This window comes from Streptomyces sp. S3(2020), from assembly GCF_013044505.1.
GTDB lineage: Bacteria > Actinomycetota > Actinomycetes > Streptomycetales > Streptomycetaceae > Streptomyces.
Map to the genome: position 1 here is coordinate 1 of NZ_JABERD010000013.1, position 56,649 is coordinate 56,649.

General features: G+C 71.2%; 51 protein-coding genes and 1 riboswitch (1 of these 52 only partly in view). Of the genes, 30 read left to right on the forward strand and 21 right to left on the reverse strand.

What is annotated here, in order from left to right; all coding sequences use genetic code 11:
* Window positions 1-570: 570 nt before the first annotated feature.
* Complete coding sequence (locus HLK59_RS06820) at window positions 571-1,878, reverse strand: sugar ABC transporter substrate-binding protein (RefSeq protein ID WP_171140343.1); 1,308 nt, start codon at window positions 1,876-1,878, stop codon at window positions 571-573.
* Between the two features lie 141 nt (window positions 1,879-2,019).
* Window positions 2,020-3,117 carry a substrate-binding domain-containing protein gene (locus HLK59_RS06825; protein ID WP_171140344.1) on the reverse strand — a complete coding sequence of 366 codons (1,098 nt, stop codon included), beginning with the start codon at window positions 3,115-3,117 and terminating at the stop codon, window positions 2,020-2,022.
* A gap of 236 nt (window positions 3,118-3,353) precedes the next feature.
* Here HLK59_RS06825 and HLK59_RS06830 point away from each other — a divergent pair, with 236 nt between their 5' ends.
* Window positions 3,354-4,016: a TetR family transcriptional regulator gene (locus HLK59_RS06830; RefSeq protein ID WP_171140416.1), complete on the forward strand. Its 663-nt coding sequence runs from the start codon at window positions 3,354-3,356 to the stop codon at window positions 4,014-4,016.
* A 141-nt stretch (window positions 4,017-4,157) separates the two neighbouring features.
* Window positions 4,158-4,571, forward strand: a complete 414-nt coding sequence (locus HLK59_RS06835) for a hypothetical protein (RefSeq protein WP_171140345.1) — start codon at window positions 4,158-4,160, stop codon at window positions 4,569-4,571.
* Window positions 4,572-4,619: 48 nt separating this feature from the next.
* Here HLK59_RS06835 and HLK59_RS06840 read toward each other — a convergent pair whose 3' ends face one another.
* Window positions 4,620-5,963, reverse strand: a complete 1,344-nt coding sequence (locus HLK59_RS06840) for a Gfo/Idh/MocA family oxidoreductase (RefSeq protein WP_171140346.1) — start codon at window positions 5,961-5,963, stop codon at window positions 4,620-4,622.
* A gap of 188 nt (window positions 5,964-6,151) precedes the next feature.
* Here HLK59_RS06840 and HLK59_RS06845 point away from each other — a divergent pair, with 188 nt between their 5' ends.
* The gene (locus HLK59_RS06845; protein ID WP_171140347.1) at window positions 6,152-8,932 is read left to right on the forward strand and encodes a hypothetical protein; all 2,781 of its coding nucleotides are present in this window, start codon (window positions 6,152-6,154) and stop codon (window positions 8,930-8,932) included.
* 88 nt (window positions 8,933-9,020) lie between these two features.
* On the opposite strand, the gene HLK59_RS06850 is transcribed toward HLK59_RS06845, so the two are convergent.
* On the reverse strand, window positions 9,021-9,401 hold the full coding sequence (locus HLK59_RS06850; RefSeq protein ID WP_171140348.1) for a PPOX class F420-dependent oxidoreductase: 381 nt from the start codon (window positions 9,399-9,401) through the stop codon (window positions 9,021-9,023).
* A gap of 119 nt (window positions 9,402-9,520) precedes the next feature.
* Here HLK59_RS06850 and HLK59_RS06855 point away from each other — a divergent pair, with 119 nt between their 5' ends.
* The 3 genes from HLK59_RS06855 (at window position 9,521) to HLK59_RS06865 (ending at window position 12,926) form a co-directional block, all read left to right on the forward strand.
* Window positions 9,521-10,567: a hypothetical protein gene (locus HLK59_RS06855; RefSeq protein WP_171140349.1), complete on the forward strand. Its 1,047-nt coding sequence runs from the start codon at window positions 9,521-9,523 to the stop codon at window positions 10,565-10,567.
* Window positions 10,568-10,627: 60 nt separating this feature from the next.
* Window positions 10,628-11,446, forward strand: a complete 819-nt coding sequence (locus HLK59_RS06860) for an SAM-dependent methyltransferase (RefSeq protein WP_171140350.1) — start codon at window positions 10,628-10,630, stop codon at window positions 11,444-11,446.
* A 97-nt stretch (window positions 11,447-11,543) separates the two neighbouring features.
* On the forward strand, window positions 11,544-12,926 hold the full coding sequence (locus HLK59_RS06865; RefSeq protein WP_171140351.1) for a S1 family peptidase: 1,383 nt from the start codon (window positions 11,544-11,546) through the stop codon (window positions 12,924-12,926).
* A 114-nt stretch (window positions 12,927-13,040) separates the two neighbouring features.
* Here HLK59_RS06865 and HLK59_RS06870 read toward each other — a convergent pair whose 3' ends face one another.
* Together HLK59_RS06870 and HLK59_RS06875 are read right to left on the reverse strand one after the other, a co-directional pair.
* A complete protein-coding gene (locus tag HLK59_RS06870) occupies window positions 13,041-13,205 on the reverse strand; it encodes a hypothetical protein (RefSeq protein WP_171140341.1) in 165 nt (54 codons plus the stop codon).
* 137 nt (window positions 13,206-13,342) lie between these two features.
* Window positions 13,343-14,506: an ROK family transcriptional regulator gene (locus HLK59_RS06875; RefSeq protein ID WP_171140352.1), complete on the reverse strand. Its 1,164-nt coding sequence runs from the start codon at window positions 14,504-14,506 to the stop codon at window positions 13,343-13,345.
* 170 nt (window positions 14,507-14,676) lie between these two features.
* On the opposite strand from HLK59_RS06875, the gene HLK59_RS06880 reads away from it, so the two are divergent.
* The 4 genes from HLK59_RS06880 to HLK59_RS06895 are packed head-to-tail and all read left to right on the forward strand — an operon-like array spanning window position 14,677 to window position 19,171.
* The gene (locus HLK59_RS06880; protein ID WP_171140353.1) at window positions 14,677-15,642 is read left to right on the forward strand and encodes a sugar ABC transporter permease; all 966 of its coding nucleotides are present in this window, start codon (window positions 14,677-14,679) and stop codon (window positions 15,640-15,642) included.
* 19 nt (window positions 15,643-15,661) lie between these two features.
* Window positions 15,662-16,603 (forward strand): carbohydrate ABC transporter permease, encoded by a 942-nt coding sequence (locus tag HLK59_RS06885; RefSeq protein WP_171140354.1) that lies wholly within the window; start codon window positions 15,662-15,664, stop codon window positions 16,601-16,603.
* 10 nt (window positions 16,604-16,613) lie between these two features.
* Complete coding sequence (locus HLK59_RS06890) at window positions 16,614-17,957, forward strand: sugar ABC transporter substrate-binding protein (protein WP_171140355.1); 1,344 nt, start codon at window positions 16,614-16,616, stop codon at window positions 17,955-17,957.
* 14 nt (window positions 17,958-17,971) lie between these two features.
* A complete protein-coding gene (locus HLK59_RS06895) occupies window positions 17,972-19,171 on the forward strand; it encodes a Gfo/Idh/MocA family oxidoreductase (RefSeq protein WP_171140356.1) in 1,200 nt (399 codons plus the stop codon).
* A 29-nt stretch (window positions 19,172-19,200) separates the two neighbouring features.
* On the opposite strand, the gene HLK59_RS06900 is transcribed toward HLK59_RS06895, so the two are convergent.
* Both HLK59_RS06900 and HLK59_RS06905 read right to left on the reverse strand, forming a co-directional pair.
* Entirely contained in the window at window positions 19,201-19,899 is a 699-nt protein-coding gene (locus HLK59_RS06900; protein WP_171140357.1) for a L,D-transpeptidase, read from the reverse strand.
* Window positions 19,900-19,980: 81 nt separating this feature from the next.
* On the reverse strand, window positions 19,981-21,378 hold the full coding sequence (locus HLK59_RS06905; protein WP_346779663.1) for a PLP-dependent aminotransferase family protein: 1,398 nt from the start codon (window positions 21,376-21,378) through the stop codon (window positions 19,981-19,983).
* A 62-nt stretch (window positions 21,379-21,440) separates the two neighbouring features.
* Between HLK59_RS06905 and HLK59_RS06910 the strand changes: the two genes are divergently transcribed.
* Window positions 21,441-22,823 carry a pyridoxal-dependent decarboxylase gene (locus HLK59_RS06910; RefSeq protein WP_171140358.1) on the forward strand — a complete coding sequence of 461 codons (1,383 nt, stop codon included), beginning with the start codon at window positions 21,441-21,443 and terminating at the stop codon, window positions 22,821-22,823.
* On the opposite strand, the gene HLK59_RS06915 is transcribed toward HLK59_RS06910, so the two are convergent.
* A complete protein-coding gene (locus HLK59_RS06915; protein ID WP_171140359.1) occupies window positions 22,795-24,060 on the reverse strand; it encodes an MFS transporter in 1,266 nt (421 codons plus the stop codon). The two genes, HLK59_RS06910 and HLK59_RS06915, sit on opposite strands and share 29 nt — an antisense overlap.
* 58 nt (window positions 24,061-24,118) lie before the next feature.
* The gene (locus HLK59_RS06920; protein WP_171140360.1) at window positions 24,119-24,907 is read right to left on the reverse strand and encodes an SDR family NAD(P)-dependent oxidoreductase; all 789 of its coding nucleotides are present in this window, start codon (window positions 24,905-24,907) and stop codon (window positions 24,119-24,121) included.
* Between the two features lie 286 nt (window positions 24,908-25,193).
* On the opposite strand from HLK59_RS06920, the gene HLK59_RS06925 reads away from it, so the two are divergent.
* Window positions 25,194-25,400 (forward strand): hypothetical protein, encoded by a 207-nt coding sequence (locus HLK59_RS06925; RefSeq protein WP_171140342.1) that lies wholly within the window; start codon window positions 25,194-25,196, stop codon window positions 25,398-25,400.
* 2 nt (window positions 25,401-25,402) lie between these two features.
* On the opposite strand, the gene HLK59_RS06930 is transcribed toward HLK59_RS06925, so the two are convergent.
* From HLK59_RS06930 to HLK59_RS06945, 4 genes are all read right to left on the reverse strand, one after another.
* Window positions 25,403-26,317, reverse strand: coding sequence for an SDR family oxidoreductase (locus HLK59_RS06930; RefSeq protein WP_171140361.1), 915 nt, complete (start codon window positions 26,315-26,317; stop codon window positions 25,403-25,405).
* A gap of 138 nt (window positions 26,318-26,455) precedes the next feature.
* Window positions 26,456-27,085: an MBL fold metallo-hydrolase gene (locus HLK59_RS06935; RefSeq protein ID WP_171140362.1), complete on the reverse strand. Its 630-nt coding sequence runs from the start codon at window positions 27,083-27,085 to the stop codon at window positions 26,456-26,458.
* Complete coding sequence (locus tag HLK59_RS06940) at window positions 27,085-28,173, reverse strand: S-(hydroxymethyl)mycothiol dehydrogenase (RefSeq protein WP_171140363.1); 1,089 nt, start codon at window positions 28,171-28,173, stop codon at window positions 27,085-27,087. Before HLK59_RS06940 ends, HLK59_RS06935 begins: the two co-directional genes overlap by 1 nt.
* A 134-nt stretch (window positions 28,174-28,307) precedes the next feature.
* On the reverse strand, window positions 28,308-28,886 hold the full coding sequence (locus HLK59_RS06945; protein WP_171140364.1) for a transketolase: 579 nt from the start codon (window positions 28,884-28,886) through the stop codon (window positions 28,308-28,310).
* 256 nt (window positions 28,887-29,142) lie between these two features.
* On the opposite strand from HLK59_RS06945, the gene HLK59_RS06950 reads away from it, so the two are divergent.
* The 3 genes from HLK59_RS06950 to HLK59_RS06960 are packed head-to-tail and all read left to right on the forward strand — an operon-like array spanning window position 29,143 to window position 32,821.
* Window positions 29,143-29,949 (forward strand): isopentenyl transferase family protein, encoded by an 807-nt coding sequence (locus HLK59_RS06950; RefSeq protein WP_171140365.1) that lies wholly within the window; start codon window positions 29,143-29,145, stop codon window positions 29,947-29,949.
* Entirely contained in the window at window positions 29,946-31,322 is a 1,377-nt protein-coding gene (locus HLK59_RS50820) for an FAD-binding protein (protein ID WP_346779664.1), read from the forward strand. Before HLK59_RS06950 ends, HLK59_RS50820 begins: the two co-directional genes overlap by 4 nt.
* The gene (locus HLK59_RS06960; protein WP_346779665.1) at window positions 31,319-32,821 is read left to right on the forward strand and encodes a TIGR00730 family Rossman fold protein; all 1,503 of its coding nucleotides are present in this window, start codon (window positions 31,319-31,321) and stop codon (window positions 32,819-32,821) included. Before HLK59_RS50820 ends, HLK59_RS06960 begins: the two co-directional genes overlap by 4 nt.
* A gap of 71 nt (window positions 32,822-32,892) precedes the next feature.
* On the opposite strand, the gene HLK59_RS06965 is transcribed toward HLK59_RS06960, so the two are convergent.
* On the reverse strand, window positions 32,893-33,729 hold the full coding sequence (locus HLK59_RS06965) for a (2Fe-2S)-binding protein (protein WP_171140367.1): 837 nt from the start codon (window positions 33,727-33,729) through the stop codon (window positions 32,893-32,895).
* Window positions 33,730-33,915: 186 nt separating this feature from the next.
* On the opposite strand from HLK59_RS06965, the gene HLK59_RS06970 reads away from it, so the two are divergent.
* The 9 genes from HLK59_RS06970 to HLK59_RS07010 all read left to right on the forward strand — a co-directional run bounded on the left by HLK59_RS06970 (window position 33,916) and on the right by HLK59_RS07010 (window position 44,877).
* Window positions 33,916-34,911: an iron chelate uptake ABC transporter family permease subunit gene (locus HLK59_RS06970; RefSeq protein ID WP_171140418.1), complete on the forward strand. Its 996-nt coding sequence runs from the start codon at window positions 33,916-33,918 to the stop codon at window positions 34,909-34,911.
* Window positions 34,908-35,921: an iron ABC transporter permease gene (locus HLK59_RS06975; protein WP_171140368.1), complete on the forward strand. Its 1,014-nt coding sequence runs from the start codon at window positions 34,908-34,910 to the stop codon at window positions 35,919-35,921. The genes HLK59_RS06970 and HLK59_RS06975 overlap by 4 nt, the downstream gene beginning before the upstream one ends.
* Entirely contained in the window at window positions 35,918-36,757 is an 840-nt protein-coding gene (locus HLK59_RS06980; protein WP_240982257.1) for an ABC transporter ATP-binding protein, read from the forward strand. Before HLK59_RS06975 ends, HLK59_RS06980 begins: the two co-directional genes overlap by 4 nt.
* 31 nt (window positions 36,758-36,788) lie before the next feature.
* Window positions 36,789-37,808 (forward strand): iron-siderophore ABC transporter substrate-binding protein, encoded by a 1,020-nt coding sequence (locus HLK59_RS06985; protein WP_171140369.1) that lies wholly within the window; start codon window positions 36,789-36,791, stop codon window positions 37,806-37,808.
* Window positions 37,809-37,894: 86 nt separating this feature from the next.
* Complete coding sequence (locus tag HLK59_RS06990; protein WP_171140370.1) at window positions 37,895-39,073, forward strand: ATP-grasp domain-containing protein; 1,179 nt, start codon at window positions 37,895-37,897, stop codon at window positions 39,071-39,073.
* The gene (locus HLK59_RS06995) at window positions 39,070-40,764 is read left to right on the forward strand and encodes an IucA/IucC family protein (protein ID WP_346779666.1); all 1,695 of its coding nucleotides are present in this window, start codon (window positions 39,070-39,072) and stop codon (window positions 40,762-40,764) included. Before HLK59_RS06990 ends, HLK59_RS06995 begins: the two co-directional genes overlap by 4 nt.
* Window positions 40,761-41,951: an MFS transporter gene (locus tag HLK59_RS07000; protein WP_171140371.1), complete on the forward strand. Its 1,191-nt coding sequence runs from the start codon at window positions 40,761-40,763 to the stop codon at window positions 41,949-41,951. The genes HLK59_RS06995 and HLK59_RS07000 overlap by 4 nt, the downstream gene beginning before the upstream one ends.
* Window positions 41,951-43,678 carry an IucA/IucC family protein gene (locus tag HLK59_RS07005; RefSeq protein WP_171140372.1) on the forward strand — a complete coding sequence of 576 codons (1,728 nt, stop codon included), beginning with the start codon at window positions 41,951-41,953 and terminating at the stop codon, window positions 43,676-43,678. Before HLK59_RS07000 ends, HLK59_RS07005 begins: the two co-directional genes overlap by 1 nt.
* On the forward strand, window positions 43,675-44,877 hold the full coding sequence (locus HLK59_RS07010; protein WP_171140373.1) for a type III PLP-dependent enzyme: 1,203 nt from the start codon (window positions 43,675-43,677) through the stop codon (window positions 44,875-44,877). Before HLK59_RS07005 ends, HLK59_RS07010 begins: the two co-directional genes overlap by 4 nt.
* Before the next feature lie 224 nt (window positions 44,878-45,101).
* On the opposite strand, the gene HLK59_RS07015 is transcribed toward HLK59_RS07010, so the two are convergent.
* Both HLK59_RS07015 and HLK59_RS07020 read right to left on the reverse strand, forming a co-directional pair.
* A complete protein-coding gene (locus HLK59_RS07015) occupies window positions 45,102-46,562 on the reverse strand; it encodes an aldehyde dehydrogenase family protein (RefSeq protein ID WP_171140421.1) in 1,461 nt (486 codons plus the stop codon).
* Window positions 46,563-46,707: 145 nt separating this feature from the next.
* Entirely contained in the window at window positions 46,708-46,998 is a 291-nt protein-coding gene (locus HLK59_RS07020; protein WP_171140374.1) for a hypothetical protein, read from the reverse strand.
* Window positions 46,999-47,170: 172 nt separating this feature from the next.
* On the opposite strand from HLK59_RS07020, the gene HLK59_RS07025 reads away from it, so the two are divergent.
* Window positions 47,171-47,524 (forward strand): nuclear transport factor 2 family protein, encoded by a 354-nt coding sequence (locus tag HLK59_RS07025; protein WP_171140375.1) that lies wholly within the window; start codon window positions 47,171-47,173, stop codon window positions 47,522-47,524.
* A gap of 24 nt (window positions 47,525-47,548) precedes the next feature.
* Here HLK59_RS07025 and HLK59_RS07030 read toward each other — a convergent pair whose 3' ends face one another.
* The gene (locus tag HLK59_RS07030) at window positions 47,549-48,124 is read right to left on the reverse strand and encodes a MarR family transcriptional regulator (RefSeq protein ID WP_171140376.1); all 576 of its coding nucleotides are present in this window, start codon (window positions 48,122-48,124) and stop codon (window positions 47,549-47,551) included.
* A 19-nt stretch (window positions 48,125-48,143) separates the two neighbouring features.
* On the opposite strand from HLK59_RS07030, the gene HLK59_RS07035 reads away from it, so the two are divergent.
* Together HLK59_RS07035 and HLK59_RS07040 are read left to right on the forward strand one after the other, a co-directional pair.
* A complete protein-coding gene (locus HLK59_RS07035) occupies window positions 48,144-48,974 on the forward strand; it encodes a hypothetical protein (RefSeq protein ID WP_171140377.1) in 831 nt (276 codons plus the stop codon).
* A gap of 4 nt (window positions 48,975-48,978) precedes the next feature.
* A riboswitch (ZMP/ZTP riboswitch) is annotated at window positions 48,979-49,062 on the forward strand.
* A 21-nt stretch (window positions 49,063-49,083) separates the two neighbouring features.
* Window positions 49,084-49,932: a bifunctional 5,10-methylenetetrahydrofolate dehydrogenase/5,10-methenyltetrahydrofolate cyclohydrolase gene (locus HLK59_RS07040; RefSeq protein WP_171140378.1), complete on the forward strand. Its 849-nt coding sequence runs from the start codon at window positions 49,084-49,086 to the stop codon at window positions 49,930-49,932.
* A 1-nt stretch (window position 49,933) separates the two neighbouring features.
* Here HLK59_RS07040 and HLK59_RS07045 read toward each other — a convergent pair whose 3' ends face one another.
* A complete protein-coding gene (locus HLK59_RS07045; RefSeq protein ID WP_171140379.1) occupies window positions 49,934-50,830 on the reverse strand; it encodes a CU044_5270 family protein in 897 nt (298 codons plus the stop codon).
* Window positions 50,823-51,362, reverse strand: a complete 540-nt coding sequence (locus tag HLK59_RS07050) for a sigma-70 family RNA polymerase sigma factor (RefSeq protein WP_171140380.1) — start codon at window positions 51,360-51,362, stop codon at window positions 50,823-50,825. Before HLK59_RS07050 ends, HLK59_RS07045 begins: the two co-directional genes overlap by 8 nt.
* 105 nt (window positions 51,363-51,467) lie before the next feature.
* On the opposite strand from HLK59_RS07050, the gene ctaD reads away from it, so the two are divergent.
* Window positions 51,468-53,069: a cytochrome c oxidase subunit I gene (gene ctaD, locus HLK59_RS07055; RefSeq protein ID WP_171140381.1), complete on the forward strand. Its 1,602-nt coding sequence runs from the start codon at window positions 51,468-51,470 to the stop codon at window positions 53,067-53,069.
* Window positions 53,066-53,383 (forward strand): hypothetical protein, encoded by a 318-nt coding sequence (locus HLK59_RS07060; RefSeq protein WP_171140382.1) that lies wholly within the window; start codon window positions 53,066-53,068, stop codon window positions 53,381-53,383. Before ctaD ends, HLK59_RS07060 begins: the two co-directional genes overlap by 4 nt.
* 4 nt (window positions 53,384-53,387) lie before the next feature.
* Here HLK59_RS07060 and HLK59_RS07065 read toward each other — a convergent pair whose 3' ends face one another.
* On the reverse strand, window positions 53,388-55,340 hold the full coding sequence (locus HLK59_RS07065) for a ricin-type beta-trefoil lectin domain protein (protein WP_171140383.1): 1,953 nt from the start codon (window positions 55,338-55,340) through the stop codon (window positions 53,388-53,390).
* Between the two features lie 205 nt (window positions 55,341-55,545).
* Here HLK59_RS07065 and HLK59_RS07070 point away from each other — a divergent pair, with 205 nt between their 5' ends.
* Window positions 55,546-56,649: the 5' portion of a glycosyltransferase gene (locus tag HLK59_RS07070; RefSeq protein ID WP_171140422.1), read on the forward strand. It continues 126 nt past the right edge of the window; 1,104 of the gene's 1,230 nt are visible here — the first part of the coding sequence; the start codon lies at window positions 55,546-55,548; its stop codon lies off the right edge, out of view.

Below are 56,649 nucleotides of genomic sequence, written 5' to 3' on the forward strand. Positions count from 1 at the left end.
TGTTGCATTGGGGAAGGGGTAGGGAATGGTGGTTGTGTGTGCGTGTTAGGTATAAAAGACGAAATGGCGGGTTGTGTAGACGTGGCTGGAGAAGGAACAGTGCGGTATGAGAAGTGGTGTGTTTTTGCATGATACGGCGAGGACCGAGAGATACACTATCGTCTGCGTCGCCAGCGTCAGATGTGTGTAAGGGAGGGGTCGGGCATGGCCGGGCGGCTACGGCAGGTCGGCCACGACATACGGTCGACCGAGGCCAGGTCCGGGGCCGGTATCAGAGCTGGGGCCGGAGCCGGGCTGGAGCCGAGGTCGAGGTCAGGGCTGGGGCTGGCACCGGGGCCCGGGTCGGAGGGCATCTCCCGTGTCGGGGCGGTGGGGTCTGGCGGGAGGCGCTTCCCTCTGTCTGTCTTGTGCGGGACCGGTTCGGAGGTCGGGCGAAGTCCGCTGCGGTTCGGCCGCGCCCCAAAGGCGCACGGGGCTGTGTCGATGTGCGGCTGCCGCCGCGCGGGCGCGACCGGCCACGAGGGCGCCGCAGCCGGACGACGGCACATCACCGCTCAGCCGGCGGAGCGCTCAGTCCGCGAGCTTGAGGCCGCGCTCCGTGATGCCGGACTCCGCCTTCTCCTGACCCGCTTCGACACCCGCGGTGAAGCCGGACTTGGCGGTGGCGTCCTGGACGGCGGTGTAGACGTCCATCTGGTTCGGGCCCCAGGTCCAGCCGGGCACGATGGTGTCGACCTGCTCGGAGGCGAGCGCGTAGAGGTCCTGGCCGTTCAGGTACGCGGTGTCGAACTCGGCGGCCGCCACCTCACGCATCTCCGGGTTGGCGGGCAGGGCGCTGCTGGGCGACTCCAGGTCGGCGAGCCGGGCCTCGACGCCGGCCTTGTCCGTGGTGAGCCAGGTGATGAACTCGGCCGCGGCCTCGGCGTGGTCGCTGCCCTTGAGGACGCCGTAGGAGGTGCCGCCGTAGTTGCCGCTCGCGGCGGTGCCCCAGTCGGGCATCGGGGCGGCGGCCCACTTGCCGGAGAGGTCGGGCATCGAGGTCTTCATACCGCCCGCGGACCAGGAGGCGCCGAGGAAGGAGAGGGTCTTGCCGGAGGCGCGGGCCTTGGTCTCCTCGGGGCTCCAGCCGGTGAAGGTCTGGACGAGGTCGTCCTTGACCAGGCCGTCCCAGTAGGCGGCGACCTTCTTGGTGGCGGCGTCGTTCACACCGGCCTTCCACGCGTCGCCCTCGGTGGCGAACCACTTGCCGCCGGCCTGCCAGGACAGCGCGGCCAGCAGCGCCGGGTCGCTCTTGGGCATGGAGGCCAGGCGGACGTCCTTGTCCTCCTTCTTGACCTTCGCCGCGGCCGTCTTGAACTCGTCCCAGGTCTCGGGGACTTCGATGCCGTACTTCTTGAACAGGTCGGTGCGGTAGTAGTACAGCTGCGGCGCGGCGTCGTAGGGGACGGTCCAGGTCTTGCCGCCGAAGGTCACCAGGCTCTGGATGGACTCCGGGAACTTCGACTTGACCGTTTCACCGGCGTATTCGGTCAGATCGATCAGGTTCCCCTGGCTCGCGAACTCGGGGACCATCTGGTACTCGATCGTGGCCACGTCGGGCGCGTTGCCCGCCTTCACCGCGTTGGCCATCTTGCTGTAGCCCTCGGTGCCGCTCGGTATCTCGGTGAACTCGACCTGGATGTCCTTGTGGGTCCTGTTGAACGCCTCGACGGTCGACTTGGCGCCGAGTGTCCAGGTCCAGTAGTTCAGCGTGACCGGCTTGCCGTCCGACGCGGAGTCGGACGTGTCACCGTCGCCGCCGCAGCCGGTGGCGAACAGACCCAGGGCTGCGACGGCGGCTACGGCGGCGGTGCGGAACGAACGTGAAGTGCGCGTCATGTACGGCTCCTACGAGACCTCGTACGGAAAGAGGCGGTCGGAGGACATCTTTTTGCGCGCACACGATCGAAGTCAAGAGCGTTCGCGCACAACAATCAAAACGATCGAAGAACGCTCATTGATCGATCACTCGACTTCGAATCACCGAGAAGTCGCCGACGGGTCACCGCCGCAGGACGAGCGGATCCTCAACTCCGGGAGCAGATCGAGGTGTTGACGCGCCCCCGGCTGCTGACCGCTCCTCCGCTCCGCGAGCCGCTGGAGCAGCAGCTGGGCGGCCAGTTCCCCGACCGAGCGCTTGGGCGGCGCGACGGCGGTGAGCGGCACGTCGGAGAGGCCGGCCACTTCGTCGTCGTAGGCGATCAGCGCCAGATCGTCCGGCACCCGGATGCCGCACGCCTGGAGCCGGGGCACGAGCACGATCGCGTCCTCGTCGCTGTGCACGAGCGCCGCCGTGACACCGCGCTTCTTCACCGCCTCGACCAGGTAGTCGACGCTCGCCTCGTAGTCGCCGTGCTCACGCACGCTCGGGGCGGCCGTGTCGACGTCGAGCCCCAGGGACTGCACCGCCGCCTGGAACCCCGCCGAGATCTGCACGGCGTGCGGGCCCTCCTGAAGCACGGCGGTGACCTTGCGGTGCCCGAGCGAGGCGAAGTGGCTCACGGCGACCGCGGCCCCGTGCGCCCGGTCGGTGCGCACCCGGTCGAGCACCGCCGCCGGGTTCGCTGGTGGTGCCGAGCGCTCGACGAGAACGGCGGGCACATCGTGCTCCAGCAGCCACTTCTCCTGACCGTCGACGGGGACGCCGCCGAACCAGCTGGGCGCGACCAGCAGCCCCTCGGCCCCGCCCGCCACCAGATGCCCGGCCTGCACCGCGTCCTCGGCGTCGACATAGCCGGTCACCCCGAGCACGAGCCGTGCCCCCTGCGCGGCGACGGCCTCCCGGGCGCCGCGGACGATGTCGGCGAAGATGTAGTTCGTGGTCGGCACGATCATTCCGATCACCACCCCCTCGGACTCCTCCACCCGCTCCCGCACCTCGGCCGCGCCCTCCCCCGGCCACACCACCGCACCGTGCAGCCGCTGCACCCGGCCCTGTGCCGCCAGCGCCTCCACATCGCGCCGCAGGGTGACCGCGGAGACCCCGAGTTCGGCGGCGAGTTCGGCGACCCGGAGGCTGCCCCGCTCCCGGACTAGTTCGAGCACCCGCTCATGACGCTGGTCGACGTGCAGTCGCATGGAATCCCCCTGGGGCGAGGCCGGACGGACGATCTACGGGCCGACGCGGAGCGTGATCCCGAATCACTCACTCTACGCCCGCAATCGTATCGATCGCTTCCGATCGATACGATCATCACGGCAGTCCTGCGGCACTCAGTCCCCTCAAAGAAGGGCACTAAGTGCCGCCAGTGCCTTCCGGTGCTACGTTCCCGTCCATGAGCGAGAAGACCGAAGCGGCCCCCACCAAGCCGCCCATGCGGGACGCGCTGATCGCGGCCGCTTTCCAGCTGTTCACGGAACGGGGGTACGAGCAGACCACGGTCGACGACATCGTGGCGCTCGCCGGGGTCGGGCGACGGTCTTTCTTCCGCTACTTCCCCTCCAAGGAGGACGTGGTCTTCCCCGACCACGAGGGCTGCCTCGCCGATGTGACCGCCTTCCTCGCCGCCGGCGACGACGCGGACGAGCCGGTGCAGCGGGTCTGCGACGCGGTCCGGCTGGTGCTGCGGATGTACACCGAGAACCCGGCCTTCTCGGTGCAGCGCTATCGGCTCACCAAGCAGGTTCCCGGGCTGCGCGCGTACGAGCTCTCCGTGGTGTGGCGCTACGAGCGCGCCTTCGCCGAGTACCTCCGCGGACGGCTCGCCGGGCGACGCGACGGGGTCCTCCAGGCCGACGTGGCCGCGGCGGCCGTCGCCGCGGCGCACAACAACGCGCTGCGCTCCTGGCTGCGCTCGGACGGCGAGGGCGACGTGGGCACGGAGATGGACCACGCGCTCGGGTACGTCCGGTCCGCGTTCGGCGCGCCGCCCGCCGGCCCCGAGCACACCGAGGACGTCGTGGTCCTCGTCTCCCGGCGCGGGGCGCCCCTGTGGCGGGTCGTCCAGGAGATCGAGACCACGCTCGGCGCGGACTGATCCCCTGCGACGGACCGCCGACACATTCAGGGTACGCAGTACCTTTACGAGTGGCACTCAGTGCCATACATTGAGGGTGTGCACGGTGGCACAGCGAACCGCGCATGTGGGATTCCGCCCGAGCGCAGGGAGTTGACCAGCGTGTACCACCACTCAGCAAGCGTTGCCCGTCAGGGATTCGGCTCGGGAACGGGCCTGCTCGAACCCTCGGTCCCGGGCACCGACGCCATGCACTTCCAGCGCTGCACCTGGTGCGGCACCGCGATGTACCACCGGCTGCTCTGTCCGGTCTGCCAGGGCAGCGACCTGCGCACGGAGCGCAGCGAGGGCGTGGGGATCGTCCGTCACTCCACGGTGGTGCACCGCAACACCCCCGCCGCGCGCAATGTGTCGATGATCGAGATGGCCGAGGGGTTCGTCGTGCGCGGCCGGGTCATGGGCCCGCTCATCGGCATCCACAGCGGGGACCGGGTGCGGCTGTCCGCGGCCAAGGACCCGGTGCGCGGCGAGCCCGTCTTCCAGATGCTCGACGAGCCCTACCGCGCCTGGAACTGACGGCCCCGCTCCCCCGCCTCCTCCCGGTACCCCACCCCGCGCATCACCTCAGTCGTCCCACACTCCACGGATCAGCGACCGCACGGCCACGGGCCGCCCCGTCCCGAAGCACCGGTTGGCGGCGAGCCCGACGGCCAGCGCGAGGGCGCCGTCGCGCTCGGTGGCCGTCGGATGCGTCCCTGCCCCCGCCCCCGTGCCCGGTTCCACGGGACCGAAGAGCGCGTCCAGCATCCGCGGATCTCCCCCACCGTGCGCCTCGTGAGCGGTGACGAGCGGCACCTCCACCGGCGGCTCCCACAGCGGCCGCAGTACGAGCCGAGCACCCCCGGCGTGCTCCGCGGCCGTGTCCCCGTGCAGTGCTCCGGTGGTGGAGGTGAGCCGCGTCGACGGCCGCTGCCAGCGGCTCTCCTCCACCTCCAGCTCCAGCCGCCCGGCGCTGCCGTTGAACATGACCCGGTAGCCCTCCCAGGGGGAGTAGGCGGTGAGGTGGTACGTCATCGTCGCGCCCCGCGTGTAGCGCACCAGGACCGCCATGTCGTCCTCGATGGTGACGGGCTCGCCGAAGACATTGCGGTCCCGGACATAACCGTCGTCCTGTTCGGCGTCCAGGTAGAGGGCGCGCAGGGTGTCGTCTGCCGCCAGGTCCAGGGCGAAGGGGTCGTCGGCGGCCGGTCCGGCGCCGTGGGCCCGTTCGTAGTCGCGGCGCAGCCCGTGGCGTTCGCCCGCCGCACTGCCGTAGAAGCCGAGTCGTCCGTAGCCGAAGACCTCGTGCGGTACGTCGGCGAGCCACCAGTTGACCAGGTCGAAGTGGTGGCTCGACTTGTGCACCATCAGCCCGCCGCTGCTGAGCTTGTCCCGGTGCCAGCGGCGGAAGTAGTCGGCGCCGTGGCGGGTGTCGAGCAGCCACTCGAAGTGGAGGGAGACGACCTCGCCGATCGCCCCCTCGGCGAGCAGGGCGCGCACCTTCTCGTGCACGGGGTTGAAGCGGTAGTTGAAGGCGACGGTCAGGGAGTTGCCGGTCTCCCGGACGGTGTCCAGGATGCGGGCGCAGCGGTCCGCGTCCACGGTCATCGGTTTCTCGGTGACCACCCGGCAGCCCGCCCGCAGGGCGGGGACGATGTAGTGGTCGTGGGCCGCGTCGACGGTGGTGACGACGACCTCGTCGATGTCCTCCTTCGCCAGCAGGTCGGTGAAGCGTTCGGGTTCCCAGTGGGTGGCGGCGGGTTCACCGGCCTCGGCCAGCAGCCGGTTGTGGAAGGCCATGCGGGTCGGGCTGGGGTCGCACAGGGCGGCGACCCGGTGGCCCGGGCGGGCGGCGAGGGCCCGGGTGTACATCTGGGCGCGGTGACCGGTGCCGACGACTGCCGTGCGGAGAAAGGGAGTTCGGCTCATTGTGGGGGCCTTTCCCGTCGTACGGCCCACCAGTCCTGTGCGCGCTCCGCTGGCTTGATCACATCCCTGGGCCGACACTCGCCGCTCCGCACAGACAACCCACAGCCTCTTCTCGCCCGTCCTCTGTGACGCGAGAGGCTTTCCGGGACCGACGGGACGCCCGCGCTCTGGGTTTTGAGGAGTGAACCTTGATCCGTGCCCGGCGAATATGTGTGACCGCCGTGGCGGTGCTGGCGGCCCTGGCGGGCTCGCCCGGACCGGTACAGGCTCAACAGCCGCCTGTTGCAGGGGCGTTGAGTGCGAGTGCTGACGATGGACTGCCGCCGGGATGGCGGATCGACGGCGAAGGGGAGGCGCGCGAGCTGGTCTGGCGCGCACCGAAGCGCGTACCCATGGGGGACTCCCGGGTCGAGTTCCGTGCCGGGGGCCGGCTGCTCGGTGTGCCGCTGCCGGCGAAGGACGGCCGGACCTTCCGGCTGGACCTGGCGGAGGCCGCCCACCATGGACTGACGGACCTTCAGGTGACGGCCGCGGGGCGCCGGTTGGACGCCGCGGCCGACGACCGGGGCAAGGCCTCCGGGGCGGCCCCGAAGCGGTCGACCGCGCTGCCGGCGAACTCCGTCGACCCCGGGAAGCCCGGGTCGTACCGCACGGTGAGCGGGGAGTACGCGCTCGACCCGGTGCGCCTGCCCGGCTACAAGGCGCCGATCGAGATGCGGGCCGAGGTGGTGGCCCCCAAGGGTGCCACGGGCGCGCGTCCGCTCGCGCTGTTCCTGCACGGCCGCCACTCCACCTGCTACAAGCCGGGCGCCGAGGACGACGTGAGCGGCGAATGGCCCTGCCCGACCGGCTACAAGTCGATCCCCAGTTACCAGGGTTACGAGCGCGACCAGCAACTCCTGGCCTCCCAGGGCTATGTGACGGTGTCGATCTCGGCGAACGGCATCAACGCCCAGGACGCGGAGGCCGATGACGCCGGTGCACAGGCACGCTCCTCGCTGGTGCGGCAGCACCTCGCCCGCTGGGCCGACTGGACCGCCCGGCCGAGCACCGCGCCGGCCGCCGTACGCCAGGGCGCGAAGGCCGATCTCTCCCGCGTCCTGCTCGTCGGGCACTCCCGCGGCGGCGAGGGCGTCAACCGGGCCGCCATGGACAGTCTGTACCCGCCGCCCGCGGCCCAGGACGGCTACCGGGGTCCGGTGCGCTGGAAGGTGCGCGGCACCGTGCTCATCGGACCGACGATCTTCGGCCAGAATCCGGTGGCGGACGTGCCGTCCGTGACATTGCTGCCGGGCTGCGACGGCGATGTGTCCGACCTCCAGGGCGAGGTGTACGCCGACGGGACGCGCGGGATCGGCAAGGGCGACGCGCTGCACAGCGCGGTCTACATGGTCGGCGCCAACCACAACTACTTCAACAGCGAGTGGACCCCGGGGCAGGCGAAGGCGCCCGCCTGGGACGACTTCGGGACGGACGAGGAGCGGCCCGACGCGGTGTGCGATCCGGGCACCGCGACCAGGCTGACCGCCGACCAGCAGCACAAGGCCGGCGCCACCTACATCGCCGCCGCGGCACGGCTGTTCCTCGCCGGGGACGACCGGGTGCGTCCGCTGCTCGACGGCTCCGACAAGCGGGCTCCGTCGGCCGACCCGGCCCGGGTGCTGACCCACGCGGTCGGCGGCCGGCGCACCGGCGGCTTCCTGCCGGACGGTGACGTGAAGGTGACCGGCGCCCGGCTGTGCGAGGCGATCGATCCTCGCCCCGCCGTGTCCTGTCTGGCCCCGGAGACAGTGGGGTCCTCGCCGCACTTCGCCTGGTGGGAGACAGAGCGTGAGACCGGCCGCCGCGCGGTCGACCTGAAGTGGTCGGCGCCCGGCACGGCAGCGCGGATCACCCCCAAGAAGCCGCTGTCCCTGGCCGGTTCGGACAAGCTCGCGCTGCGGGTCTTCGTTCCCCCGAACACCACCGGCACCAAGCTCGACGTGTCCGTCACCGACGCCTCCGGCCGCAGGGCCGACCTCGGCCGCGTCAAGGTGGACGGCCTGCCGGGCTCCGACCGCACCGCCTCCTACTGGGCGCGCGAGGTACGCGTGCCGCTCACCGCCGCCACCAGCGCGGGACTCGACCTCAAGCACATCAAGTCCCTCGCGTTGACCCCGCGTTCCGGCTCCGGACGGGCCTGGCTGATGGACGCCTGGGGCTGGGCCCCCGGCACCCCGGCGGTCAAGGCGGCGGCCCTGCCGCGCGTCGACGTCGGCCGCACGGTCGTCAAGGAGGGTGACTCGGGCACCGTCACCTACCGGATCCCGGTGCGGGTCTCGGGGCACGGCACCGGCCAGGTCCGCGTGTACGTCCTCGACCCGGACTCCGCCCCGGGCTCCGGTTCCGGCACGGAGAAGCTGGTCACGGTGAAGCCCGGCAGCGACTCCGTCGACGTGCCGGTCAAGGTCAAGGGCGACACCGCCTTCGGCTACGACGTGCAGCACGACATCGCGGTGAAGGCGGTACGGGGCGCCGTCGTGGGTGCCCACCGCGGCGGGATCACCGTCCGGAACGACGACCCCGAGCCGGTCCTCACCCTGACCCCGGTCGCCGACCGGGTGACCGAGGGCGGGACCCTCAAGTGGCGGTTGACGATGGCCGAACCGGCGGCCGTGGAGATCTGGCAGCCCGTACGGGTGCTGCCGGTGACGGAGGGCGCCGAGCTGTCCACCAAGGACGTGGACCCGCAGTGGCTGATGGACTACGCCGGTGACGTGCCGGACCCGGAGCGGCCGCTGTCCCAGGCGAACCTGTGGGTGTGGCTCGGCATCCCGGCCGGGGCCACGAGCGCCGACCTCGATGTCGTGACGATCCGGGACCAGCTGGCCGAGCCCACCGAGTCGCTGCGCCTCGCGCTCACCGACTACGACGCCGAGCCGCTGCCGGACCGTCCGATGGTGACGGGGACGGTGCTGGACGCGTCATAGCCGGTCCACGAAAGACGGTCAGGGGCACGGACCACCCGGTCCGTGCCCCTGACCCTGCTTCCGGGTCCCTGACCCTGTTCCGGGTCCGTCACAACGTGACGCGGATACCGACCGTGCCGTCCACGCCCCGCCGCAGCCGGCTGCCGAGGAGGCTGAGCCGGCCGGTGATGCCGTACTTGCGGGCGATGAGCCTGCGGTAGTGGGCCGCGGTCTCGGCGTCACAGATCTCGGCGGTGGCCGGGACCGGGTCGCCGGTCGGGTTGCCGCGCAGGTCGCAGGGGCCGACGAGGATGTCGGCGCGGGCCCGGATCCGCTTGACCTTCCAGGAGTCGGCGACCGTCCACACGCCGAGCGTGTCCCCGTCGCGCACCACCCATACCGGGGTGGGTACCGGGCTGCCGTTCTTGCGGTAGCTGGTGATCAGCAGGTACTTGCCGGCACCGAGCCGGTCCAGCGGCGTGTCGCTCATGGCGGGGAGTCTAGGCAGCGGCCGCCGGGCCGTGCTGCCGGGGGGCGCGAACAATTCGGTACACCTCTGGTTTCGTCCGGGGGATGCTGGTGGTGACGCAGCGGACAGGGGGCTTCTCCGTGACCTGGAAACCTGAGGACGGCGTACGGGGCACGCTGGAGGTGGTGTGCGACGAGTCGGGGTCGGACGGGGAGAACCTCACCGGCGGCAACACCGACGTGTTCGCGCACGGCAGTGTGTCCATGCCGACGGAGGTCGCCGCCGCCTACGTCCAGGAGGTCCGGGACCGGATCCGCTCGCCCGCCACCGAGTACAAGGCGAACCATCTGCTGCGGGAGAAGCACCGGGACGTCCTGGAGTGGCTGCTCTCGCCTTCGGGCCCGATCGACGGGCACGCCCATGTCCATCTCACCGAGAAGGCGTACTTCGTCGTGGACCGGGCCGTCGACCTGCTGCTCGGCGACGGGGACGGGCACAGGGACGGAGACAGGCACGGGGACGGGACCGAGGCGCTCACGCTGTACCGGCAGGGACGGCGGGAGTTCGGCGGGGAGCGGTGGCGGGACTTCCTCGACGCGGCCAACCGGCTGCTGCGGGTACGGGTCGGCGGTGCGGCGGACGGTCCCGTCGACGGGTTCTTCCGCACGGTGGACGAGCTGCGGCACGCGCATCCCGGTACGGAGATCCTGGAGCGCCTCGCGTCGGCCAGGCCCCGCGCCGACGCCTACCGGGCGGAACTGCTCGAAGGGCCGCCCCTGATCCCCGTACTCAATCCGCTGCTGCCCGCCATCGTGCACACGGTCGCGCACTGGAGCGCGGGCGGGTATGCCGTGCGGGTGGTGCACGACCGGCAGAACATGCTCACCGAGCAGCGCGTCGGGTGGATCGGGGAGCAGGCGGCACGGGCCGGCATCGGGTTCGCCGGTCTGGAGCTGGTGCAGGCGTGCTGGGACCCGCGGATCCTGCTGGCCGACTTCCTCGCCGGGATCGCCCGCAAGCTGGCCTCCGACGAACTGAACGGGCGGGCGGACCCGGAGCTCATCGCGTTGCTGCGCCCCTTCGTGGGGCCGACGTCGGTGTGGGGCGACGCGCGCAGCTGGGCCTCGCTCACGAAAAGTACGGAAAGTGCCGCCACCCTCTCAACAAACATCAACTCCGCCGTCTAGATTGCCGGTTGACGTCGTACGCCAAGTACCGCACCAGGCATTCCAGGAGACCCGAGCCCTGTGACGGACGCCGAGGACCTCGCCGCATCACTGCGCCGGCGCATCAACACGCTCCAGCCGCACACGGCACGGATCTGGAACTACTGGCTGGGCGGCGGGGACTACTACGAGGTCGATCGCGCGGCCGGTGACCGGATCCGTGAACTGCACCCGGGCATCGGCGAGTACGCGCGCGCCGACCGGCTGTTCCTGGGGCGCGCGGTGCGGTATCTCGTCAGGGAGGCCGGGATCCGCCAGTTCCTCGACATCGGTACCGGGCTCCCCACCGCGGACAACACGCACGAGGTCGCCCAGCGCCTGGCACCGGAGTCGCGGATCGTCTACGTCGACAACGACCCGCTGGTCCTGGCCCATGCCCGCGCCCTGCTCACCAGCACACCCCAGGGCGCGACCGACCATCTCGACGAGGACCTGCGCAACGGGGAGGAGATCCTCCGACGGGCCGCCGCCACCCTGGACTTCAGCCGTCCCGTCGCCCTGCTGCTGCTCGGCGTGGTCATCTTCATCGACGACGGGGAGGACCCGTACGGCATCGTGCGGCGGCTCATGGACGCGTTGCCGGCCGGCAGTCATCTCGTGCTGTCGCACACCGTCGTCCATCCGTCGATGCCGGACGTCGACGAGGCCGTGCGGTTCTGGAACGCGCACGGCACGCCCCGGCTGACCCAGCGTCCGCCCGAGTCGGTGGCCCGGTTCTTCGACGGACTCGACCTGCTGGAGCCGGGGGTGGTGTCGTGCTCGCGCTGGCGTCCCGAGCGCGCGAACGGCGTCGAGCCGCAGCGGGTGGCCATGTACGGCGGAGTGGGGCGCAAGAGATGAACGGAGACGCCCCGGGCCCCGTATGACAGGAGGGTGCTCGACTACCGGAGCGCCACGCGGTGTTGATGCCGTGCTGTTCGGGGTTCGGGAGCCATGCATGAGGCACGCACGACGACGGATGGTCCGGCGAGTGACACGGCTGGCCGCCGTCGGCGGACTCCTTCTGGGGTCGGTGATGGTCACGCGTGCCGTGGCGAGCGAGTCCTCGGACGCCTCCGATCTGCCGCGGACGACCGCGCAGTCGGCCTCCGCCAAGGGCTCCGACCTGGTCTCGCGGCTCGGCACCTCCCGTACGGCGGGCTCCTGGATCAACGCCGAGGGCCGGCCGGTCGTCGCCGTCACCGACAAGGCGACGGCAGCCCAGGTACGCAAGGCGGGCGCCACCGCGAAGGTGGTGCGGCACAGCATGGACGACCTCAAGTCGGCGACCGGCACGCTGCGTTCGGCGCCCCGGGTGGCGGGCACGTCCTGGGCGGTGGACTACCGGACCAACGAGGTGGTGGTCCGGGCGGACAGCACCGTCTCGGCCGCCGACTGGTCCCGGATGACCGAACTGGCCGAGAACATCGGCGGCTTCGTCCGCATGGAGCGCACCGAGGGCACCTTCACGACCCGTGTCAACGGGGCGCAGCCGATCCTGTCGACCGGCGGGCGCTGCTCGGCGGGCTTCAACGTGACCAACGGGCAGAGCGACTTCATCCTCACCGCCGGGCACTGCGGCCCGACGGGCTCCGTGTGGTTCGCGGACAACCGGGGCCGGACGCAGATCGGCAAGACCATCGAGCAGAACTTCCCCGGCGCCGACTACTCCCTCGTCCAGTACGACAGCGGAAAGGCGGGGGACGGCGCCGACGTCGTGGCGATCGGGAACGGCAACGGTGTACGGATCACGGGCGTCGCCGATCCGACCGTGGGACAGCGGGTGTTCCGCAGCGGCAGCACGAGCGGGCTGCGCGACGGCACGGTCACGGCGCTCAACGCGACGGTGAACTACCCCGAGGGCACGGTCACCGGGCTGATCGAGACGAACGTGTGCGCCGAGCCCGGGGACAGCGGTGGGCCGATGTTCTCCGAGGGGATCGCGCTCGGGGTGACGTCCGGCGGGAGCGGTGACTGTACGACGGGCGGGACGACGTTCTTCCAGCCGGTGACGAAGGCGATGACCGAGCTCGGGGTCCAGATGATCGTGTCGCAGCAGCAGGCGGGGGCCGGGCAGCAGAGTGCCTCGCCGGCGCCGTCCGCCGCGGCCTCGCAGGGCGCAGTCGCCCCGGGTGCGGCTTCGCCGGGCTCCTCGGCTCCCGCCACGGGTGTCGGCACGACCACGCAGACGCTGCTGGCCCGGCTCACGGACACCCGGAACATCGGTCCGGGGCTGTTGGTGATCGGGGGGAGTCTGATCGCGCTGGTGGCGACGCGGTACATCCGCGCCGAGCAGGACCGCAAGGCGTATCAGCGGTACTACTCGGCGACCTGGGGCTGAGGGGTGGCCCCGGCGCGGCGCCGGCCGGGGCAAGGAGAGCGGGGCAGCGAGACCGGGGCATGAAAAAGGCACCCGTGCGAACGGGTGCCGTCGGTGGTCTGCCGAGTGGAGGCGTCAGACCGGCTGCGGGGCCGCCGCGGCCCACTCCAGGACGAGCCGCTGGTACTCCTCGCGCTGCTCGACGCTCAGTGTCCCGCCCGACCGGAGCCACAGGGCCCTGATCTCCTCGTTGACCTCGTCAGCCGTCCTATCGAAGGCGTATTCAACAGTGGTGGACATGATGTGAAGCATACGGCGCCGGAGGTGAAGGCGACGTGAGTAAGTACGAGTAATTCGGGCATTTCGGACCGTGTTGCTGATCACGTCCATCTGTCAAGGCAATCGGGGCAGTTCGGGCGTCCCGGCCGTGGCGGAACTCACGCTTCCGCCGTGCCCAGCACCAGCACCTGGATCGCCAGGACGGCCGCTCCGCGGGCCCAGTCGTGAAAGTCGGACACCTTGGTCTCCAGGTCGACGGGGGCGGCCAGCGGGTGCCGCCCGGCGCGGACGGCCTCGGCCACGGACTTCCCGGCGACGTCCATCAGGCCGACTCCTTCGCCGGCGAGCAGGATCTTCTGCGGCATCGCGAAGTTGGAGATCTGGGCGACCAGGGTGCCCAGAGCGCCCGCCGCCTCGTCGATGACCCGGGCGGGCATGGGCTCACCGGCGGCGGCGAGGTCGAGGATCTCCTCGTAGGTGTGGTCGCGGCCGGTGGCGGCATGCACCTGGTAGCGGATGTTGGGGATGGTCAGGAACGAGACGGCACTCCCGCGCTCACCCTCGGGAGTGAGTGGGCCGTTCGCGTTGACGATCCAGTGCCGGCCGAAGCCCCGGTCCTCCTCCGCGTAGGGCACCCGGCGCCCGCCCAGCACCAGTCCGTAGCCGAGCCCCGCGCCGATGGTGAGGACGACGAAGCGATCGAGTCCGCGGCCGGCGCCGAACCAGGTCTCGGCCTCGACGAGGGCGGCCACGTCGTTCTCCAGCACGACCGGCAACCCCGTGCGCTCCTCGACCAGTTCGGCGAGCGGGACGTCGCGCCAGTGCAGGAACGGGGACTCCCCCACCACGGCGCGCCGCCGGACCAGGCCGCCCACCCCGATGCCGATACCGGCCAGACGTGAGCCGTGCGCACGGGCGAGCTCGTCGGTCATCTCCGCGAGCAGGTCGGCGACTTCGGCCGGGTCATGGGTGGCCAGGGGGCGGTCGTGGCGGGCCACGATGTCACTTCTGAGGGTGGTGACGACGCCGTAGACCATGTCATCGGTGATCTTGAAGCCGATGAAGGAGCGGGACTCGGCGACGACGTCGAGCGGCTGCGAGGGGCGGCCGGTGCGCACCTCGGCCGGGGCGCCCGCCTCGGGGACCTCGATCAGCAGACCCGACTCGATGAGGGGTTTGGTGAGCCGGGTGAGACTGCCCGCGGACAGATCCAGCCTCCGGGCGAGCTCGGTGCGCGAGAGCGGTCCGTTGACGAGCACCTCGATCGCCACCGAGCGTTCACCGGGGCTCAGGGGATGCCAGCTGGCGGCTACTGCGGTCATGCAGGTCAGTCTCCCCCATCAGGTTTCTTTCGCGATAAAAGCAACATGACCACTCTATGTCACCCACGGTGGCCTGGAAAAGATGTTTACCCACCTCTTGACGTCTGGATTCTTTCGCTACAAAAGTAAGTGGCCCGAGGATGAGCCGCCGTAGACGAGGGAGTCTCCCGATGACCATCGCCTCCAGCAGCCCCCCGTCGCGTCTGCCTTTGGGCGGCGCCGAGGGGGCAGCGACCACACCCAGGACACGGAAGGCGCGGGCCCGCGAGGGCGGGGGCGACGGGCGGCTCGCCGCGGTGTTCATCGCACCGGCCCTGCTGGGCTTCCTGGTCTTCCTGCTCTGGCCGACGCTGCGGGGCGTCTACCTGAGCTTCACCCGCTTCAACCTGCTGACCCCGGCGGAGTGGGTGGGCCTCGACAACTACACGCGGATGGTCCACGACCCCATCTTCTGGGACTCGTTGACGGTGACCGTCGAGTACGTGGCCATCAACATCGGCATCCAGACGGTCTCGGCGCTCGCCATAGCCGTCCTGCTCCAGCGGCTGACGCAGTCGGCGGTACTGCGCGGGATCGTGCTCACGCCGTATCTGATGTCGAACGTGGTCGCGGGCATCGTCTGGCTCTGGATCCTGGACACCCAGCTCGGCATCGGCAACGAGATCATCGCGGGGCTCGGCTTCGACCGCATCCCGTTCCTGGCCGACGAGACCTGGGCGATCCCCACGATCGCCCTGATCAACGTGTGGCGGCACGTCGGGTACACCGCGCTGCTGCTGTTCGCGGGGCTCCAGGCCATTCCGAACGACATGTACGAGGCCGCCAAGGTGGACGGCGCGAGCGAGTGGCGGATGTTCTGGCGGATCACCATGCCGCTGCTGCGGCCCGTCCTGGCGGTCGTGCTGATCATGACGGTGATCGGTTCGTTCCAGGTGTTCGACACGGTCGCCGTGACGACCAACGGCGGTCCGGCGAACGCGACCAACGTGCTCCAGTTCTACATCTACGGCGCCGCGTTCGGCCGCTTCCAGTTCGGCTACGCCTCCGCAATGTCGGTGGCCCTGCTGGTCGTCCTGAGCGCGATCACCTTCCTTCAGTACCGGCTCACCCGGGCCGGCCAGACGGACCTCGGCTGAGGAGAGGGGAGACACCCACATGACTGCTGTGACCGCTCCGACGACACCTGCGTCACCCGCGGCGCCCCGGGTACGTCCTGTCCGGCGCCGCCCGTCCCCCGGGCGGGTCCTGGCCTGGGTGGCGATGGCCGCGATGATCCTCGTGACCCTGCTGCCGTTCTACTGGATCCTGCGCACCGCACTGTCCGCGAACACCGCCCTCGCGGCCCACCCCGGCGACCCGCTGCCGGTGGACTTCACCACCGGCGGCTTCGAGCGGGCGCTGGGCCTTCAGTCCACCGAGGAGGCGATCGCCCAGGGCGGATCCGGCGGCGGACTGAAGTTCTGGCGCTATCTGGTCAACTCGGTCGTCGTCTCGACCCTGATCACCGTCTGCCAGATCTTCTTCTCCGCCATGGCCGCCTACGCCTTCGCCCGGCTGCGGTGGCGCGGACGGGACAAGGTGTTCGGGCTGTTCCTGGCCGGCCTGATGGTCCCGGCCATCTTCACCCTGCTGCCGAACTTCGTCCTCATCAAGCAACTCGGCCTGGTCGACAACCTGTTGGGCATCGCACTGCCGACGATGTTCATGACGCCGTTCGCGGTGTTCTTCCTGCGGCAGTTCTTCATGAACGTGCCCCGGGAGGTCGAGGAGGCCGCGCTGCTCGACGGCGCCGGCAAGATCCGGATCTTCTTCCGGGTGATGCTGCCGATGGCATCCACCCCGATCCTCACCCTCGGGGTGCTGACGTACATCACCTCCTGGAACGACTACTTCTGGCCGCTGATGGTGTCCTACACCGACAGCTCACGCGTGCTCACCGTGGCGCTCGCCATCTTCCGGGCGCAGACCCCGCAGACCGGCTACGACTGGTCCGGCCTGATGGCCGCCACGCTCATCGCGGCCCTCCCGATGCTGGTCCTCTTCGGTGCCTTCGCGCGCCGCATCGTCAGCACCATCAGCTTCACCGGCGTCAAGTAAGGGGACCGGAATGCGAATGCGAACCGTCATGGCGCTCACCGGAGCGCTGACGTTGTCCCTGGTGTCCGGGTGCGCGCAGGGCGGCGCGGCCGGGTCGGGCGCGAACAGCGTGACGTACTGGCTGTGGGACGCCAACCAGCTGCCCGCCTACCAGGCCTGTGCGAAGGGCTTCGAGAAGGAGAACCCGGGCCTCGACGTCAAGATCACACAGATGGGCTGGGCCGACTACTGGACCAAGCTCACCGCGAGCTTCATCGCCGGCACCGAGCCGGACGTGTTCACCGACCACATCCAGAAGTTCGGCCAGTTCGCCGACCTCAAGGTGCTCGAACCACTCGACGACCTCGGCATCGACGACTCCGCCTACCAGGCGGGCCTGGGCGCCAACTGGACGGGTCAGGACGGCCATCGCTACGGCGCCCCCAAGGACTGGGACACCGTCGCCCTCTTCTACAACCAAAAGCTGGTCAAGGAGGCCGGGCTCACGTCCGAGGAGCTCAACACGCTCGCCTGGAACCCGAGGGACGGCGGCACCTTCGAGAAGGCGATCGCCCGTCTGACCGTCGACAAGAACGGCAAGCACGGTGACGAGCCCGGCTTCGACAAGAACAACGTCGAGGTCTACGGCCTCGCCACGGGCGGCGCGGGCGACGGCGACGGGCAGACCACCTGGAGCCCGTTCGTCGAGTCGGCGGGCTGGCACTACACGGACAAGGCGCGCTGGGGCACCAAGTACCAGTACGACAGCAAGACCTTCCAGTCGGTGATCGACTGGTACTTCGGCCTGGCGAAGAAGGGCTATCTCGCCCCCTTCACCGACTACACCGACGGCGCCAACCCGGCCAACGCCCAGGTCGCCTCGGGCAGGGCGGCGGCCTCCTTCGACGGGGCCTGGATGATCTCGACGTACTACGGCACCAAGGGCCTCCAGGTCGGCACCGCCCCCACGCCGACCGGCCCGAGCGGCAAGCGGGCCACGATGATGAACGGCCTCGCCGACTCGGTCACCAAGAACGCCCACAACAAGGACGGCGCGAAGAAGTGGGTGAAGTACCTGGCCTCGGACGAGTGCCAGAAGACCGTCGGCGGTTACGGCATCGTCTTCCCGGCCACCCCGTCGGGCACCGACGCTGCCGTGGCCGCGTACGAGAAGAAGGGCATCGACGTGTCCGCCTTCACCGAACCGGTCACCGACAAGAAGGACTCCGCGACCTTCTCCTTCCCGATCACCGACTACGCGGCGGACGTGTACGCCCTGATGCGCCCGGCCATGCAGGACGTCTTCGCCAACGGGGCCCCCGTGAGCGGCCTGAGCGAGACCAACGACCAGATCAACTTCATCCTCGGCCAGTGAAAGGCACTTACTCCATGACGTTCTCCCTCGGCATCGTCGGCGCCGGGCAGTTCTCGGGCCAGTTCGCGAAACTGTTCCTGGCCCATCCCGGAGTCAGCGACGTCCACGTCACCGATCTCCTCCCGGAGAGGGCCGAACGACTCTGCGCCGCCGAAGGCCTGTCGGGCACCTTCCCCTCGTACGAGGCGATGCTGGAGTCGAAGGCGGTCGACGCGGTCGCGATCTTCACCCAGCGCTGGACGCACGGGCCGCTGGTGGTGCAGGGCCTCAACGCGGGCAAGCACGTGTACTCCGCGGTCCCCATGGCGATCACCACGGAGGAGATCGCGGCGATCATCGACGCGGTCCGGGCGACCGGACTGACGTACATGATGGGCGAGACCAGCCAGTACAACCCGGCGACCGTGCACGCCCGCAACCAGATCGCCGAGGGCTCCTTCGGCCGGATCTTCTACGCCGAGGGCGACTACGTCCACGACATGGACCTCGGGTTCTACGAGGCGTACCAGTACAGCGGCGGCGACAACTGGAAGGCGACCGCCAGCTATCCGCCGCTGCTGTACCCGACGCACTCGGTGGGCGGGGTGCTGGGCGCCTGGCAGACGCATGCGGTGAGCGTGTCGGCGATCGGGGTGGTCGACGACCGCGGCGACGGCGTCTTCGACAAGGAGGTCAGCCAGTTCGGCAACGACATCTCCAACGCCAGCGCGCTGTTCGAGGTGGCGGGCGGCGGTTCGTTCCGCACCAACGAGTTCCGGCGGGTGGGCTATCCCTCCCACATCCGTGAGTCCCGTTTCCGGTTCTTCGGCACGGAGGGAAGCATGGAGCAGCTCGCCACCTTCGCGCTGTGGCAGGACAAGAACGGTGTGAAGGACATCAGCGAACTGCTGGAACCCAAGCCCACCCTGTCCCCTGACGACCCGTCACTCCAGCACATCGCGCCGGACCTGCGGGCCGCCTTCACCTCCGGCTCGGCCCCCGTCCACGACCGCTCCCGGCTGCCCCGGGAGTTCGACAACCTCCACAACGGGCACGAGGGCAGCCACCACTTCCTCGTGGACGACTTCGTCACCGCGGTCAACACCCGCACGCTGCCGTCGGTGAACGCGTGGGTGGCGGCCCGCTACACCCTGCCGGGCATCGTCGCGCACGACTCCGCGCGGCAGGGCGGGGCCCGACTGGAGATCCCGGACTTCGGGGACGCCCCTCGGTGACGGGCTGACGGCGAGCCGAGTACCGACGGTCAGGTGCCCGGCTTGCGGCCGTACACGTACACGTCGTCGCCCTTCTTCAGCAGCGACCAGTACTTCTTGGCGGTCGTCTTGGTCATGTTGACGCAGCCGTGGGAGCCCGGCGGGTTCCACATGCTGAGGTTGACCGAGTGGAAGGCCTGGCCGCCGTCGAAGAACTGGCTGTAGGGCATGGGCACGTCGTAGATGTTCGAGACGTGGTCGATGTCGCGCCAGTAGATCTTCTTCAGACCGGTGCGGGTCTCGTAGCCGTTGCGGCCGGTGCGCACGGGCACCGGACCGTAGACGAGGGTGTTCCCGTCCTGGATCCAGCTCAGCTGGAGCGTCAGGTTGACGCAGGCGATGCGGCCCTTGTTCGTCGGGCACTTGCCGTCCTTGTTGGGCTTGTTCCCGACGGCCTTCTGCTTGTTCATCAGGTCCATCACGCCCCAGGTGACGGGGCCCGCGTAGCCGGCGTTCGGCGTGATGCCGTGCTTGTTCTGGAAGGCCTGGATGGCCTTGCAGTCGGCGGCGGACTGCTTGCCGTCGACGGGGCGGCCGAGGAACTTCTCGACCTGCTTCTGGTACGGCCCGGTCTGTGTGGTGCAGGCGGTGGCCGCCTGTGCGGGCGCGGTGCCCAGCGCGAGGGTGAGCGGCGCTATCAGTCCGGTGATTCCGAGGGCGACGGCCCCTCGTCTGCGTATGTCCCCCATGGCGGGCCCTTCCGTTGCACGTGTCCTGTCCGGTGATCTGCCTGCTAGACCGGTACACGGGGGCCTCGGTTGTATGCCGGGTCAGGCTGTGACGAAACGGTGAACTTCCCGCTCGGAACAGCGGCGCAGCAGGTGTACCGCGCGGCCGAGGACATCCGGCGTCGCCGTGAACGGCAGGCGCAGACGGTGGGTGAGTGTGGTGCGGTCGGCGGCGAAGTGCGGGCCGGGTGTCACCGCCAGGCCCAGCCGGGCGGCCCGGGCCGCGAGGTCCGTCGCCGACGAGGCCGGGCCGAGGTGCGGCCACAGCGACAGCCCACCGTCCGGGATCGTGTACGTCCATCCCGTCCCGTCGAGGAGTGCGGCGAGGTGGTCGCGCTGGGCGCGGAGTCTGGCCCGGCGGTCCGCGAGGATCCCGTCCAGCGCGTCGCCGAGCAGTTCGACGGCGATGAGCTGTTCCAGGGGTGGTGGCGACAGCTGTGCCTGGAGGGGGCTCTGGCGCAGTCGTCGTACGAGATCGGCGGTGGCGCGGATCCAGCCGACCCGCAGCCCGCTCCACACGGTCTTGCTCGCCGAGCCGATCTGGATCACCCGGGGTCCCGACAGGTGGGGTTCGGTGCCGGGCCGCGTCCTCAGGTCGAGGTCGCGCATCGTCTCGTCGGCGATGACCGTGAGCGGGAGGCGGGCGATCTCCGCGCGGGTCGCGGCGTCCATGTGGGCGCCGGTGGGGTTCTGGAAGTCGGGGATCAGATAGGCGAGCCGGGGGTCGCGGGTGCGGACGGCACTGGCGAGGTGGGCGGTGTCCCATCCGGCGTCGGACGTCACGGGGACGGGGAGGAGACGGGCCTTGCGGGCGCGCAGGACCGCCAGGGCGCCCGGGTAGGACGGGCTCTCCACCACGACGGGGCGTCTGCGGTCGGTGTGGAGGTGGTCGAGGAGCAGGGTGAGGGCGGCCTGGGCGCCGGAGGTGACGAGGATCTGTTCGGGGCGGGTGGCGAGGCCCTCGCGGGTGTAGCGGTCGGCGAGCAGTTCACGCAGGCGTGGCAGCCCTGCGGTGGCGATGCCGGAGTCGACGAGGAGGGCCGCGCTGCGTCCGGTGGCCCGGGCGAGGGCGGCGAGGTAGGCCTCGTGGGGTGCGGCGGTGAGGGCGAGGGTGAGGTCGAGGTCCGCGTCGCCCGCTCCGCCGCGGTCCAGGGACCAGGGCGTGGTGCGTTCGGTGAGCCGGGCGGGGAGCCGGACCTGGCTGCCGCTGCCGTGCCGGGTGTGCAGCCAGCCCTCGTCCCGCAGCAGGGTCAGGGCGGCGACGACCGTGCCGCGGCTGATACCGAGGACGCGGGCGAGTTCCCGCTCGGAGGGCAGTGCGGTCCCGGCGGGCAGCCGGCCGTCGACGACCGCCTCGCGCACGGCCGCTGCCAGCGTCCGTGCCAGTGGGCCGCGTCGGTCGCGCCAGGCGCCGAGTGCGGCGGCGAATCCAGTCGTCACCGGTCCAGTTTGACCCAAGTGGACCAGAGCGGGGACGGCGACCGGCTCCTACGCTGCCTCTCATGCACCGTACTCTCGCCGACGACCTCTCCCGGCTCCCCGCACTCCTCCAGTCGGCCCGCGACCTCGCCGCCCGTGAGCTGGCCGGTCTGTCCGAGCGGCCCGTCGTCCACCTCGACGAGGCACCCGACCACGAGGCCCTGCCGGCCGGGGGCGTCGGGGCCGAGGGCGCTCTCGCACGGTTCGGCGAACGCTGGGCGCCCGGCTTCTCGGGCTCGGCGGGACCGCGCTACCTCGGCTTCGTCACGGGCGGCGCCACGCCCGCCTCCGTCGCCGGGGACTGGCTGACCAGCGCCTACGACCAGAACGGCTCGGGGGCGGTGGGGTCCTGGGCGACGGCTCTGGAACGGGAGACGGTGGGCTGGCTGCGCGAGCTGTTCGGGCTGGGCGAGGCACACAGCGGGGCGTTCGTCACCGGGGCCACGGCGTCCAACACGGTCGGCCTCGCCCTCGCCCGCGAGTGGCTGGGCGAGCGGCTCGGTGTGTCCGTGTCACGCGACGGAACGGCCGCCCTCGGCCCGGTCCATGTGCTTTCCGGGAGCCCGCACTCCAGTATCGGCAAGGCCCTGTCCGTGCTCGGCATCGGCCGCGACCGGCTGCGGCCCGTGCCGGTGCTGCCCGGCAACCGGGAGGCCGTCGACGTCGCCGCGCTGGACACCGCGCTGTCCGCACTGGAGGGCCCCGCGATCGTGGTGGCCAACGCCGGCACCGTGAACACCGTCGACTTCGACGATCTGCGGGCCGTCGCCGCGCTCAGGGAGCGGCACGACTTCTGGCTGCACGTGGACGCCGCGTTCGGCGGCTTCGCCGCGCTCTCCCCGTCGTACGCCGGTCTCGTCGACGGTCTGGACGCCGCCGACTCGGTCTGTGTCGACCTGCACAAGTGGCTCAACGTGCCCTACGACGCCGCCGTCCAGTTCACCCGCCGCCGTGATCTTCAGGTGGCGGTCTTCCACAACGCCTCGCCGTATCTCGGACTGCCGGTCGGCGAGCCCGACTTCGTGCATCTCACGCCCGAGAACTCACGGCGGCTGCGGGCCCTTCCGGCGTGGTTCTCGCTGATGGCGTACGGCCGTGACGGGCATCGCGAGATCGTCGAGCGGAACGTGGCACTGGCCCGGGAACTCGGCGAGCGGATCGCCGCGACCGACGGGCTGCGGCTGCTCGCCCCGGTCCGGCTGAACGTCGTCTGCTTCACCCTGGCCGACGACCCGACGCAGGAGCGGGTCGACGCGCTGGCGCGGGCCGTGGCGGCCGGCGGCGAGGCGTTCCTGACATCGACCGTGTACGACGGGACTCCCGGGTTGCGGGCGGCGTTCAGCAACTGGCGTACGTCCGCGGACGACGTGGACCGGATCAGCGGGGCTGTGGCGCGGGCGCTGTGACCGGGGCGGGCTGCGGGAGTTCACGTCGGGCGCGCACCGGGGAGAGGAAGACCGGCAGGAAGGCCGCCGCCAGCAGCGCCCCGCCGACCCACAGCGTGGCGCGCACTCCGGCCAGTTCGCCGAGCAGGCCCGAGACCGCGGCGCCGAGCGCGAGCGCTCCGGTCAGGACGAAGCGGAACGTGGCGTTCATGCGGCCGAGGAGGTCGTCCGAGGTCATCCGCTGGCGCAGGCTGACACCGAGGACGTTGTCCGTGCCGGTCTTGAACAGGGCCAGCGTCCAGCCCGCACCGGCGACCCACAGCCACACACCTCGGTCGACGAGCGGCACCAGCAGCGCGGCGGGCGCCAGGACGACACCGGCCATTCCGAGGGACCGGCCGTAGCCCAGACGTCCGGCGAGGGGGCGGGCACAGCGGGCGCCGAGCAGGAGGCCGAGGCCGCCCGCCGCCCAGAAGAGTCCCAACGCGCCGGCGGGTAGCGAGAGTTCGCGGACGAAGAGGACGGGCAGCATGGTGTTGATGATCTGCATGCCCAGGTTGGTGAGGGCGGCGGTGAGGGCGAGGGCGCGCAGTTCCGGGTTGCCGAAGACGTGCCGCAGGCCTTCGGCGATCTGGGCCTTCAGGCTCGCCTTCTGGTTCCGGCCCTTCGGTTCCTCCTGGTGGCGGATGGCGGTGAGCTGGAGGGCGGAGGCCAGATAGGCCCCCGCGGTGCACACGACGGCCACGGGGGCGGTGAGGAACTGGACCAGCGCGCCGCCCGCGCCTCGCCCGGCGACGTTGCTCACCGCCTGGAGCCCGACCATGGCGGCGTTCGCCGGCACGAGGGCCTCGCGGCCGACCAGGCGGGGCAGGGTGCTCTGGGAGGTGACGTCGAAGAAGACGGTCGCGGCACCGTTCAGCAGGACCACTGCGTACAGCTGGCCGAGGGTGAGCGTGTCCGTCCACCAGGCGAGCGGCACGGAGGCGTACAGGACCGCTCGGGCCAGGTCCGCGGCGATCAGCACCCGGCGGTGCCGCATCCGGTCCACCCAGGCGCCGGCGGGCAGCCCGATGAGCAGGAACGCCAGTGTGCTCAGGGTGGCCAGCGCGCCGACCTGTCCGGGACCGGCGTCCAGCGCGGTGACGGCGATCAGCGGGACGGCGACGTAGCTGACGTTCGTGCCGAGCTGGCTGAGGGTGCTCGCGGCGAAGAGGACGCGGAAGTCGGCCGTACGCCATGGGGAGTCGGTGTCTGACACACACAAAAGCTGCCCGACACCGTCCGTGCAGGACAAGTGAAAAGATCTACATCAACCGTTAAGCATTCCTGCGAAATCGACGGAACCCCGAGTCCACGGCGGTGATCCCGCCGTCGACGGGCAGGGTGACCCCGGTGATCCAGGACGCCTCACGGGAGGCCAGGAAGAGGATGGCCGCGGCGATGTCCTCGGGCTCGCCCACGCGTCCCAGGGGATACAGCTCGCTCGCTTTCACGAGGTCGTCCTCGCGCCCCTCCCAGGCGGCGGTGCGGACGGTGCCGGGGGCCACGAGGTTGACGCGGACGCCACGGGCGGCGGCGTGGCCTGCGAGGGTACGGGTCAGGGAGCCGAGGCCGGCCTTGGCGGCGCTGTAGGCGTGGTTGCCGAAGTCGTTCAGGCCGTTGACGGAGCCGACGTTGACGATCGCGCCACGGCCGGAGGCCGCCAGGTGCGGGAGGGCGGCGCGGCAGCAGCGGTAGGCGCCGGTGAGGGTGATGTCGAGGTCGCGGGCCCACTCGTCGTCCGGTTCGTCCTCGAAGAGCGGGGCGTCCGGGGTGCAGTGGCAGGCGTTGTTGACCAGGACGTCCAGCGAGCCGAAGGCGTCGACGGCATGCCCGACGGCCGCCTCGACGGCGTGCCGGTCCCCCACGTCGCACCCGAACGCATGTGCCGTCAGGCCCTGTTCGCGGAGGCTCGCCGCGGTCTTCTCCGCCGCCGGCACGTCGATGTCGGTCACCAGCACCCGCGCCCCCTCCACGGCGAACCGTCGCGCGGTCGCGGCGCCGATGCCGCGGGCCGCGCCGGTGACGAGAACCCCGTATCCCTCGAAGCGTGTTGTGTCCGTCATGGGATCGCACCGTAGTGCCCTGCCGATCAACTGGGCAGATACCGTGCGCCCATGTCCGCGTTCATGCAGCAACTGCCCGCGCTCATAGGCGTCGTGATCAGCGCGCTCGGTTCGTACATGGCGGTCGTCCGCAGCGACGGCGCCCGCGGGAGAGGGGATGCGGATGAGGATCGTTGCCCAGGTGGGACGCCGCCCGGCAGACCGGCGTGACGGTACATGAGTGCCTGCCAGGCCGCCGGATCACGTGTCCCGTCTCGTAAGGAACCGCTCCGCCTCCAGCACCACCGTGACTCACGCCCGCGCCTTTCGCCGTGAGCAGACGGCCCGTCGTGAGAAGCGACGGCACTCGGTGTACGCCGACTACGCGAGCACGCCGGCGAAGACGCGCCATCGCGTCGGACGTGACGGCTACTACTCCGCCGTACGCGATGATCTGGCGCTGCCACCGGGCCTCGCGGTGCGGTGGCAGCTGCCGTCGGTGGATCAGCCCTGAGCTCAGCGGTAGCCGGTCGTGTCCGCCGGCTTGCCCGCGTCCTGGACCTCCACGAGATAGCGCCAGGCGTCCGGGCGGCTGCCGTCGAGGTCGGTGAAGCCGTAGGTCCGGGCCAGGCCGCCGCTGGAGAGGGACGTGCCGTTGAGGCGGGCCACATCGGGGTCGGCGGCGAGGGCGGCGACGGCACGGCCCACGTAACGCGGGGTCTCCGAGATGGCGAAGTGGGGGACGCGGTCGAGGGCGTCGCGCCAGTTGTCCTCGCCCACCCCGAAGTGCTCCAGCATCATCTCCGACCGGAGCCAGCCCGGGGTCAGCGCGACGGCGGTGGCGCCGCGCGGGCCCAGTTCGTGGCCCAGGGAGAAGCCCATCCGCAGGACCGACGTCTTGGCGAGGTCGTAGAAGAAGGAGGTGCGGTAGGTCGTGCCGTTGTACTCGGCGGTGCCGTCCGTCACCTCGACCACCAGTCCCCCGGGGTTGCGCAGCAGCAGGGGCAGGGCGTGGTGGCTGGTGATCGCGTGGGTCTCCACCGCGAGCCGCAGCAGCCTGAGCCCGTCGTCGAGGTCGTGCTCCCAGACGGGGCTGTCCCACGCGAAGAGTTTCTCGCCGCCCCAGATGTTGTTCACGAGGATGTCGAGGCGGCCCTCGGCGTCCGCGATCCGGTCGACGAGCGTGCGGACCTGCGCCGGGTCGAGGTGGTCGGTGGGGACGGCGATGCCCTCACCGCCCGCCTCGCTCACCAGGTCGGCGGTGTCCTCGATGGTCTCGGGGCGGTCGTACTCCGAGCGCTGTTCCCGGGTGCTGCGCCCCGTCACGTAGACGATGGCGCCGGCCGCCCCGAGTTCCACGGCGATCCCTCGCCCGGCTCCTCGGGTCGCTCCGGCGACCAGTGCGACCTTGCCCTTGAGCGGTTGTGACATGTCCGGCTCCCGTGTGTCCGTCGTGTCCGTCGTACGTCGTCCACTCCACGGTCCCCGGTAAGCCGGACATCTTCTGTCACCTTTTTCGACGGGTCACCCCTTTTCGACGGGTCGGACTTTTCTACGAGTCGGCGTCCGTCAGTGGCCTCGCGCGATCCACTCCTCCAGGTGCGGGGCCTCGGCACCGATGGTCGTGGCGTCACCGTGGCCGGTGAGGACCTTCGTCTCCGGCGGCAGGGTGAGCAGCCGGTCGCGGATCGAGTCCACGATCGTGGGGAAGTGCGAGAAGGAGCGGCCGGTGGCGCCGGGGCCGCCCTGGAAGAGGGTGTCGCCGGTGAAGACCACGGCCAGGCCGGGGTCGTGGAGGCAGACCGCGCCGGGGGCGTGGCCCGGGGTGTGCAGCACCCTCAGGTCGACGCCGGCCGCCTCGATCACCTGGCCGTCCTGGAGGTGGGCGTCGGGTTCGCGGTCGGGGTGGGTCTGCTTCCACAGCGGCAGGTCGTCGGGGTGCAGCCAGATGGTGGCACCCGTGAGGTCGGCCAGGGCGGGCGCGGCGTCGATGTGGTCGTTGTGGGCGTGGGTGCACACGATCGCGGTCACCCGGCGCTCCCCGACGGCGGCGGCGATGGCCTCGGCGTCGTGCGCGGCGTCGATGACGATCACCTCGTGGTCGTCGCCGACGATCCACACGTTGTTGTCGACGTCCCAGGTGCCGCCGTCGAGGCTGAACTGCCCGGACGTCACGAGGCGTTCGATGCGGGCGGCCATCAGAACACCACCACCGAGCGCAGGACGTCGCCGCCGTGCATCCGCTCGAAGGCCTTCTCGACCTCGTCGAGCCGGATGGTCTCGGTGACGAACGCCCCGAGGTCCAGGCGGCCTTGGAGGTGGAGGTCGATCAGCATCGGGAAGTCCCTGCTCGGCAGGCAGTCGCCGTACCAGGAGGACTTCAGCGAACCGCCGCGGCCGAAGACGTCCAGGAGGGGGAGTTCGAGCTTCATCTCCGGGGTGGGCACACCGACCAGGACGACCGTGCCGGCGAGGTCGCGGGCGTAGAAGGCCTGCTGGTACGTCTCCGGGCGGCCGACCGCCTCGATGACGACGTCGGCGCCGAAGCCACCGGTCAGCTCACGGATCGCCTCCACCGGGTCGCTCTCGCGGGAGTTCACCGTGTGCGTGGCGCCCATCGAGCGGGCCGTGTCCAGCTTGCGGTCGTCGATGTCGACGGCGATGATCCGCGACGCGCCCGCCAGCCGGGAACCGGCGATCGCCGCGTCCCCGACCCCGCCGCAGCCGATCACCGCGACGGTGTCGCCCCGGCCCACATTGCCGGTGTTGATCGCGGCGCCGATCCCGGCCATGACCCCGCAGCCCAGCAGCCCGGCGACCTGCGGCGCCACCGACGCGTCCACCTTGGTGCACTGCCCGGCCGCGACGAGTGTCTTCTCCGCGAACGCCCCGATCCCCAGCGCGGGCGAGAGCTCCTGCCCGGTCGAGGCGAGCGTCATCTTCTGCTTCGCGTTGTGGGTGTTGAAGCAGTACCAGGGACGACCCCGCAGACAGGCCCGACAATTACCGCACACGGCCCGCCAGTTGAGGATCACGAAGTCACCCGGGGCGACATCGGTCACGCCCTCGCCGACCGCCTCCACGACACCCGCCGCCTCATGACCGAGCAGGAACGGGAAGTCGTCGTTGATGCCGCCCTGCTTGTAGTGCAGGTCGGTATGGCACACCCCGCAGGCCTGCACCTGTACGACCGCTTCGCCCGGGCCGGGGTCGGGCACCAGGATCGTCTCCACCCGGACCGGCTCGTCCTTGCCCGGTGCGATCACGCCGCGAACTTCCTGCGCCATGGTGGTGAACCTTTCCTTCCGCCGGTGTCCGTCCCCTCGACCCTACGTGCAACTGATCAGTAGCGGCACGGGAGCGGATCCGTCGCCTTCCGCCACCTCATCCATCACCTTCCGTTACCTTCCGTTACCTCCCGTCACCGGAGGAAGCCCCGGATCGCCCGGCCCAGCGTCTCCTCGTCCCGGATGTCCGTGCCGCCCAGGGCCAGCAGCCGGTGCGGCACATGGACCAGTGTCTCGGCGACCTGCCGGGCCGAGGTCCCCGGAAGACCCGGTTCGACCAGGACGACATCCGCCCGGTCGGCGGCGAGGGCGGCCGTGCGCAGGCCGATCTCGTCGAAGGGCCGGACGGTGGTCGTGTAGAGGACGGCCAGGTCGAGGCCCGCGGTGGCGCGCAGCACCGGGTCGAGGGTGGAGCCGACCGCGAGGACCACGCCGTCGAGGCCTTCCCGGACGAGTTCGCACCCTTCCGTCGCCCCGCGCGGCTCGGCGTTGGAGTCGGCGCCGACATGGATGTACGCCCGTCCGCCGCCCGCCACCGCGGCCAGGACGGCTCGGCGCACTTCGGCGGGATGGCCGGGGACATGCACGGTCCAGCCCGGGGTGGCGGCGAATCTGCTCAGCTCCTCCACCGCTCCGTAGCCGACGAGGACGGTGCCGCCCGCCGTGGACTCCGGAAGGGACTCGGCGGCGGCGATCAGCATGTCGGAGTGCACGGGACGACCTCCTGGTGAGGATATTCTTCCGGCACGTCAAGAATTCGTTAGGAAACAGTCTCGACGCTCGCTCATATCGCTCTGGATTCCCCGCACTTGAGCCACTCACCCCGGGTAATTCAACCTTTAACAGGCTCACAGGAATGTGGACGTCTCTTTGCCGGGTCCAGATGTCCGCCTGGTTCTTGACGATGGCCGCCGCGTTTACCTTGACACTCATCTCTCCTGTAGATGAAGCGGAAGGGGACACCCCGCCATGGCCCAGAGCGACACGCGTCCGACGTCAGGCCCGTTGGTCCATCTCATCGCCGGGCCGACCGGGGTCGGCAAGAGCGCGGCGGCCACGCGGCTGGCCCGGGCGACCGGTGTCCCGATCGTGGTCGCCGATCGTCTCCAGTGCTTCACGGACCTCGCCACCACGAGCGCCCGCGCGGGTGCCGATGTGCCGGGGGTGCGCCGGTACTGGCTCGGGGACCGCACCTTCGCCGACGGTGACCTGTCCGCGGCGGAGGCGGCGGACGCCCTGGTCGCGCTGGTGGAGCGTCTTGGCGCCCTGCACCGGTCGGTGATCGTCGAGGGTGGCTCGATCTCGCTGCTGCGGGAGCTGGCCGCCCGCCGGGCCGACCTGTCCTGGCGGCTGTCGGTCCGCCTTCTGTCCCCGCCCGGGCGGGACGAGTACGTCGCCGCGCTGGCCCGCCGGGCCCGCGAGATGCTCGCCCCGCAGGCTCCGGGCGACAGCCTGCTCCAGGAACTGGCGGCGCTGTGGCGCGAGCCGCGGCAGCGGCTGCTCGCGGCCTCCGTCAACGGCTTCGAGGCCGTCCTCGAATGCTGCGCCAAGTACGCGCTGGAGGTGGAGTCCGTCGACCGGCAACCTCTTTCGGAACACGTACTGGACCGGATGGCCGCACTGATCGCCGAACGGCACGCCGAACACGGTTTTCTCCAGCATCGCGTGTTCTCCGAAATTTTCGACAGTCCAATAGCGGGCCCGGAATTCGACGGATTCGATGGACTCGACGGATCTGACGGATCCGACGGCGACTTTCTGGAGCGTGTGGCGTGAATGCGATCCGGGAGGACGAGGACATGGCACTCGCCTCGCACGATTTCGGCCACATCGTGGAATCCCGCCCGCTCGGTGTTCTGGCGGCGCGTTCCTGTGCCGCGGTCGGGGAACTCGTCGCCTTCGCCGGGACGCAAGGGGTGCCGGTCGCCGCCCGCGGCTGTGGACACGCCCCGTACGGGCAGGGCCAGGCGGACGGCGGATACGTCGTCGACATGGGCGGACTCGACGAGGTGCGCTGTGTGCCGGGCGACCGGACGCTGGTCGCCGGGGCGGGCGCGACCTGGGGCGAGGTCGTACGGGTCGGGCTCGCCGAGGGGCTGGTGCCGCCGGTGCTCCCCGACCATCTGGGCGCGAGTGTCGGCGGGGTGCTGAGCACCGGCGGGTTCGGCGGATCGAGCCACCGCCGCGGCCTTGTCGCCGACTGGGTGCGGGAACTGGAGGTGGTCACCGGCACCGGCGAGCGGCTGGTCTGTTCGCCCGAGCGGCATCCGGACCTGTTCGGCGCGGTCCTGGCGGGACTCGGCCAGTGCGCCCTGATCGTCCGCGCCGCGCTCCGGCTGGTGCCCGCACCTGTACGCGTCCGCCGCTACCGCCTCTACCACGAGGATCCCGCCGGCTTCTTCACGGACCAGCGCAGACTGGCCCGCGACGGCCGGTTCAGCCATGTCGCGGGCCGGGCCCGCCCGGCGCTCGGTGGCACCTGGAGCTACATGATCGAGGCGGTGGCGCCGTACGGCGGTGAACTCCCCCGCGTGGACGACCGGTTGACCGGTGACGAGCTGTCGCCCGGTGACGAACTGTCCCTCCGTGACGACCTGTTGATCGGTGATCTGGACCACGACCGGGACAGCGAGGAGATCGAGGACCTGTCGTACGTGGAGTACCTTCACCGCCCGGACCGCGACGAGCGGCTGCTGCGTGCCACGGGTGAATGGGACCGTCCGCATCCCTGGCTCACGCTGCTGCTCCCGGAGGCGGCGGCCGCGGCCTTCGTCCCGGCGGTGCTGGCCGAGGCCGACCAACAGGGCCTCAGGTTCTGCGGAGTGGTGCAGCTGCGTCCGCTCTCCGGGCGCGTGCTCGGCGCACCGCTGCTGCGCAGGCCGCCCGGCGAACTCCTGTGCCTGCTCTCCCTGATGCGCACCGCACCGCCCACCGATCCGGGCACCGTACAGCGCATGGTCGCCGCCAATCGCGCCCTGTACGAGCGGGCCAGGGCCGTGGGCGGAGTCCTCCATCCCGTCAGCGCGCTGCCGATGACGGGAGAGGACTGGCGGGCCCATTTCGGCCCCGACTGGGCGGACTTCGCCCGCGTCAAGGAGCAGTACGACCCCCAGCACATCCTGACCAGGGGGTACGGGCTGTGGGCGTGAGCGCCGTGACCGTCTTCTGCGGTGCGTCCACCGGGCACCGTCCCGCCCCGCTGCACGCCGCCGCCGATCTGGGCCGCGCCCTGGGAGCGGCCGGGATACGGCTGGTCTACGGCGGCGCCCGCACCGGGCTGATGGGCGCCGTCGCGGACGGGGCGCTGGGCGCGGGAGGCTCAGTGACCGGGGTCGTGCCCCGCGCGATGCTGCCGTACGAGATCACCCATACGGGACTGACCGACCTCGAAGTGGTCGCGGACCTCCATGAGCGCAAGGCGCGGATGGCCGAGTCGGGCGACGCGTTCGTGGCGCTGCCGGGCGGTCTGGGCACGGCGGAGGAGCTCCTTGAGGCGTTGGCCTGGGCGCAGTTGGGCCTGCACCGCAAACCGTGCCTCCTGCTCGATCCGTCCGGTTTCTTCCGTCCGCTGCTGTCCTTCCTGGAGCATGCCAGGGACGAGGGCTTCCTGCATGCCGGTGATCTGGAGCGGATCGTGGTGTGCCGGTCGGCCGAGGAGGTGCTCGCGCGGCTGGCGAGCGCACCGGCCGCCGACGCTCCGGTGCGGGTGCCGCGGGGCCGGACCGCGTTCCTGTTCTCGGCGGCCGGCTCGCAGCAGCCGCGGATGGGGCGTGAACTCCACGCCACGTCACCGGTGTTCGCCGATGCCCTCGACGAGGTGTGCGGGCTGCTCACCCCCTACCTGGACCTGCCGCTGCGGGACGTGATGTTCGCCCCGCCCGGGACACGCACCGCGGCGCTGCTCGACCAGGTCGCGTACGGGTTCCCGGCGATCTTCGCGCTCCAGGTCGCCCAGTACCGGCTGCTGGAGAGCCAGGGACTGCGCCCCGACGTGCTGTTCGGCTACTCGGCCGGGCACATGGCGGCGGCCCACGCGGCGGGGGTGTTCTCGCTGGCGGACGCCTGTCGTGCGGTCGGCACGCTGTCGCGACTGGTGCGGACCCTGCCGGAGGGCGGATGCATGGCCGCGGTGGAGGCTGCGCCACAGGAACTGCACCTGGGGCCGGGCGCGGTGGTCGCGGCGGTCAACGGACCCCGGTCCGTCGTCGTGGCCGGGGACCGCGAGGCAGTGACGGCGGTGTGCGCGCGGTGGACGGCCCGGGGGCGCCGCACCCATGTGCTGCGCGTGGACGCGGCTCCCCACTCCCCGCGCTTCGAGCCCCTCCTCGCCGACTACCACCGGACCCTGCTCACGATGGAACTCCACGTTCCCCGTATCCCCCTCCTGTCCGACACCACGGCCGCACCGGTCACCAGGGCGGCCACCGAACCCGGTTACTGGGTACGCGCGCTGCGCCGGCCCGTCCGCTTCGCGGACGCGGTCGCCCGTCTGCACGCCGAGGGCACGACCACCTACCTCGAACTCGGACCGGGCGAGGTCCTGACCGGCATGCTCGACGCCTGTCTGCCCCGCGGAGCCGACCGTCCGCTGCTCCTGTCCGTGACACGGAACTGGCGAGCGCTCCGCAAGGAGACGGACGCGGCCTGAAGGCGCCAGCCGCCTGGCGGATGCCAACGCGGCGCCGGGAGCCGCCGGACTCCTGTCGGTCCTCCGGGTCGCTACGGCGTCTCCAGCCTGCGCAGCCGCTCCGCGTCTCCCGTGCGCGGGCAGGTGGAGCAGGCCTCGGCCGGGCGGATCGCGTAGAACATGCAGCAGCCGGTGCGGGTACGGGTGGCGTGGCGGGTGCCGTCGTCGCCGACCAGGTAGCGGAAGTCGGCGCCGCTGGGGTACGGGGGCACGGGGATCGGCAGCACCTCGGTGGCGGCCCTGATCGCGGCGCCCTCCTGGCCCAGCATCCGGCCGAGGTACCAGAGGGCCGACACCAGGTCGTCGGAGACCATGCCCCACAGGGCGCGCGAGCGGCGGCGCGCGACCGGCCCGATCGCGGCCAGCAGGGGGCGCATGTGCTCGGCGAGGGACATGCGCAACTGGGCGCGCAGCTGGTCCTCCTGAGGGAGCGTCAGCACGCCGGGGAGTGCGGCCACGGGGTCGCCGGGGAGGCAGGCGAGTTCGGTGCCGGGTGTGATCTCGTACGTTCCCGAGGCGAGGTCGAGACGGAGGTCCTCGGGCCGGATGCGGGGCACCCTCCGTTCGAGGTACCAGGTGCCGCCCATGAGGACGCCGACGGACCAGGCGTAGTCGTGCAGGGCGCGGGAGGCAGCGACGTCCGGGCGTACGGCGACTCCGTAGCGGTCGCGGATGCGGGCCGACTCGGCTTCGACGAACGCGTCCAGCACGGCTCGATCGGACGCCAACAGGTCGGCCGTCACACCTGTTCGGCCCTCTTCCGCGACTCTCGCGTCCAGCGCTGCGCAGATGCCGGCCAGTCGTCGGTAGACGTCACCGAGGGCTCGCGATACGGCACCGTCCGGCGTGGTCTTGAGGGCCAGGGACATCGACGTGCTCCAGGTGCAGGGGAGATCCAGAAGAGGTTTAATAGGCAAGCCTTACCTTACCTCGATCAAGGGACCCGCATGTCAACGCATCTCAAAGGAATCACACAGTCAGTTGAAAACTAAAGCAAGCCTCACCTAAGCTCACGCCTCGTGACTGCGATCCATCGGGACGCACCCCCCACAGGTGTGCCCTTTCGTGCCTTCAGGCGCATACCGCTCTTCCTGACCGGCCTCGCGGCCCTGACCCTCTGCATCGCCCTGAGCCTCGCCCTCGGCGCCCGCTCGATCCCCCTGTCCACCGTGGCCGACGCCCTGTTCGGCCACACCCACGGACGCGACGCCCTCGTCGTGACCGGGCTGCGACTCCCGCGCACCGTCATCGGCCTCGCAGTCGGCGCCGCGCTCGGCGCCGCCGGAGCCGTCGCCCAGGGCATCACCCGCAACCCGCTCGCCTCCCCCACGACCCTCGGCATCAACGCGGGCGCGGGCTTCGCGGTCGTCGTCGCGATCTACGCACTGAAGCTCGACGACCCCGTCGAGTACGTGTGGTTCGCGTTCGCCGGAGCCGCGGCCGCCGCCGTCCTCGCCCAGGCGCTGGCCCGCCGCGCCGGCGACATCGATCCCGTACGGCTCGCCCTCGGCGGCACCGTGCTCCAACTCGTGCTGCTGTCCTGGACGTCCGCGGTGATGCTGCTCAACCAGCGCACCCTCGACGAGGCCCGCTTCTGGCTCGCCGGCTCCCTGTCCGGACGCCCCCTCGACACACTGTGGCCGGTCCTGCCGACCCTGCTGCTCGGCGTCGTCATCGCGCTGGCCGTCTCCCCCGCCCTCAACGCCCTTGCCCTGGGCGACGATTCGGCGCAGGCCCTCGGTGTCCCGGTGGCCCGGATCCGACTGGCCGGCGGTGTCGCGGTCGTCCTGCTCGCCGGTTCGGCGGTCGCGGTGGCCGGGCCGATCGCCTTCATCGGGCTCGCCGCACCCCATCTCGTACGTCCGCTGCTCGGCGGCGACCACCGGCTGCTGGTGCCCGGCTGTCTGATCGCCGGTCCGCTGCTGCTGCTCGCGGCCGATGTGCTCGGCCGCATGGTGATCCGCCCCTCGGAGCTGGAGGTCGGCATCGTGACCGCGTTCCTGGGCGCGCCCCTGCTGGCGCTGCTGGCCCGGAAGGTGGCGACCCGGTGAACCGGTCCAGGACCCGTGGGCGCGTCCTCGTCTTCGCCGGCTCCGGCCTCGTGGCGCTGTTCGTGCTGCTCACCGTCTCCCTGACGACCGGTGAGATGCGGATCCCCGCCACCACCGCGCTGCGCGCCCTGGTCGGGCTCGGCGACGCGGGAGACGTCCTCGTGGTGCAGCAGTTCCGCGCGCCCCGGTCCCTCGCCGCGATCGCCGGTGGCGCCGGGCTCGGTGTGGCGGGCTGTGTGCTGCAACGGCTGTTCCGCAACCCCCTGGCCTCCCCGGACGTCATGGGGGTGACCGGCGGTGCCTCGCTCGGCGCGGTCGCGCTGATCGCGGCCGGGGCCTCCCAGACGCTGATCCCGCTCGGGGCACTGGGCGGCGGCCTCCTCGCGGCCCTGCTCCTGGGCGTGTTCGCCTGGGGTTCCGGGCTCGCCGTCACCCGCCTGGTGCTCACCGGGCTGGCCGTGCAGGCGGGGCTCGCCGCCGCCGTGAACCTGATGATCGTGCGCTTCCCGGCCGAGCTGGCCGGATCGGCGCTCCAGTGGACCACGGGTTCGGTGTACGGGCGGACGTGGACGGAGGTGTGGGGAGCGGGCGGCGCCATGGCGGGCGCGCTCGCCGCCGCCTTCGTCCTGCATCGCCGGCTGGCCGTGCTCGACCTCGGCGACGACTCCGCGGGCGCCCTCGGGCTCGACACCTCCAGGGCACGCCTCCAACTGCTCGTCCTCGCGGTCGTGCTGGCCTCGCTCGCCGCCGCGCTCGCCGGTCCGGTGACTTTCGTGGCGCTCGCGGTGCCGCACATCGTGCGGTTCGTCACCGGGCCGCCCACCGCCGCCTCGCTCGCGCTGGCGGGCCTCACCGGGGCGGTGCTGCTGCTCGCCTCCGACCTGGTGGTGCAGCACCTGCTGCCGATCGAGGGGCTGCCGGTGGGCGCGGTCACCGCGACGCTCGGGGCGCCCTGGCTGCTGGTGCTGATGTTCCGGCAGAGCTCGCCCGTGCAGAGGAGCCACGCATGACCGCCGGACCGGAGACCCATGTGAACACGCCCAACCAACTCGCCACCGAGTCCCTCGACCTCCGCTACGGCGACCGGCTCGTCGTCGGCGGCCTCGACCTCACCCTGCCGGGCGGCGCGGTGACCGCGATCGTCGGGCCCAACGCCTGCGGCAAGTCCACGCTGCTGCGCGCACTGAGCCGGCTCCTGGCCCCCGCCGCCGGCACCGTCACCCTCGACGGCTCCGACATCCACCGCATGCCGGCGAAGGCCCTGGCCCTGCGCATGGGTCTGCTGCCGCAGCAGCCGGTCACCCCCGAGGCGATCACCGTCGAGGCGCTCGTCCGGCTGGGCCGCTATCCGCATCAGCGGCTGCTGAGCCCCTGGTCGGCCGCCGACCAGAGGGCGGTGGACGCGGCCCTGGAGCGCACCGGGACCGCGGCCCTGCGCGACCAGCCGGTGGACCGGCTCTCCGGCGGCCAGCGCCAACGCGCCTGGATCGCCCTGGCGTTGGCCCAGGACACCGAGCTGCTCCTGCTCGACGAGCCCACGACCTTCCTCGATCTGCGCCACCAGCTCGACGTACTCGACCTGGTGGCCGCCCTGCACGCCGAGGCGGGCCGCACCGTGGTGATGGTGCTGCACGACCTCGGACAGGCCGCCCGTTACGCGGACCACATGGTGGTCCTCAAGGACGGCCGGCTCGCCGCCGCCGGAGCCCCGGCGGACGTCCTCGACGCGGAGCTGGTGAGGTCCGTGTTCGACGTGGACTGCCGGGTCATCCCCGACCCGGAGACCGGCACCCCGCTGGTCGTCCCGAAAGGCAGCGCGGTACGGCACTCCGCCGCCACCGCTTGATCAGTACCTACCAGGAAAGAACCAACCCCCCATGTCCCACCGCTTTGCCATGCCCGGAATCCGCCGGATTCTGGCCTCTCTGCTGTCCGTGACACTCGGTACCGCCGTTCTGGTCGCGTGCGGCGGCTCGGAGTCCGACGACTCCGCCGCCGCGAAGCCCGCCTCCGACACGGGCGGCGCCTTCCCCCGCACCCTCAAGACCGCCATGGGCGACGTCGAGATCCCGTCCCAGCCCAAGCGGGTCGTCGTGCTCGACACCGGTGAGCTGGACGACGTGACGCTGCTCGGCATCGACCCGGTCGGCGCGGTCGCCCCGCACTTCAAGACGGAGGGCGGCTTCCCGACGTACCTCAAGGGCGAGTTGAAGAACACCGCCGACGTCGGCCCGCTCCTTGAGCCCGACCTGGAGAAGATCGCCTCGCTCAAGCCCGATCTGATCCTGTCCTCCAAGGTCCGGCACGAGAAGGTCTACGACAAGCTCAACGCCATCGCCCCGACCGTCTTCACCGAGACCACCGGCGGTGTGTGGAAGGAGAACCTGAAGGTCCACGCCGAGGCGCTCGGCCTGGAGAAGGAGGCCGCGGCCAAGCTCACGGCGTACGAGACGCGGGCCAAGGCGCTGGGCGAGGCCATCAAGAAGAAGGACGGCGGCACGATGCCGACCGCGTCCGTGGTCCGCTTCATCGCCGGTCCGACGCGGCTGTACCAGTCCAACTCCTACAGCGGTGTCGTCCTGAACGACATCGGCTTCAAGCGGCCGTCCTCGCAGGTCTCGAACGACCCCGAGGTCACGATGAAGGACGTCAGCCCGGAGCAGATCGACCAGGCCGACGCCGACCTGATCTTCGTCACCTCCGCGGACGTGGACGACAAGACGCAGAAGAAGCAGGTCACCTCGAACCCGGTGTGGAAGTCCCTGCCCGCCGTGAAGGACGGCAAGGTCTTCGAGGTCCCGGACGAGACGTGGATGTCCGGCATCGGTGTCCAGGCCGCCGAGCAGATGCTCGCGGACGTGGCCAAGGCCACCGGCGTGCCTCTTCCCACCGAGTAACTCCCGCTGAATCGGGGCGGGCCGCGGTCATGGCCCGGGCCCGCCCTTTCAACCCCCCACCCGCTAGCGGAAGTTCTCCTCCACCCATGCGTCTGTACCTGCTTGCCCTCAACCCGACCGACTCCGTCACCGAGGGCTTCCTGCCCGCGGCCGCCCGCCTGGGCCTGGACGTCAGCGTCCTCACCGACCAGCCCGACGCCCACCGCGCCGCCTACCCGGACATCGAGATCCTTCCGTGCGACGTCCGCGACTTCCGGGCGGTCGTCACCCGTATCTCCACCCACCACCGGCCCGACGCGGTCTTCACCAACAGCGACCACCTCCAGACCCAGGCCGCCCTGGCCGCCGCCTACTTCGGGCTCCCCGGCAAGGACTGGCGGGCCACCCTGCGCTGCAAGGACAAGGCCGAGATGCGCCGCCGGCTCGCCGACGCGGGCGTGGACACGGTCTGGTCGACCGAGCTCACCGAACCGGCCGCCGCCCCGCCGGACGCCCCGTACCCCTGTGTCGTCAAGCCGCGCGAGGGGGTGGCCAGCGAGGACGTCGTCCTCGTCGACAACGCCGAGGACCTCATGACGCGGTCCAAGGAGATCTTCGACCGGCGCCCCGGCACCGTCCTGGTCGTCGAGGAGTACCTTCCCGGCGAGCTCTACACCCTGGAGACCCTGGGCGACGGGCGGACCCGGCACGTCCTGGGCGGCTTCCACACCGAGCTGTCGCCGCCGCCGTACTTCATCGAGGAGTGCCTCACCTTCGTGCCGGCCCACCCCGGGCCGGTCGTCGCGCAGGTCCTCGCCCAACTGGACGCGCTCGGCGTCGGGTTCGGCGCCTGCCACACCGAGTTCGTGGTGTACGAGGGCCGGGCGAGGATCATCGAGGTCAACTACCGGGCCATCGGCGACCAGTGCGATCTGCTGCTGGCCCGACTGCTGGAGATCCCGCTCTTCGAGCACATCCTCCGCGCCCACCTGGGTGAGCCGCTCCCCGCCGACCTGGGCGCCCGCCGCGACGGCGCCGCCCGGCTGGAGTACCCCTGCGCCGAGCGCCCCGGCACCCTCACCGAGGCTCCGGCGGCCACGGAACTGGACGTCGACGGTGTGCACTTGACGTACCGTCCGCTGCGCCAGCCGGGCGAGCGGCACGAGCTGTACGGCACCAATCGCGACTACCTCGGCGTCCTGCGTGCCACGGGCACCGACCAGCCGACGGTGGACCGGGTGACGGCCGACTTCCTTGCCGGGCTGCGCTGGGAGATCCAGCCGTGACGGCCGTGACAGACGGGACGGCCGCGGCGGCCGACACCTGCGCGCAGGAACTGCTCACGCGCGTGCTCAGCGCCCTGCTCCGCGAGGACGTGGTGGGGCTACGCACCGCCAGCACGCTCGTGCACCGGCCGGACGGCCCCTGGCTGCGGTTGCCGGACAGGGACTCCGGGGCCGACGCGCTGCTCCTGCCCGTCGTCGAGGACGGCTTCCAGTGCGAGTACGCGGCCCGGCTGCCCCTGCTCGTCCGCGAGTCGGACGGCGCCGAGCTGACCTCGTACGACACCGTCCTCAGCGCACTGCGCGCACTCGCCGACCCCGTCGACCGCGAGGGCTACGACGCCTTCGCCGAGGAGTGCCGGCAGACGCTGGCCACCCTGCGGCTGCACACGGCCACCCGGTCCGAGGTCGAGGGGAGGTTCGGCGGCGACTCGACACGCTGGCCCGCACTGGCCTACGACACCCTCGCCGCCCGGCTCGACCATCCCGTCTATCCGACCGCGCGCGGCCGCTCCGGCCTCGACGAGCCGCAACTACAGGCCTACGCACCGGAGTTCCACCCCCGTTTCGCGCTGCGCTGGATCGCCCTGCGCCGCGAGACCGTCACCCTGACCGGTACGCTCCCCGCCTTCTGGCCCACCCCCCGGCAGCTCGGCCTCGCCGAGGTGGAGGGCACCCATGTGGTCCTGCCGGTGCATCCGTTGACGGTCGACGCCCTGTGGGACGCCGGGCTCCCGGACGGGGCGGTGTTCGCCGACCGGACCCACCTGGAGGTCGTACCGACCCTGTCGATGCGTACGGTGGCCGTGAACACGTCGGTGCACCTCAAACTCCCGCTGGCCACGGCCACGTTGGGGCTGCGCAACAAGCGGACCGTCAAGCCCGGCACGCTCGTGGACGGCGCCGCGGGACAGCGGCTGCTGGAAGCCGTGATCGCCAGGGAGCCCCGGTTCCAGGGCATCATCCTGCACGCCGACGAGGCGACGTACGCCCATGCCGGGCACGAGCTGCTGGCCGTCCTGTGCCGGCGCTTCCCGGCCGCCGTGGACGGCGCCGAGGTCGTACCGCTGGCCGCCCTGCTCGCCGACGCCCCGGACGGGCGGCTGGTCATCGACCATCTGGCCGACCGCTTCTACGGCGGCGACCCGCTCGCCCTGCTGGACGCCTTCCTGACGCTGCTGTTCGACTGGCAGACCACACTGTTCGGGTACGGCATCGCGCTGGAGTCGCATCAGCAGAACATCTCGCTCGTGCTGCGGCCGGGCGATCTGCGGCTGCTGTTCAAGGACAACGACGGGCCCCGCGTCAACGCGAAGCGGCTCGGCGCGGTGCTTCCCGGCCCGTGGGGCTTCGACGACGCACGGACCTGCGTCTCCGGGGACGGGCCGGTCGCCGACCTGTTCGCCACCATCACCGTCCATCTGTGCGCGGGCGCCTACGCGTTCGGCCTCCCTGGGCACCGGCGGGCACTCCTCGGCCTCCTGCGCGACCGGCTGGCCGAGTCCGTGGACCGGCTCGGCGGGGACGCGGCCGCCGTGCTGCGCGAGCGGGTCCTTGACGCGCCGCGGCTGCCGGTGAAGGCGATGGTCACGGCCGGCTCGCTGCTGTCCAAGGAGCGGTCCGGCGCGGCCGACATCAACAAGCACTACACGACCGGCCCCAACTACCTGTTGCGACAAGGCGGTTCGGCATGAGCGCCGGGGCTCTGCGGATCCCGCGGTCCGCCTCCGGCCGCGGTCAGGTGCACGCGGTGGCCGCCTGCTATTTCGTGGCGTCCTTCGCGGCCCTGGGCCTGCCGCCCTACCTCACCGAGATCCTGCCGGAACTCGGCGACCGCGAGGCCCGCTGGGCGGGGGTGCTCTATGTCGTCCCGACCGTGTTCGGAGGTCTGGCGGCCCCGATGTGGGGGCGGCTCGCCGACCGCTACGGCCGTAAACGGCTGCTGCTGCGCGCCCAGTTGGGGCTCGCGGTGGCGTTCCTGCTCGCCGGGTGGGCCGACTCGCTGGCCACCTTCACGGTCGCGCTCGTCCTCCAGGGCGTCCTGGGCGGCACCTTCGCCGCCTCCAACGGCTATCTGGGCGCGGCCCTGGAGGGCCCGGCCCTGTCGAAGGCGCTCACGCTGATGCAGGGCAGCGCCCGGGCGGCCCTGGTCTTCGCGCCGATCGTGGTCGGCGCGCTGTCCGGCTGGCTGTCCCCGCACCGCCAGTACGCGCTCCTGGCCGTACTCCCCCTCACGGCCGCGCTGTTGCTGGCGGCCCTGCCCGAACCGGAGCCGGTCGCCCGCACCACGGACGAGGCCGTCACCGCGGATCGCACGTCCCCGGTGATGTCGCTCAAGGCGCTCTACGCGATCGAGTTCGCCTTCGTCTTCTCCACCGTCATCTCCTTCCCCTATCTCATCGCCCTGGTCGACGACCGGCTCCCGGGCACCTCGCCGACGCTGTCCGGAGTGCTCTTCGCCCTCCCCCACCTGTGCTATCTGGTGGCGGCGCTGGCCGTGCACTCCAGGTTCCGCGGCCGTCCCAGGGCCGGGATCGTGCTCGGTTTCGTCCTGATCGCGCTCGGTCTCGCCGGACACGGCGTCGTCGACTCGCTGCCCGCGCTGATCGCCGTACGGCTGCTGCTCGGCGCTGGGCTCACGCTCGGTCTGGTGTGTCTCCAGGTGCTCGCCGCGGACTGCGCCAAGGGCCGGGCGCCCGGCGGGCTGTTCGGTTCGCTGGAGTTCTTCTCCAAGGCCGGCGCGGTCGCCGCCGGCCTCGTCGCGGCCGCCGGCAGTGTCCGCTTCGGCCCCGCCGCCCCCGCGCTGACCGGCGCCGCCGCTGCCGCCGTCACCGCCGTGGCGGCCCTCGTCCCCTCCATGACCCCCCGCTGGAGCCGCTGATGCCCTCGCTCACCCGCACCCAGACCTCGCCTGCCCGGACCCGTCCGCCCGGGCGCACCGACCTGCCCACCGCCGACGACGTGGTGGCCCACACCCTCCTGAACTGTCTGCTGCGCGAGGTCTCCGGCCCCGAGCACCAGAGCGTCGTCGCCGACGGCCGGCTCCTGCTGCGGCTGCCCCGCCGCGGGGTGCTGCTCCGGGTGTCCCTGCGCCGCGCCTCGCTGCTCGGCGCGCACCGGTTCACGGGTCCCGTGCAGGAACAGCGCAACGGCGACTGGGCGGAGCTGGACTGGCGCCGCCTCGCCGAGTACACGCACGACGAGCTGTCGCTGCGGACCGGGGTGCGCAACGACGAGTTCCTGGAGCAGGTCGCCTCCAGCCACGAGGCCGTGACGACGGCCCTCACCGCGACCGTCACCTCGCGGGGCGGCGACCCCTACCTCGCCTCCGAGCAGTCCCTGTTCTTCGGCCACCGCTTCCACCCCACGCCCAAGGCCCGCACCGGCGACCCGCGCGCCTGGTCGGCGTACGCGCCGGAGGTGGGGGCCGTCTTCCCGCTGCGGCACCTCGCCGTGCGGGAACATCTGCTGGCGGAGGAGGCCGCGGAGCCGTCGGCCACCGCCGCCCTGGACCGGCTGCGCGCCGACGTCCCGGCCGGATACCGGCTGCTGCCCGCCCACCCGTGGCAGTACGACACACTCCGCGAGCACCCGGCGCTCAGCGCGGCGCTGGAGAACGGCGACGTCCTCGACCTCGGTCCGGGCGGCCGGCCCTTCGCGGCGACCGCGTCCGTGCGCACGCTCTACGACGGGGAGACCTTCCTCAAGTTCAGCCTGAACGTGCGGATCACCAACTGCCTGCGCAAGAACAGCAGTTACGAGCTGTCCGGTGCCGTCGCCCTGACCCGTGTGCTGGCCCCGGCGCTGGCCGACCTCGCCGAGCGCTTCCCCGGCAGCGCGGTGCTCCGAGAGCCCGCCTACCGCACGCTCGCCCTGCCGGGACCCGACGGCGGCCCGGACCAGGCGCTGTTCGAGGGCTTCGGCGTGATCGTCCGTGAGGGCCTGCCCGAGCGGCTCGCGCCCGGTACCACTCCCCTCCTGGCGGCCGCCGTCGCCGACGAGTACCCGAGCAGCGGCGCCCACATCTCCCGTCTGCTCGACGGGGCCGACGCGCAGGTGGCCCTCGACTGGTGGTCGGCGTACCTCGATCTGCTCGTCCCGCCGGTCCTGGCCGCCTATTTCGACCACGGTCTGGTCCTGGAACCCCACCTCCAGAACGTCCTGGTGTGCGTGGACGGCGACGGCATGCCCGCCCAGGTGCTCTTCCGTGATCTGGAGGGCACCAAGCTCGTCCCCGAGCACCACGCCGACACCCTCGCGGCGCTGCCGCCCGAGGTCGCGGGTCCGATGACGTACGACGCGCAGCGCGGCTGGGACCGGGTCGTCTACTGCCTCCTGGTCAACCACATCGCGGAGCTGCTCGCCGCCCTGGCCGATCTGCACCCGCGGACGGAGGCCGAGCTGTGGGGCCGGGTCCGCTCGACGCTCCGGTCGTACGCCGACCGCCTCGGCTGTCCGCCGCGTCTGTCCGCCCTGCTCGCCGGTGTCCCGCTGCCCGCGAAGGCGAACCTGCTGACCCGCTGGGAGCGCAAGGCCGACCGCGAGGCCGGTTACGTCCCTCTGCCGTCCCCGCTCGCCGGGGACATCCTGACCGGGAGCACCCGATGACCCCTGCCGTCCACGACCGCGCCCTCGCCCTCACGTCGGCCGAACTGCCCGCCTACCTGTACGACTTGGCGGCGCTGCGCACGCACGCCGCCGCCGTACGGTCCGCTCTGCCCGAGCGGGTCGAGCTGTACTACGCCGCCAAGGCCAACCCCGAGCCGGAGATCCTCGCCGCGCTCGGTCCGTACGTCGACGGCTACGAGGTCTCCTCGGGCGGTGAACTCGCCCATGTGGCCGCGGCGGTGCCAGGGCGTCCGCTGGCTTTCGGCGGCCCCGGCAAGACGCCGGACGAGGTGACGGCCGCGCTGGAGCTGGGGGTCGAGCGCTTCCACGTCGAGAGCGGGTACGAGCTGCGGATGCTGGGCGAGCTGGCGCGGCGGGCCGGGCGGCGGGTGGGGGTGCTGCCGCGGGTCAACCTCGCCCTGTCCGACGGTTCACTGGCGGGCAGTTCGCTGGCGATGGGCGGGCGTCCGACACCGTTCGGCATGGACCCGGCCCAGGCCGCGGAATTGGTCCACGCGCTCACGGACGGTGCCTATCCGCACCTCGAACTGCGGGGCGTGCACGCCCACTTGGCCAGCGGTCTCGAAGCCCCGGAACAGCTCGCGGTGGCCGAGGCGATCGTGGCCTGGGCCACCGGACTCGGGGTCCGGATCGGGGAGGTGAATGTCGGTGGCGGTATGCACGTCGACTACGCGGACCCGGACCGCCGCTTCGACTGGGCCGCGTTCGGCGAGGGGCTCGCGCGACTCGGCGCGGCGCACCCGGAGTTGACGCTGCGCATCGAGCCGGGGCGGGCACTTACGGCGTACTGCGGCTGGTACGCCACGGAGGTGCTGGACGTGAAGCGGAGCCACGGCGAGGAGTTCGGTGTGGTCCGGGGCGGTACCCACCATCTGCGGACCCCGGCCACGAAGGGCCACGACCAGCCCTGTTCCGTCCTGACGGTGGACCGCTGGCCGCACCCCTGGGAGCGGCCGGCGACCGAGGGCGAACACATCACGCTGGCCGGGCAGTTGTGCACACCGAAGGACGTCCTCGCCCGCCGGGTCCCCGCGGCGGGGCTGCGGGCGGGTGACCGGGTGGTGTTCGCGCTCGCGGGTGCCTACGCGTGGAACATCTCCCACCACGACTTCCTGATGCACCCCCGGCCCGGCTTCCACTTCCTGGACGCCGGCCCGGAGGTCGTCGGCCGGTCCTAGGGCCTGTCGTCACATTCCCTCCCCCAGAGGGGGTGCCCCCAGCCGCGCGGCGCCATGCACGCTCCCCCACTGCCTTGAGGGCGTGGGAGGTGCCCCCACTCGCCGTACCGGGCACAGACCCACGTACCAGCAGTACGAGGGCCTGCGCCCGGCACGCCGAGAGCACGCACCTGACGCCGCGCGGCCCGCCCTCCGGGCGGACGACGGGAAGGTGACGACAGGCCCTAGAACGGGTAGTGCGCCTGCTGGGTGGCGATGGTCACCCAGCGGGTGTTGGAGAAGGCCTCGATGCCCCAGCGTCCGCCGAAGCGGCCGTATCCGGAGGCCTTGAAGCCGCCGAAGGGGGCCTGTGGCTCGTCGGCCACCGACTGGTCGTTGATGTGCACGATGCCGGTACGGATCCGGCGGGCGACGGCCAGGCCATGCGTGGCGTTCTCGGTGATGATGCCGCAGGTCAGGCCGTTCTCCGTGTCGTTGGCGACGGTCACGGCGGTGTCGTCGTCGGAGAACGTCTCGACCACGCACACCGGCCCGAACGCCTCGGCGTGGTAGATCTCGGCGTCCTTGGGCACATCGGTGAGCACGGTCGCCGGGTGCACCGCTCCGTCGGGCTTCCCGCCGCCGGTGAGGACCTTCGCGCCCTTGGCGACGGCGTCCTCGACCAGTCCTGCCACGCGCTGCGCGGCGGAGGCGGCGACGAGCGGTCCGACCACGGTGTGCGGGTCGTTCGGGTCACCGGCCTGGAGCGAGGCCGTCTTGGCGGTGAGCTTCCGGGTGAACTCCTCGGCCAGTGACTCGTGGACGAGGATCCGGTCGCCGGACATGCAGATCTGTCCGGCGTTCATGAACACGCTGAAGGTGACGGCGTCCACCGCGTAGTCGACGTCCGCGTCGGCGAGCACGATCACCGAGTTCTTGCCGCCCAACTCCAGTACCGCGGGCTTGAGATGACGGGCCGCGTGCTCGCCGATGATCCGGCCGACACCGGTGGAGCCGGTGAAGTTGACCGCGCGGACGCGCGGGTCGGCGATCAGCGCCTCGGCTATCTCCGCCGCGTCCTCACGGGCGTTGGTGACCACGTTCAGCACACCGTCCGGCAGCCCGGCCTCGCGCAGCACGTCGGCCACGAACAGGCCGCAGGCGATGGGAGCGTCCTCGCTGGTCTTGACGACGACGGTGTTCCCGGCGGCCAGCGGCGCCGCGACCGCGCGGACGCCGAGGATGACCGGCGCGTTCCACGGCGCGAACGCGGCGACGACGCCGACCGGTTCACGGACCGCGAGGCCGAGCGCGCCCTGTTCCTGGGCGGTGAGGACCTCGCCTCGCGGGGCCGTCACGGCGGCGGCGGCCTCGCGCAGCATGTTCGCCGCGAGGTAGACGTTGAAGTGCGCCCACGGCCGGGTTCCGCCTGCCTCGTGGGCCATGAGTTCGGCGACCTGGTCGCCCTTGCCGTCGAGGAGGTCGGCGGCCTTCAGCAGGATCGCGCGCCGGGCGAACGGGGCCAGCGCGGCCCATTCGGGGAACGCCGCGTCGGCCGCGTCCACGGCCCGCCGTACGTCCTCCGGGCCCGCGGCCGCGACGGTCGCGTACACCTCGCCGGTGTAGGGGTTGACGTCCTCCGCCCTACGGCCGGAGGCGGCGGGCACGTCCTTGCCGCCGATGAACAGTTCGCGGGTGATGGGCATGATGCGGACCTCTTTGTTCGCCACGTGAACCAAGATTCATTTCTAAGCGCATGCTCTGTTCACCCGGCAACAATGTCAAGGGCCGCCCGGCCGCGCTGGACTTCTGGCGGGCCGGGCGGCCCTCGGTGTGGACGTACGCGTGTGACTACTGGATTCCTGGCAGCACCTGGGTGACGGGGGCGGCCAGGTCGGTCACCTGGCTCAGCTGGTTGAGGTCGTTCAGCTTGTTGAGCTCCGCCAGCTGCGCGGAGGGCCGCGGGAGGGCGTCCTTGTACTCCGCGGGCAGGTCGCTCACGGTGAGCGAGTCGAGCATGGCCATCGGGCTCAGAGGGGCGGCGCCCTTGGCCTCGGGAGCGGCGCTCGCCATCGGGGCGGCGAGACCGGTGACGCCGACGGCGAGACCGACGACGGCGGCGATACGTCGAGTGGAGATCATGTTGTCAGCAACGCCACCGGGCCCGCGCCGGACACGGGCACCTGGCGCCGCTCACCCGTCAGGAGGAGTGTCGCGGTTGCGCTTGCCGAGCCCGGCGGGGCGGAGGAGTCTCGAAGGAGAGGCTCGCGCGGCCCGCTCCCCCTTCCACCGCGGGCCTCGTCGGAGGTCAGTCATGGGCACCGCGTTCACCACCGAAACACTGCGCCAGAGCATCGAGGGAAACACCGCGACGAACCTGCTGTCGCTCTACGCGGACGACGCGGAACTGCGCGTCGTGGACCGCAACACCCAGCCCAGCAGTCCAAGGATCCTGCACGGCCGCGACGAGATCGGCGCACTCCTCGAGGACGTCTACAGCCGCGACATGACGCACAAGGTAGAACGCTGCGTCATGGACGGCGACACCGTCGCGTACAGCGAGTCCTGCCTGTACTCGGACGGGGTGCGGGTCCTCTCCGAGTCGATGATCACGCTGCGGGACGGCAAGATCGCCGAACAGATCATGATCCAGGCATGGGACGAGTAAGGAGCCGGTTGCCGAAGGTCCAGATCACGACCCGGTTGACCTGGACCTTCGCGGTGCGGGCCGGTCCGGTCCGCACTCCGCGGCCACGACCAGTTTCCGCAGCAGGTCGGCTAGCGTCCGTTGCTCTTCTGCGGTCAGTGCTGCGAGGAGCGCGACCTCGTCCGCTTCCTCCGCCGCCGCGTGCTGTTCGAAGGCTGCGTATCCGGCCCCGGTGAGCCGGACCAGCACCCTTCGCCGGTCGGCGCTCTCGTGCGTGCGCCCGATCAGCCCGGCCTCCTCCAGCGGCGCCAGCCGTGCCGACAGGGCGCCCCGCGTCAGCCCGAGCCGGTCGGCGAGCTCCGAGGGGCTCGCGGTGTAGGGCGGACCGTGCCGGCGCAGGGTCAGCAGCACCTTGTACTGCCAGTGCCGCAGCCCGTCGGAGTCGAGGGCGTCGCGACGCGCCTGGGACGCGTGCCGGGCGAGCTTCGCCAGCCGTGCGTAGATCGCCTCCTTGACCGGGTCCATCCAGTCGAGTTCCTTCGACCACGCCTCGACATGCCGGTCGACCGAGTCCTGCGTCGTCTGCTCCCCGCAGTGATTTTCTCGTGGATGGTTTTTCATCTCACTACCTTCCCCTGCCATGACGAACACCACGAGCACATTCGTCGACCTCGACGAACTTCTCGCCTCCGCAAGGGACTTGTCACTGGCGGGACGGTGGGACCGAGCGCTGCGCCTGTTGGACGCGACGACGTCCGACGTGCCCGAGGACCGCGCACGCCTGGCCCTGGCGGCGGCCGAAGTCGCCCTGGAGAGCGACTGGTTCGCCGGCACGCGGCTCGCCGCAGCCCGCGCCGAGCAGGCGGAGAAGGAGTCACCGGGCGGTGACTGGGACCTGGACTTCGTGCGGCTGCGCCACGACTACCTGCGGCTGTTCCGCCCCGACGGCACGTCCCGGCACGGTGCCGAGGGCAAGGACCCGCGGGCGCTCGTGGCGATCCGCAGCCGCGGACACGAGCTGCGCGAGGCCGCCCCCGACGAGGTGCGGCGGGGCTGGGCCTCGATGTACCTGGGGCTGATCGCCGACAACCTCTTCGGCGAGCGCTCCGCGGCGCCCGCCCACTACGAGGCCGCCCTGCGCGCCGGTGAGTCGGGCGACGACCTCCTGGTCCGCGAGGCGCTGCGGCACCTCGGTGACCACGACCACGACGCCGGCGATCACGAGCGGGCCCTGGAGCACTGGCGGCGGGCCACCGCGCTGGGCGCACGCGCGGGCATGATCCCGGGTGTCCTCACCCAGCAGATGCTGCTGGCGGTGCTGGCCCGCGACGCGGGTGACGAGGGCGGCGCGACCGCGCTGGCGGCGGAGATCGCCCGCTGGGCCGAGGCGATCGGCGCGGGCCATCTCCACGCCCAGGCGACCGGCTTCCTGGCCGGGGTCGACCCGACCGCCCCGCCACCGAAGGGTTAGGCTGAGGGCGGGCCGTGACTGGCGCTGAGGTGGAGCACCACCGGGGAGCGGTCCGTGGAACCTGATGCCGTGCGCCTGGGCGAACCGACTACCAGCCCAGGAGTGGATCATGTCTCAGGCCCGGCTCATGGACGGCACGGCACTCGCCCGGCGGATCGTGGAGGAGACCGGCAAGCGCGCCGCCGACCTCACCGAACGCACCGGCAGTACACCGTGTCTCGCGACCGTACTGGTCGGGGCGGACCCCGCCTCGGTGACCTACGTCCGGATGAAGCAGAACCGCTGCCGCAAGGCCGGTATCGCCTCCCGGCATGTGGAGCTGCCCGCGGCGACCACGACCGAGGAGCTGGTGGGCACCCTCAGGGCGCTCTCCGCCGATCCCGCCGTGCACGGCATCCTGCTCCAGCACCCGATGGGCGAGCACATCGACGAGCGGGCCGCGTTCGAGGCGATCGCGCCCGAGAAGGACGTCGACGGTGTCACCTTCGCCTCGTTCGCGACGATGAGCTTCGGTCTGCCGGGCTTCGTGTCGTGCACGCCCGGCGGGATCATGCGGCTGCTCGACGAGTACGGCGTCGACCCGTCCGGGAAGCGGGCCGTGGTCGTCGGCCGCAGCGCGATCCTCGGCAAGCCGGCCGGCATGCTGCTGCTCGCGCGCGACGCGACGGTGACGTACTGCCACTCGCGGACCGCGGACCTGTCCGCGGCCGTGCGCGAGGCGGACATCGTCGTCGCCGCCGTGGGCCGGGCGCGGCTCATCAAGGGCCAGGACATCAAGCCCGGCGCCGTGGTGCTCGACGCCGGGTACAACGAGGGCAACGTCGGCGACGTCGACTTCGACTCCGCCGCGGAGCGGGCCTCGCTGATCACGCCGGTGCCGGGCGGCGTCGGTCCGATGACGATCGCCACGCTGCTGGAGCAGACGGTGGACGCCGCCGCCCGGCAGCTCGGGGTCTGAATCAGCGCATCCAGGCGCTGTAGTCCATGACGTCCCCGGCCTTGACGCCGTACTCGGGGTCCGCCTCGGTGAAGGTGGTCTCCAGACCGAGTACGGCGCCGGTGGCCGGGTCCATGATCAGCATCTGCCGGCTGACGGACTGCTCGTACACGTACGCCTGCCCGCGCCGCCCCAACCGGTCCGTCACCTGCCCCACGGGCTTCAACCCTTCGGCGTCCGCGAGGAGTTGGACCAGCACCGCCGACTCGCGGGCACCGAGGGTCCAGTGGTCCAGGAGCACCCCGACACCGTCGAGGAGCTGGCCGGTGTCGGGTGCCGTGTCGATGTGCAGGGTTTCCTGGAGATAGGCGCGCAGGCGGGTGACGTCGAGCGGGGGCGGCGACTGCGGCGGGGCGTCGCTCCAACTGGGCGGATAGGTCCGCGTGGTGCGGTCGTGGCCGTCGTCGACGGTCTCCGTGTGGCTGTCGTCGGCGTTCCACCGCACGATGCGCTCCTCCGGGTAGGTGATCGGCGGCTTGTCCTCGCTCATGCCCATGCTCCACGACTTCACATGGGTGCCCTTGCGGAGCGCGGGCGAACCGCCGGCCGCCCGCGCCCGCGCCCGCGCCGCCAGGGTTTCCAGGGATACGGGGGTGGAGTCGGCCTGCACGACGAGCGGGCGGGGCGCGGCGACCGCCGGCGCGGTGGTCTGGTCGGTGAACAGCAGGGCCGCCACCAGCGCACCGACGACGGCCGTGGCCGCCAGGCCCCAGAGCAGCCGGGGCCGGCGGGACGTGCGTTGCCGCATGAGCCGGTTCAGCCGCCGCTCGGCGTGGTGGTCGAGAGGGCCGTCGCCGAAGTGGGGTGCGTCGGCGGGCACCGGGTTGGCGCGGCGCAGGAGTTCGAGTTCGTCAGCCATGGCCGTTCTCCTTCAGGGCGGCGGCGGTCGGGGGGACCATGCGGTCGATCTCCGCTCTCAGCCGGCGCCGGGCGCGGTGCAGCCGCATGGCCGCGGCCCGTCGGCCGCAGCCGAGGACGACGGCGACCTCGTCGATGCCGAGTTCCTCCCAGGCCGTCAGCCGCAGCACCTCCTGGTCGCCCGGGGAGAGCCGCGCGAGCGCGTCGTGCACCCAGGCGCCGGGCGTCTCCGTCTCGGGTCCGGCCTCGATGTGCCGTCCGTGTGCCGTGTCGTCGTTGCCCAGCCGGTCCACCAGCCGCCGCCTGCGCCCCTGTCCGCGCACCGCGTTGGCCAGGCAGTTCCGTGCCACCCCGTACAGCCAGGGCAGGGAGGTGTCCGGGAGGTCGGTCCGGCGGCGCCAGGCGACGGTGAAGACCTCCGCCACCACTTCCTCCACGTCGTTCGTACGCCCGTCCAGTCGCCGCGCGACATAGCGGCTGACCGCCCAGTAGTGCTCGCGATAGGCAGCGGCGAAGTCGTCGTCGTCGCTCATGTTCCGTTCGTGTCCGGCACCTTCGGGATCGTCACAGCCGTTTCCGTGATTCTCGTCGCGTCCCTGAAGTGTGACGCGGGGGCCGGGCGCGGACACAGGCGGGGCATGAGGCACCTGAAGTGGCTGACGACCACGGATCACAAGACGATCGGCACGCTGTATCTGGTCACGTCGTTCGCGTTCTTCTGCGTCGGTGGTCTGCTGGCGCTGTTCATGCGCGCCGAGCTGGCCCGGCCCGGTCTGCAGATCATGTCGAACGAGCAGTTCAACCAGGCGTTCACGATGCACGGCACGATCATGCTGCTGATGTTCGCGACGCCGCTGTTCGCCGGCTTCGCGAACTGGATCATGCCGCTCCAGATCGGCGCCCCCGACGTGGCGTTCCCGCGGCTGAACATGTTCGCCTACTGGCTGTACCTGTTCGGCTCGCTCATCGCGGTCGGTGGCTTCCTCACCCCGCAGGGCGCGGCCGACTTCGGCTGGTTCGCCTACAGCCCGCTGTCCGACGCGGTCCGCTCCCCGGGCATCGGCGCCGACCTGTGGATCATGGGCCTGGCCTTCTCCGGCTTCGGCACCATCCTCGGCTCGGTCAACTTCATCACCACCATCATCTGCATGCGCGCACCCGGCATGACCATGTTCCGCATGCCGATCTTCACCTGGAACGTGCTGCTGACCGGTGTCCTCGTGCTGCTGGCCTTCCCGGTACTGGCCGCCGCACTGTTCGCCCTGGAGGCGGACCGGAAGTTCGGGGCGCAGATCTTCGACGCGGCCAACGGCGGCGCGCTGCTCTGGCAGCACCTGTTCTGGTTCTTCGGCCACCCGGAGGTGTACATCATCGCGCTGCCGTTCTTCGGGATCATCTCCGAGGTGATCCCGGTCTTCTCCCGTAAGCCGATGTTCGGCTACATGGGTCTGGTGGCCGCGACCATCTCGATCGCCGGTCTGTCCGTGACGGTGTGGGCGCACCACATGTACGTCACCGGCGGCGTGCTCCTGCCGTTCTTCTCCTTCATGACGTTCCTCATCGCCGTACCGACCGGTGTGAAGTTCTTCAACTGGATCGGAACGATGTGGAAGGGCTCGTTGTCCTTCGAGACACCGATGCTCTGGGCCACCGGCTTCCTGATCACCTTCGTGTTTGGCGGTCTGACCGGCGTGATGCTCGCCTCGCCGCCGCTCGACTTCCCGACCTCCGACACGTACTTCGTGGTGGCGCACTTCCACTACGTGGTGTTCGGCACCGTGGTGTTCGCGATGTTCTCCGGCTTCCACTTCTGGTGGCCGAAGTTCACCGGCAGGATGCTCGACGAACGCCTCGGCAAGATGACCTTCTGGACGTTGTTCATCGGCTTCCACGGCACGTTCCTGGTCCAGCACTGGCTGGGCGTGAACGGGATGCAGCGCCGGATTCCCGACTATCTGGCGGTGGAGGGCCTCACCCCGCTGAACACGCTGTCGAGTGTCTTCTCGTTCGTGCTCGGCGCGTCGCTGCTGCCCTTCTTCTACAACGTGTGGAAGACGGCCAAGTACGGCGAGAAGGTCGAGGTCGACGACCCGTGGGGCTACGGCCGTTCGCTGGAGTGGGCGACGTCCTGCCCGCCGCCACGGCACAACTTCGTCGCCCTGCCGCGGATCCGCAGCGAGTCCCCGGCGTTCGACCTGCACCACGCCGACGTGCCGGAGAGGGAGCTGACGACACGGTGAGCGGCTTCCTCAACGACATCGAGGGGCATCTGCTGCTCGCCGCGACCCGCGAGGAGGGACGTACGGCCGCCGAGCGCTTCACGGCACCGCTGGACTGGCTCACGGATGCCCAACGGGCCGAGGTGGAGCGGCGGTTCGAGGCGGAGTACCTCGCACTCGCCCGCTCCTCCTGGCAGCGCACCGCGGTGCGTGCCGGGAGGCTGCGGGACGAGTACGAGTCGGCCTACCGAGGGCTACGGCGCCGTCTGCTGGCCGGTTGGCTGCTCGGGTGCGCGATGGCCCTCGGTGTCCTCGTGCCGTGTCTCGCCCGGTAGCGGACTAGCTCTGCGTCCACTTCTGGTTGTTCTGGCCGTTGCACGTCCACAGCACCATCTGTGTGCCGTTGGCCGTGCCCGCGCCGTAGGCGTCCAGGCAGAGCCCGGCGTTCACGTTGGTGAGGGTGCCGTCGCTGTTGACGTTCCACTTCTGGTTGTTCTGGCCGTTGCAGTCCCAGATGACGACCTTGGTGCCGTTGGTGGTGCCGAGGTTGTAGGCGTCCAGGCACTTGTTGCCGTACAGCACGAGTTCCTTGCGGGAGGTGTACGTCCACTGCTGGTTCTGCCCGCCGTTGCAGTCCCACAGCTCGGCCTGGGTGCCGTTGGTGATGGTGTTGTTGTAGATGTCGAGGCAGCGGCTGGAGGCCGTTCCGACGATCAGGGTGCTGTTGGCGCCCGGCAGCGGGCGGACGGTGATGTCGGCCAGGGTGGGCGCGTTGCTGAAGGTCAGCGTGTTCGAGGAGCCCTTGGACAGGCCGACCTGGACGGAGATCGTGCCCTGTGCGGAGCCGGTCGGCGGGAAGGAGACCGCCGTCGAGCCCTGGCCGTTGACCTGGAGGGTCGCGGTACGGGCGGTGGAGGTGTTGTTGGTGTAGGCGACGTCGACGGTCTTGATGCCAGTGCTTCCGGCGACCACACCGGAGAAGCTCGACGAGCCCGTGTAGACGCTGCTCGCCGCCTCGGTCCCGCCGGTCACCGTGAGCATCACCGAGCCGCCCGCCGGGACGCTGGTGGTGTAACCCGTGCCGTACGAGCCGATGTTCGAGCGGGTCCACAGGTCACGGACGGTCGCGTTCGCGTTGGTCAGGCCGAGGTCGGACCAGCGGGCGGTGATGTTCTGGGCGGAGGAGGTCCGGTTGAGCAGGAGGACGGCACGGTTGCCGCTGCCGGACAGGACCTTGCCGTAGACCTGGAGACCGGAGGTGTCCTCGGCGACCTTGACGCCCTGGAGGCCGCGCGCGTCCTGGTCGACGGCGATGACCTCGGGGTTCTTGAGGATGTTCGCAGTCTCGGTGGTCATGGTGGAGAGGTTGTTGCCCGCGAGGAGGGGTGCGCCGGAGATCGCCCAGAGGTTCATGTGGGTGCGGTTCTGGGCGGCCGTGAAGCCGGTCATGCCGACCATCAGCATGTCCGGGTCGTTGTAGTAGCCGGTGTGCTGGGCGAGCGGGTGCAGGCCCTGGTCGAAGTTGGACAGCATGTTCGCCGTCGAGGGGTTGTTGCCCCAGAAGATGATGTCGGTGCTGGTCCGGTACATCGGCGCGAGACCGGGGGCCCAGTTCCAGGTGTTCTGGTAGCCCCAGTTGCAGATGGAGAGGGTCAGCGGGCGCCCGGTGGTGGCCGTCGCCGCGGCCACGGCGTCGCTGATGGACTTGTACGTGGTCGGCGCGTCGAGGCCCTCGGCGTCGCCGCCGCACCAGTCGACCTTCACGAAGTCGAAGCCCCACTGCGAGAACTGGAGCATGTCCTGCGCGTAGTGGCCCTCGCTGCCGGAGCCGGGTGCGGCGGGGCGGCCGGTCGGGTAGTAGTAGCCGCAGCCGTCCTTGCCCGCGTCGGTGTAGATGCCGGCCTTGAGCCCCTTGCTGTGGATGTAGTCGGCGATGGCCTTCATGCCACCGGGCCACTCGGCCTCGTCGACGGTGATGTTGCCGGCACTGTCACGGGTGCCCTGCCACCACCCCTCGTCGATGTTGATGTGGTTGTAGCCCGCCTCCGGCAGACCGGCCGCCACGAACGCGTCGACCTGCTGCTTGATCACGTCGTAGTCGATGACGGCGGCGAAGCTGTTCCAGGAGGCCCAGCCCATCGGGGCGGTGGGCACCGCTATCTGACGGCTCGTCGCCGCCTGCGCCTGGTTCGGCTGGGCGAACAGCAGAGCCGCGGTGGCAACCAGGGCGAGGACCAGTGCGCGTACGGCTGCGGCTCTGACACGGCGTACGAAACGCGGTGGGGGGTACATGCGGCTCCTTCATGCGGTGAGGAACACTCACGATGTCGATATTTCGAACAAGGATCGGCGAACCGAACACATCGCGGGCCGAAAGTAGAGCCACGGGAGGGGGAAGTCAACGGATGTGACAGGCGTGAAGTAGCCGTTCCGCGCGGGCCGTTCGCCCCGGAGGGCGCGGCGCCGGGCCATACTGGCGGACGTGCGCGTAGCGATCATGACGGCGGGATCCCGGGGCGACGTCGCCCCGTTCACCGGACTGGGACACGGCCTCGTACAGGCGGGACACGAGGTCACCCTGGTCACCCATGGCTCCTTCGAGCCGTTGGTGGCGGGATCGGGGGTCGGATTCCATCCGCTGCCGGTGGATCCGCGCGACGTGCTGAGGTCCGAGCAGGGGCTGGGACTGCACCGAAGCGCCTCAGGACCCGGCAAACTCTGGCGGGCGATCGGGATGGCGCGGGCGCTGGCCGGTTCCATGACCGACGATCTGCTGACCGCCGCCCGGGCCTGCGACGTACTGCTCCTGTCCGCCTCGGTCGCCCCCCTGGGGTACGCCATCGGGGAGGGACTGTCCCTGCCGAGCGTCGGCCTGTGTCTGCAACCGGTCGCCCCCACACGGGAGTTCGCACCCCCGATGCTCGGCGGCGGGTCCTGGGGCGCGGTCGGGAACCGGGCCGCCGGGCACGGCGTGGGGCTGGCCGTCGAGCATGTCTTCGCCGCGGCCGTCCCCGAGGTGCGCACCCGGCTGGGCCTGGGCCGCAGACGCGGCGGCGCGGCGCTGCGGGACCGGGAGCGACGCGGGTGGCCCGTCCTGCACGGCTTCAGTCCGCTGGTGGTGGCCCGGCCGCGCGACTGGCGGGCGGGGCTGGACGTCACCGGCTACTGGTGGCCGTACGACGTCAGGACCGAACTCCCGCCCGAGCTGCGGGACTTCCTCGACGCGGGTGAACCGCCGGTGTTCGTCGGTCTGGGCAGCGCCACCGTCCCGCACCCCGAGCGGCTCAGCGCCGCCGTCGTGCGGGCCCTGCGCCGGGCCGGGCTGCGGGGAGTGATCCAGCAGGGCTGGGCCGGCCTCGCCGCCGACGGCGACGACATGCTGACCGTCGGCGAGGTCGCCCACTCGGCGCTCTTCCCGCACATGGCGGCACTCGTCCATCACGCGGGCGCGGGCACGACCGCGGCGGGACTGCGGGCCGGGGTGCCCGCGGTGCCGGTGCCGGTCCAGTTCGACGCGGGCTTCTGGTCGGCGCGCCTGGTGGCCCTGGGCGTGGCCCCGCGGTCGGTGCCCCTGCGCCACCTGACCACGGGCGCCCTGTCC

Coding starts and splice junctions, on each gene's coding strand:
- HLK59_RS06920 (WP_171140360.1), bottom strand. CDS start 24,907: ATGACGGACACAACACGCTTCGAGGGATACGGGGTTCTCGTCACCGGC.
- HLK59_RS07030 (WP_171140376.1), bottom strand. CDS start 48,124: ATGAAAAACCATCCACGAGAAAATCACTGCGGGGAGCAGACGACGCAG.
- HLK59_RS06950 (WP_171140365.1), top strand. CDS start 29,143: ATGGCCCAGAGCGACACGCGTCCGACGTCAGGCCCGTTGGTCCATCTC.
- HLK59_RS07040 (WP_171140378.1), top strand. CDS start 49,084: ATGTCTCAGGCCCGGCTCATGGACGGCACGGCACTCGCCCGGCGGATC.
- HLK59_RS06885 (WP_171140354.1), top strand. CDS start 15,662: ATGACTGCTGTGACCGCTCCGACGACACCTGCGTCACCCGCGGCGCCC.
- HLK59_RS07035 (WP_171140377.1), top strand. CDS start 48,144: ATGACGAACACCACGAGCACATTCGTCGACCTCGACGAACTTCTCGCC.
- HLK59_RS06890 (WP_171140355.1), top strand. CDS start 16,614: ATGCGAATGCGAACCGTCATGGCGCTCACCGGAGCGCTGACGTTGTCC.
- HLK59_RS06825 (WP_171140344.1), bottom strand. CDS start 3,117: ATGCGACTGCACGTCGACCAGCGTCATGAGCGGGTGCTCGAACTAGTC.
- HLK59_RS06895 (WP_171140356.1), top strand. CDS start 17,972: ATGACGTTCTCCCTCGGCATCGTCGGCGCCGGGCAGTTCTCGGGCCAG.
- HLK59_RS06965 (WP_171140367.1), bottom strand. CDS start 33,729: ATGTCCCTGGCCCTCAAGACCACGCCGGACGGTGCCGTATCGCGAGCC.
- HLK59_RS06935 (WP_171140362.1), bottom strand. CDS start 27,085: ATGGCCGCCCGCATCGAACGCCTCGTGACGTCCGGGCAGTTCAGCCTC.
- HLK59_RS07025 (WP_171140375.1), top strand. CDS start 47,171: ATGGGCACCGCGTTCACCACCGAAACACTGCGCCAGAGCATCGAGGGA.
- HLK59_RS06990 (WP_171140370.1), top strand. CDS start 37,895: ATGCGTCTGTACCTGCTTGCCCTCAACCCGACCGACTCCGTCACCGAG.
- HLK59_RS06875 (WP_171140352.1), bottom strand. CDS start 14,506: ATGACCGCAGTAGCCGCCAGCTGGCATCCCCTGAGCCCCGGTGAACGC.
- HLK59_RS06910 (WP_171140358.1), top strand. CDS start 21,441: ATGCACCGTACTCTCGCCGACGACCTCTCCCGGCTCCCCGCACTCCTC.
- HLK59_RS07045 (WP_171140379.1), bottom strand. CDS start 50,830: ATGGCTGACGAACTCGAACTCCTGCGCCGCGCCAACCCGGTGCCCGCC.
- HLK59_RS07065 (WP_171140383.1), bottom strand. CDS start 55,340: ATGTACCCCCCACCGCGTTTCGTACGCCGTGTCAGAGCCGCAGCCGTA.
- HLK59_RS06940 (WP_171140363.1), bottom strand. CDS start 28,173: ATGGCGCAGGAAGTTCGCGGCGTGATCGCACCGGGCAAGGACGAGCCG.
- HLK59_RS07005 (WP_171140372.1), top strand. CDS start 41,951: ATGCCCTCGCTCACCCGCACCCAGACCTCGCCTGCCCGGACCCGTCCG.
- HLK59_RS06850 (WP_171140348.1), bottom strand. CDS start 9,401: ATGAGCGACACGCCGCTGGACCGGCTCGGTGCCGGCAAGTACCTGCTG.
- HLK59_RS06880 (WP_171140353.1), top strand. CDS start 14,677: ATGACCATCGCCTCCAGCAGCCCCCCGTCGCGTCTGCCTTTGGGCGGC.
- HLK59_RS07050 (WP_171140380.1), bottom strand. CDS start 51,362: ATGAGCGACGACGACGACTTCGCCGCTGCCTATCGCGAGCACTACTGG.
- HLK59_RS06830 (WP_171140416.1), top strand. CDS start 3,354: ATGCGGGACGCGCTGATCGCGGCCGCTTTCCAGCTGTTCACGGAACGG.
- HLK59_RS06870 (WP_171140341.1), bottom strand. CDS start 13,205: ATGTCCACCACTGTTGAATACGCCTTCGATAGGACGGCTGACGAGGTC.
- HLK59_RS07020 (WP_171140374.1), bottom strand. CDS start 46,998: ATGATCTCCACTCGACGTATCGCCGCCGTCGTCGGTCTCGCCGTCGGC.
- HLK59_RS06840 (WP_171140346.1), bottom strand. CDS start 5,963: ATGAGCCGAACTCCCTTTCTCCGCACGGCAGTCGTCGGCACCGGTCAC.
- HLK59_RS06820 (WP_171140343.1), bottom strand. CDS start 1,878: ATGACGCGCACTTCACGTTCGTTCCGCACCGCCGCCGTAGCCGCCGTC.
- HLK59_RS06980 (WP_240982257.1), top strand. CDS start 35,918: ATGACCGCCGGACCGGAGACCCATGTGAACACGCCCAACCAACTCGCC.
- HLK59_RS07010 (WP_171140373.1), top strand. CDS start 43,675: ATGACCCCTGCCGTCCACGACCGCGCCCTCGCCCTCACGTCGGCCGAA.
- HLK59_RS07000 (WP_171140371.1), top strand. CDS start 40,761: ATGAGCGCCGGGGCTCTGCGGATCCCGCGGTCCGCCTCCGGCCGCGGT.
- HLK59_RS06900 (WP_171140357.1), bottom strand. CDS start 19,899: ATGGGGGACATACGCAGACGAGGGGCCGTCGCCCTCGGAATCACCGGA.
- HLK59_RS07015 (WP_171140421.1), bottom strand. CDS start 46,562: ATGCCCATCACCCGCGAACTGTTCATCGGCGGCAAGGACGTGCCCGCC.
- HLK59_RS06985 (WP_171140369.1), top strand. CDS start 36,789: ATGTCCCACCGCTTTGCCATGCCCGGAATCCGCCGGATTCTGGCCTCT.
- HLK59_RS06865 (WP_171140351.1), top strand. CDS start 11,544: ATGAGGCACGCACGACGACGGATGGTCCGGCGAGTGACACGGCTGGCC.
- HLK59_RS06930 (WP_171140361.1), bottom strand. CDS start 26,317: ATGTCACAACCGCTCAAGGGCAAGGTCGCACTGGTCGCCGGAGCGACC.
- ctaD (WP_171140381.1), top strand. CDS start 51,468: ATGAGGCACCTGAAGTGGCTGACGACCACGGATCACAAGACGATCGGC.